General features: G+C 42.0%; 43 protein-coding genes, 1 tRNA gene and 1 riboswitch (2 of these 45 only partly in view). Of the genes, 34 read left to right on the top strand and 10 right to left on the bottom strand.

Features of this window, described 5'->3' with window-relative positions:
- From AAW12_RS16040 to AAW12_RS15925, 24 genes are all read left to right on the top strand, one after another.
- Positions 1–938: the 3' portion of a hypothetical protein gene (locus tag AAW12_RS16040; protein WP_053003749.1), read on the top strand. Its footprint begins 589 nt before the window's first position; the window shows 938 of its 1,527 coding nt (coding positions 590–1,527); the start codon falls outside the window, past its left edge; the stop codon is at positions 936–938.
- Between the two features lie 79 nt (positions 939–1,017).
- Complete coding sequence (locus AAW12_RS16035) at positions 1,018–1,569, top strand: hypothetical protein (RefSeq protein WP_046674643.1); 552 nt, start codon at positions 1,018–1,020, stop codon at positions 1,567–1,569.
- Between the two features lie 77 nt (positions 1,570–1,646).
- On the top strand, positions 1,647–2,780 hold the full coding sequence (locus tag AAW12_RS16030; RefSeq protein ID WP_046674642.1) for a MarR family transcriptional regulator: 1,134 nt from the start codon (positions 1,647–1,649) through the stop codon (positions 2,778–2,780).
- Positions 2,780–3,328 (top strand): N-acetylmuramoyl-L-alanine amidase, encoded by a 549-nt coding sequence (locus AAW12_RS16025; protein ID WP_046674641.1) that lies wholly within the window; start codon positions 2,780–2,782, stop codon positions 3,326–3,328. Before AAW12_RS16030 ends, AAW12_RS16025 begins: the two co-directional genes overlap by 1 nt.
- A 3-nt stretch (positions 3,329–3,331) precedes the next feature.
- Positions 3,332–4,147 (top strand): hypothetical protein, encoded by an 816-nt coding sequence (locus AAW12_RS16020; RefSeq protein WP_046674640.1) that lies wholly within the window; start codon positions 3,332–3,334, stop codon positions 4,145–4,147.
- A gap of 51 nt (positions 4,148–4,198) precedes the next feature.
- Complete coding sequence (locus AAW12_RS16015; RefSeq protein WP_046674639.1) at positions 4,199–4,402, top strand: hypothetical protein; 204 nt, start codon at positions 4,199–4,201, stop codon at positions 4,400–4,402.
- 60 nt (positions 4,403–4,462) lie between these two features.
- Positions 4,463–5,404 carry a hypothetical protein gene (locus AAW12_RS16010; protein ID WP_046674638.1) on the top strand — a complete coding sequence of 314 codons (942 nt, stop codon included), beginning with the start codon at positions 4,463–4,465 and terminating at the stop codon, positions 5,402–5,404.
- A complete protein-coding gene (locus AAW12_RS16005) occupies positions 5,397–7,163 on the top strand; it encodes a hypothetical protein (protein WP_046674637.1) in 1,767 nt (588 codons plus the stop codon). Before AAW12_RS16010 ends, AAW12_RS16005 begins: the two co-directional genes overlap by 8 nt.
- A 97-nt stretch (positions 7,164–7,260) precedes the next feature.
- Positions 7,261–7,533 (top strand): hypothetical protein, encoded by a 273-nt coding sequence (locus AAW12_RS16000; RefSeq protein ID WP_197084060.1) that lies wholly within the window; start codon positions 7,261–7,263, stop codon positions 7,531–7,533.
- A gap of 7 nt (positions 7,534–7,540) precedes the next feature.
- Positions 7,541–8,986 carry a hypothetical protein gene (locus AAW12_RS15995; RefSeq protein ID WP_053003748.1) on the top strand — a complete coding sequence of 482 codons (1,446 nt, stop codon included), beginning with the start codon at positions 7,541–7,543 and terminating at the stop codon, positions 8,984–8,986.
- Positions 8,987–8,990: 4 nt separating this feature from the next.
- Complete coding sequence (locus AAW12_RS15990) at positions 8,991–9,935, top strand: DUF6712 family protein (RefSeq protein WP_046674635.1); 945 nt, start codon at positions 8,991–8,993, stop codon at positions 9,933–9,935.
- Between the two features lie 9 nt (positions 9,936–9,944).
- Positions 9,945–10,847 carry a hypothetical protein gene (locus AAW12_RS15985; RefSeq protein ID WP_046674634.1) on the top strand — a complete coding sequence of 301 codons (903 nt, stop codon included), beginning with the start codon at positions 9,945–9,947 and terminating at the stop codon, positions 10,845–10,847.
- A complete protein-coding gene (locus AAW12_RS15980; protein ID WP_046674633.1) occupies positions 10,844–11,269 on the top strand; it encodes a hypothetical protein in 426 nt (141 codons plus the stop codon). Before AAW12_RS15985 ends, AAW12_RS15980 begins: the two co-directional genes overlap by 4 nt.
- Before the next feature lie 109 nt (positions 11,270–11,378).
- A complete protein-coding gene (locus AAW12_RS15975) occupies positions 11,379–11,651 on the top strand; it encodes a hypothetical protein (protein WP_046674632.1) in 273 nt (90 codons plus the stop codon).
- A 356-nt stretch (positions 11,652–12,007) separates the two neighbouring features.
- Positions 12,008–12,388, top strand: a complete 381-nt coding sequence (locus AAW12_RS15970) for a hypothetical protein (protein WP_046674631.1) — start codon at positions 12,008–12,010, stop codon at positions 12,386–12,388.
- A gap of 5 nt (positions 12,389–12,393) precedes the next feature.
- On the top strand, positions 12,394–16,959 hold the full coding sequence (locus AAW12_RS15965; RefSeq protein ID WP_046674630.1) for a phage tail tape measure protein: 4,566 nt from the start codon (positions 12,394–12,396) through the stop codon (positions 16,957–16,959).
- A gap of 58 nt (positions 16,960–17,017) precedes the next feature.
- Complete coding sequence (locus AAW12_RS15960) at positions 17,018–18,844, top strand: hypothetical protein (protein ID WP_046674629.1); 1,827 nt, start codon at positions 17,018–17,020, stop codon at positions 18,842–18,844.
- Between the two features lie 57 nt (positions 18,845–18,901).
- The gene (locus AAW12_RS15955; protein WP_046674628.1) at positions 18,902–19,198 is read left to right on the top strand and encodes a hypothetical protein; all 297 of its coding nucleotides are present in this window, start codon (positions 18,902–18,904) and stop codon (positions 19,196–19,198) included.
- On the top strand, positions 19,195–19,881 hold the full coding sequence (locus AAW12_RS15950; protein WP_046674627.1) for a hypothetical protein: 687 nt from the start codon (positions 19,195–19,197) through the stop codon (positions 19,879–19,881). Before AAW12_RS15955 ends, AAW12_RS15950 begins: the two co-directional genes overlap by 4 nt.
- 2 nt (positions 19,882–19,883) lie before the next feature.
- On the top strand, positions 19,884–20,939 hold the full coding sequence (locus AAW12_RS15945; protein WP_046674626.1) for a hypothetical protein: 1,056 nt from the start codon (positions 19,884–19,886) through the stop codon (positions 20,937–20,939).
- Positions 20,940–20,943: 4 nt separating this feature from the next.
- Entirely contained in the window at positions 20,944–22,182 is a 1,239-nt protein-coding gene (locus AAW12_RS25640) for a hypothetical protein (RefSeq protein WP_053003747.1), read from the top strand.
- Positions 22,183–22,196: 14 nt separating this feature from the next.
- Positions 22,197–25,205 (top strand): hypothetical protein, encoded by a 3,009-nt coding sequence (locus AAW12_RS15935; protein ID WP_156167672.1) that lies wholly within the window; start codon positions 22,197–22,199, stop codon positions 25,203–25,205.
- Between the two features lie 119 nt (positions 25,206–25,324).
- Positions 25,325–25,603 (top strand): hypothetical protein, encoded by a 279-nt coding sequence (locus AAW12_RS15930; RefSeq protein WP_046674624.1) that lies wholly within the window; start codon positions 25,325–25,327, stop codon positions 25,601–25,603.
- A gap of 154 nt (positions 25,604–25,757) precedes the next feature.
- Positions 25,758–26,399 carry a thymidylate synthase gene (locus AAW12_RS15925; protein WP_046674623.1) on the top strand — a complete coding sequence of 214 codons (642 nt, stop codon included), beginning with the start codon at positions 25,758–25,760 and terminating at the stop codon, positions 26,397–26,399.
- A gap of 19 nt (positions 26,400–26,418) precedes the next feature.
- On the opposite strand, the gene AAW12_RS15920 is transcribed toward AAW12_RS15925, so the two are convergent.
- From AAW12_RS15920 to AAW12_RS15910, 3 genes are all read right to left on the bottom strand, one after another.
- Complete coding sequence (locus AAW12_RS15920; protein ID WP_046674622.1) at positions 26,419–27,645, bottom strand: site-specific integrase; 1,227 nt, start codon at positions 27,643–27,645, stop codon at positions 26,419–26,421.
- Between the two features lie 146 nt (positions 27,646–27,791).
- Positions 27,792–27,871, bottom strand: a tRNA-Leu gene (locus AAW12_RS15915).
- Between the two features lie 114 nt (positions 27,872–27,985).
- Complete coding sequence (locus AAW12_RS15910) at positions 27,986–28,723, bottom strand: SIMPL domain-containing protein (protein ID WP_046674621.1); 738 nt, start codon at positions 28,721–28,723, stop codon at positions 27,986–27,988.
- A 95-nt stretch (positions 28,724–28,818) separates the two neighbouring features.
- Here AAW12_RS15910 and AAW12_RS15905 point away from each other — a divergent pair, with 95 nt between their 5' ends.
- Both AAW12_RS15905 and AAW12_RS15900 read left to right on the top strand, forming a co-directional pair.
- Positions 28,819–31,638 carry a S9 family peptidase gene (locus AAW12_RS15905; RefSeq protein ID WP_046674620.1) on the top strand — a complete coding sequence of 940 codons (2,820 nt, stop codon included), beginning with the start codon at positions 28,819–28,821 and terminating at the stop codon, positions 31,636–31,638.
- Between the two features lie 175 nt (positions 31,639–31,813).
- Positions 31,814–34,003, top strand: coding sequence for a glutamine synthetase III (locus tag AAW12_RS15900; RefSeq protein ID WP_046674619.1), 2,190 nt, complete (start codon positions 31,814–31,816; stop codon positions 34,001–34,003).
- 108 nt (positions 34,004–34,111) lie between these two features.
- On the opposite strand, the gene AAW12_RS15895 is transcribed toward AAW12_RS15900, so the two are convergent.
- Positions 34,112–36,562, bottom strand: a complete 2,451-nt coding sequence (locus AAW12_RS15895; protein ID WP_046674618.1) for a TonB-dependent receptor domain-containing protein — start codon at positions 36,560–36,562, stop codon at positions 34,112–34,114.
- A 342-nt stretch (positions 36,563–36,904) separates the two neighbouring features.
- Here AAW12_RS15895 and AAW12_RS15890 point away from each other — a divergent pair, with 342 nt between their 5' ends.
- The 4 genes from AAW12_RS15890 (at position 36,905) to AAW12_RS15875 (ending at position 43,089) form a co-directional block, all read left to right on the top strand.
- Complete coding sequence (locus AAW12_RS15890; protein WP_046674617.1) at positions 36,905–38,932, top strand: FUSC family protein; 2,028 nt, start codon at positions 36,905–36,907, stop codon at positions 38,930–38,932.
- 182 nt (positions 38,933–39,114) lie between these two features.
- A riboswitch (SAM riboswitch) is annotated at positions 39,115–39,227 on the top strand.
- A 255-nt stretch (positions 39,228–39,482) separates the two neighbouring features.
- A complete protein-coding gene (locus AAW12_RS15885; protein WP_046674616.1) occupies positions 39,483–40,793 on the top strand; it encodes an O-acetylhomoserine aminocarboxypropyltransferase/cysteine synthase family protein in 1,311 nt (436 codons plus the stop codon).
- Between the two features lie 33 nt (positions 40,794–40,826).
- Positions 40,827–41,870, top strand: coding sequence for a homoserine O-acetyltransferase family protein (gene metX, locus AAW12_RS15880; RefSeq protein WP_046674615.1), 1,044 nt, complete (start codon positions 40,827–40,829; stop codon positions 41,868–41,870).
- Positions 41,871–41,907: 37 nt separating this feature from the next.
- The gene (locus tag AAW12_RS15875; RefSeq protein WP_046674614.1) at positions 41,908–43,089 is read left to right on the top strand and encodes a homoserine dehydrogenase; all 1,182 of its coding nucleotides are present in this window, start codon (positions 41,908–41,910) and stop codon (positions 43,087–43,089) included.
- A gap of 63 nt (positions 43,090–43,152) precedes the next feature.
- Here the strand turns inward: AAW12_RS15875 and AAW12_RS15870 are convergent, their stop codons facing one another.
- Positions 43,153–45,483 carry a GH92 family glycosyl hydrolase gene (locus tag AAW12_RS15870; protein WP_046674613.1) on the bottom strand — a complete coding sequence of 777 codons (2,331 nt, stop codon included), beginning with the start codon at positions 45,481–45,483 and terminating at the stop codon, positions 43,153–43,155.
- A gap of 353 nt (positions 45,484–45,836) precedes the next feature.
- Here AAW12_RS15870 and AAW12_RS15865 point away from each other — a divergent pair, with 353 nt between their 5' ends.
- Entirely contained in the window at positions 45,837–47,171 is a 1,335-nt protein-coding gene (locus tag AAW12_RS15865; protein ID WP_197084059.1) for a hypothetical protein, read from the top strand.
- 64 nt (positions 47,172–47,235) lie between these two features.
- Here AAW12_RS15865 and AAW12_RS15860 read toward each other — a convergent pair whose 3' ends face one another.
- Entirely contained in the window at positions 47,236–47,970 is a 735-nt protein-coding gene (locus tag AAW12_RS15860) for a GntR family transcriptional regulator (protein ID WP_046674612.1), read from the bottom strand.
- Positions 47,971–48,063: 93 nt separating this feature from the next.
- Here AAW12_RS15860 and AAW12_RS15855 point away from each other — a divergent pair, with 93 nt between their 5' ends.
- From AAW12_RS15855 to AAW12_RS15845, 3 genes are read left to right on the top strand one after another with little or no spacing between them, the layout of a single operon-like run.
- Positions 48,064–49,401, top strand: coding sequence for a sugar porter family MFS transporter (locus AAW12_RS15855; protein WP_046674611.1), 1,338 nt, complete (start codon positions 48,064–48,066; stop codon positions 49,399–49,401).
- Between the two features lie 50 nt (positions 49,402–49,451).
- Positions 49,452–51,206 (top strand): class I mannose-6-phosphate isomerase, encoded by a 1,755-nt coding sequence (locus tag AAW12_RS15850; protein WP_046674610.1) that lies wholly within the window; start codon positions 49,452–49,454, stop codon positions 51,204–51,206.
- Between the two features lie 30 nt (positions 51,207–51,236).
- On the top strand, positions 51,237–52,535 hold the full coding sequence (locus AAW12_RS15845) for a hypothetical protein (RefSeq protein WP_046674609.1): 1,299 nt from the start codon (positions 51,237–51,239) through the stop codon (positions 52,533–52,535).
- 339 nt (positions 52,536–52,874) lie between these two features.
- Here the strand turns inward: AAW12_RS15845 and AAW12_RS15840 are convergent, their stop codons facing one another.
- The 4 genes from AAW12_RS15840 to AAW12_RS15825 all read right to left on the bottom strand — a co-directional run.
- Complete coding sequence (locus AAW12_RS15840; RefSeq protein ID WP_231585282.1) at positions 52,875–54,287, bottom strand: c-type cytochrome domain-containing protein; 1,413 nt, start codon at positions 54,285–54,287, stop codon at positions 52,875–52,877.
- Positions 54,284–55,156, bottom strand: a complete 873-nt coding sequence (locus AAW12_RS15835) for a sugar phosphate isomerase/epimerase family protein (protein ID WP_046674608.1) — start codon at positions 55,154–55,156, stop codon at positions 54,284–54,286. Before AAW12_RS15835 ends, AAW12_RS15840 begins: the two co-directional genes overlap by 4 nt.
- 4 nt (positions 55,157–55,160) lie before the next feature.
- Complete coding sequence (locus tag AAW12_RS15830; protein WP_046674607.1) at positions 55,161–56,660, bottom strand: DUF1501 domain-containing protein; 1,500 nt, start codon at positions 56,658–56,660, stop codon at positions 55,161–55,163.
- A 174-nt stretch (positions 56,661–56,834) separates the two neighbouring features.
- A protein-coding gene (locus tag AAW12_RS15825) for a DUF1553 domain-containing protein (protein ID WP_046674606.1) crosses the window boundary here: on the bottom strand, positions 56,835–57,671 show its 3' end. It continues 1,920 nt past the right edge of the window; 837 of the gene's 2,757 nt are visible here — the last part of the coding sequence; the start codon falls outside the window, past its right edge — the gene reads right to left on this strand; it ends in the stop codon at positions 56,835–56,837.

Raw genomic sequence — 57,671 nt, 5'->3', positions numbered from 1 at the left:
CATCCGAATTCCGTACTGTTCCTGCCGTCACAGAATATCAGGCTATCCAGTCACAGATCAACAGCGTTTCACAACAGTTTTCCGCAAAATGGACACCGTCCGGGGAAACCAAGTTCACGCCGCTGACGATCAAGAATTACCGTCACAAGATCAACGTTGCCATTATCCCTGCCGATGTACTTGATTCGTATATCTTCCATTTATACGACGAAGGCTTGGCACCAGATCAGATGCCGATCACCAAATACATCTGGCATTCCCTTGTTTTCCCGAAACTATTGGAAGACATCGAATATCGCATGATCTTCAAAGGCAAGTATGTAGCCAATTCGACTACACTGCGCCCCGAAGATTCGATGAACGGTATCGAGCAGATCCTTGTGGATGAAAAAGCAAGTGGGACATCACGCATCAATTTCTTTGGTCAGGACATCGACTGGACGACAGCGACTGACAAGCAGGTTGTTGACTTCATCAATGCATTTGCCGATGCTGTGGACGACGATCTTACTATATCAAAGATCTACACGTCAAAGTTTGTCAAAAAGCGCTACCAGCGCGCCTATGAAAACCTTTACGGTGCCAATAACAAAGTTGTAGGCGGTCTTAACCAGACGGCAGAGGTCGACTTCGTAAACATGAGCCTGCATGAGCTGAAAGGGATGGGCAATTCGCCGATCATTTTCGCTACCACTCCGGGCAACATGGTCAAGCTTCGCCACAAGAACGAAGCGCCTAACGTCATCAACGACGTACAGAAAAACGGCTACGAAGTCCGCCTGTTCGGCGAGTACTGGTTGGGCGTCGGCTTTGAGATTGCAGAATTGGTTTTTGCATACGTACCTGCCAATTACAATCCACAAGTAGGACTTAAACCATCCAAACAGTTTCCTGATGGCACACAGCCGGAAGATGACGAAGCATCCGACGGATTGTAAACCTAATAGCTAGGCTTTCAGGCCTAGCTTATCTACCTAACCCAAATCAACAAGAAACAAAAACCTTAAACTAATCAAGATGGCATACAAACCAGTATCGATCGCAAAGGGCGCAGGATCGCCCGGGGCTCCCACAGCCAAGGATCCTAACATTATCGCAATCAGAACACGTGATATCCTTTCGATGCCTGCCCGTGTGGGCGTTAAAATCACCCAGAACATTACCCTTAAGCCCGGCGCACAGGCCATCGGTATCTATCTGACACCGTCGACAATCTCGCGTAATGACAACAGTGAAGGCGATCCGGACAAAGAAGGATGGATCCAGAATGTTGCTGGCGCACATCCCGGGGATTCTGTCGAGATCAACGAATTCGAGCAGGCCAATATCGGCGAAGACTTTGTCCTGATCACACGTGAATGTAGCGAGACTGCCAGTGTCAAAGTACACGGATCACTTTGCGCTCCTATGAAGCTTGTCGTTGAGGGACAGGACAACAACGAAGGTGTAGCGCATACACTGACATGGAAATCAGCATTGCGTACTTCCGAAAAATCAGCATTCTACACAGGTACAATTCCGGCGCTGGCTCCTATTGCCGGGGATGGATCGTCTGACGATGGCTTATAGAACCGACTAATCATTATTAACCCAAACCGAAAGGGGCTCAACCCGAGCCCCTTTTTCCTTAAAACACCATGTATACAATGGAAAATCTGACCGAAAAAGAAAAAGCAATATACGAAGCGATCAAAGCCGGATTCTTAACTGTAGATACCATCACGGTAGCTACTGAAATGAAAAAAGCATCCGTGGCAACGCTGGTCAATTCGCTCGTGAAAAAAGGACTGATCACTAAATCGGAAGGCGGTACGATATCACTGACAGATCCAGGCAGCCAGGCTGTAGGACAAGGAGAAATCAAACCGGGCCCTGATGAAAAAGAAAATCAGGAAAACGGCACGCCTGTAACCCTTAAGGGATTAACCACAGATGCTGTTATCATGGACTGGCCTAATAAAAACGGCAACCTACCTCAAACGGACACACGTCTGGATCCGGATAAACCGACATTGATCATTCCCTATTATAAAGGCGGGGCAGTATCGACCGAACTTAAACTGGCTCTGCGCAGCTGGGCCAAACATTTTGGCGATATCAACGTCGTGATTGTTGGTGACAGCGAAGACTGGTTTTCTGATCATGTTATCCATATCGAGCACAACGGCCACCAGGTGATCAGGCATTGCAATGGCTGCGCGGCTCCACAGACCGAACAACATCCGCAGGCCGATAGCACGCACAAACTGTTTTCCGCTATTGCCCTGCTCAATATCAAAGGCCCCATAATCCTGTCAAATGATGATATTTTCCTTTTGCGCGATGTGACAATGGACGATATCGCAAGCCCAAAATATTTTGGAGACCTAAAGGATGCCGCAGAGAAAAAAAATACCCGGTTCAACGAAGCACAGCTGAATACCGCATGGATCTTGGATCAGCTCGGTCATCCAACTGTACGTTACGGAACACACACGCCTGTCCTGCTTGATGCCGCAAAAGTATTAGAGGTTATCGAAACCTACAACGCGACAGAGGTCGGCTTGCTCTTTACCTCGCTCTATTTCAATACCCACACGCCGGAAGGGGAACCGAGCAAGATCACAGGCGGAACAGAGGACAAGATCCTCGCATCCATCTACCGCCCCGATATCGGTCAGGATGTACTGGACAAAGTCCGGAGCGAAAGGCTGTTCATGAACTGCAACGATAAAGGGTGGCTATCGGTCCGTACGCTTTTACGTGCTGATTTTTCCGAAAAATCAAAATACGAGATCTAATGAAAACAATTTTTATTACTGCCGGGCATCATAACCGAGATAGTGGCGCCATCGGAAACGGATATCAGGAAAATGTACTGACCAAAGAACTACGTGATCTGATCACATCCAAATTGCGCGAAATAGCCTGCCTGAAAATATGGAATGACAACGATGATGATACCTTGTCGCAGGTCATCGCTAAGATAAACAAAGTAGCTACTGCAGATGACTTCCTGTTGGAGATCCATTTTGATTCTGACGAACGTATTTCGGCATCGGGCACAACGGCACTTGTTGCATCCGGTGCGCGTGAAAAGTCAAAGGATTTTGCAGGCCAGCTGGCAGGCGATGTCGCAGCCATCGTGGGTATAACGAACCGCGGTGTCAAGTCGGAAACGGAATCTAACCGCGGAAGGCTCGGAATTCTGCATACAAAAGCATCGTCCTGCCTTTTGGAGGTCGCCTTTATTTCCAACCATTCGGATATGGAAAAATATCAGCAGTACAAGGAACCGCTCGCACTGGCCATTGCGACCACGATCCGTGACACCATGCTAAAATACTGATCGATGACACCATCGTTTTTAATTTACAACTGGCTGAACACTGGCTCCGATCCGCTGGTCGGGGTCCAGCTGTTCAATACCTATATCAATCCTGATCCAGTTGTACTGGGGATATTGGAGAAAGATCCGGCCGCTCATCTGCATATCCTCAAAATTGCGCTCTCCGCTTTTATGGATAAACAGGTAGCGGGGCAACAAGTTAACTTAGTAGCGGGCGATCATAGAGAACTATCCCAAAAGCTGGCAAGTTTACAGGCCGAAAACGAGGAACTGGCCTATATCAACGAGGAACTGCAGGAACAGAACTTTGAACTTGAAGACCAGGTAAACAGCAGTCAGGAAAACAGTAAAAAGAAAACCATCGGTCTACGGGAACAGTTTCCGTTTCTTGCGGACAGTGACTGCCCAAATGAGCTAAAGATACTTGCGGCTGACAAGATCACGGCGTACCATAAAGTGATCGAATACTACAACGCTATTGATGAATGTACCACAGATGATCAGCTTTTTTCCGCCGTGCGAAACCTCGTACACTGGTATAAGGTAAACCATAAGATCAAAAAGGAGTTTGTCCATTACAAAAACAACAAAACCGTACTGGGAAAGCATGAGATTTTTGTGGAGTACAGGGATCTTGAAGATTTAAAAAAGCTGTCCCCCCTACAGCTGGCAGACCTGAAAGCACAGACCGAAAACAATATCAGGCACCTTGAAAAACAGATCAAAAAGAATGACCGCCCAGATCTGCTGATCCGCAGGGAGGAAAAATTGCGTGGCTACCGGATGAAATTGAACGCAATCATCGCCCTGCTGAAATAACCCTACGGAAATCCGTAAAATTTAAGACGATATCCATCCGATCTTTGATCCATGAAGATTACACTACCGGAACATATTATTCCAATGCTCGAAACGGCAAAGGAAGAATGCTTGGCCATTATGGGACTATACCACAAATATGATGTCGATATCGATGGGATCACCGTGACCCTGACGCCAAAATTAGGCTATGAGGAATCCTTTCAGGACGCTTTTGCCCTTGGATGGTATATGAGGGAATACAACAGCTATTAAGCGCAATACAACAAGTCCCGTGTCCTTTAAATGCCCCTAAATCAGGGGCATTTTTGTTTTATGGAAATCTACCTTAACCTAATACACCTAACCGACGAGGAATGGGAAAAGCTAGAAGTACTCTCCGCGCTCGAATATTCCAATAGGCGCATCGCAGAATATTTCAATCTTCCGGTCGAAGTATTTGACCGGGAAGCCAGCAACCCAAATTCCAAAGTCGCTACCCATTTGCGGATCGGGCGGGAAAAACAGGACATCGACGAACGTTTCGCCCTATATAACCTGGCTAAAGGAAGCGGCAAGGAAGCCGTTTCTGCACAGAAACAGATCTTTGAGGTCAAGCGGACAAAAGCTTTCAAAATATCCAAGCTGGATATCATCGGCGGTTTTGATAATGACGGTATGCTCGAACGCCTGATGGACTACGTCCAGTCCGGTGAGCTCAAGGATGTGACCGTTGAGGAACAGATCTATATCGACGCCCTACGTTTTATCAAGGATATGGACGCCCAGTACGGCCAGCGCGCAACGATCAAATACATCATTGATGTGCTCAAGCTAAAAGCCCAGAGGGCGCAGGAAATGTACTCGGAAGCGCTGAACCTGTTTTATTCGGACAACAACGTGACCAAACAGGCACTGCGTAATAAGTACGCAGCGATGATCGAATCCGCAGCCATTGTCGTCCGTGAAAATGCACTGACCCCGGTTGACCTGAAGATCCATTCGGAAATGATCATGCAGGTTACCAAACTGCGTGAACTTGACAAAGCAGATCCGGAGAAAATCCCGAACGAACTTTACCTCAAACCTGTGCGTGTACTTACGCTTGACCCGGTCAAAGCCAAGCTACCGCCAATCAACCGACAGGTCCTTGCTGCCGAAATCGATCTTCTGGAACTCCCCGAGGCCATTAAGGCCGATCTACGGCAGGATGCCCTTATTGATGATCCAAATATCCCAGCCAAACTTGACCGAATCCTAGCCAATAACAATGAGTAAGCCAAAATCAACCAAATACCGTCCGAAGATCAACGAATCCTATAAGGATGCCAATGTCGCTTTTATGAACTGGCTTTCACAGATGTGTACCATGATCATGCCCAAGCGGTTTGCGGCTGTGCTGGGGCGTGGATCCGCAAAGACAACAGATATCATTGCCGAACGGCTTATTGAAATGGCTTATGATATGCCGGGAGCTCCTATTGCTTGGGTTGCAGACACCTATTCCAACCTACAGAAAAACGTGCTTCCTTCCATTATGGAGGGGCTGGAACGTAAAGGGTACAAAGAAGGCGTTCATTATATCCTAGGAAAGGAACCCCCAAAATTCAAACAGTCCGAACTTGAGGGGCTGGATCCGTCCATCCGGGAACATTTTTGGAAGCCCTACAATAAGCTGGCAACATACAAACATACGCTGATTTTCTTCACTGGTCTGAATATCACTTTCGGATCCCTTGACAAACCTGCATCCCTTGCCGGACGTTCCTATGTCCACGTCATCGGTGATGAGGTGAAATATTTCCCGGAAGCCAAAATCGAAAACATCCTGCGGGCAAACCGGGGCTATGCTGTCAAGTATGCGCATTCTGTTTTTTACCTCGGACAGACCTTTACGACGGATATGCCAAATACGGGCCGTATAGGCGAATACGACTGGATATTGAAGCAAGGCAAGAAAATGGACAAAGAGGGCATCCTGCGCGTTCTAAAGACCGCTATGGTATACAATGAATGCGTGCAGGAACGTTTGTACTATCAGGCGAAAGGCGACAAGGAAGAAACCGCCAAAAAGCTGCGTACGGAATTGCGCTGGCTGGAAATGTGGAAGACGGTCCGCAAGCACAAGTCCGCGCATAATTTCTTTTGGACGGCATCGTCACTGGTCAACATTGATATCCTTACGCCTGACTGGTTCATTGATGCCATCAATACGGATCTTGGGGATCCCGAAGTGTCCGTGCTGGGATTAAGGCCGCAGCTTTCGTCGGGGGAACGCTTTTACGCCAATATTTCTGCGGATCACTTTTACGATGACGGGCTGAATCCGCGTTATGACTTTGGTATTGCAGAAATGCCGGACTGTCGGGAGCTGAAATATCTTGATCGAAATAAGGCTATCGACCTGGGCATGGACTTTGGTAACATGATATCCATGTCGGTAGCACAAGCAAACAGCAAAGACTACAGGATCCTGAAATTTATCCACACCCTTTCGCCGAACTGGATCCCGGAGATAGCAAAAGAGTTTCTGACCTACTTTAAGACCCAAAAAGAAAAGACGATCAATCTCTACTATGACAGGGCAGCCAACAATTACAAGGAAGCTGGTGTCGACCTTGCTTCTGCGATGAAAAAGGCTTTAGAGTATGAATCTGACGGCAAGACGAAAACAGGCTGGAAGGTAAATCTAATGTCGCTCAATCAGGGTAATATCGGCCAGTTTGAGGAATTTGTGTTCATGCAGGAACTTTTGAGCGGATCCAATCCAAAACTGCCAAAGGTGATGATCGACCGTTTTCAGTGTAAATTTCTCAAAGCATCCATCGAAGGGGCAAAAACAAAGATTGTACAGAATTCCAAAGGGCAATCGATCACAGCCAAGGATAAGTCATCGGAAAAATTGGAGCTGGAACGCCTGCCGATGGAATCGACAAACGCGTCTGATAGTTTTAAATATCTAATGATGCGAAGGTTATGGCGGAATATCGTGCGGATCAAGCCTAAATCATCGGTTATGAGTTCAACTGTAAGGTAGTTATGTCCCCGACATTGATGTCAGGGACATAAACAAACTGTCCTTTAATAGCCATCCAATTAAAATGACATTTGGGCAATCATTTAAAACGCACACATTGACAACATACGAAGCCATAAAAGAAATGCGCAGACTGACGAAAGAAGGGAAATCCTTTTCTTTCGTCTTTGTGTCATTTGACGAAACCCGGAATACATCGCAAGGCATGATCGAAGTACCCCGTGCACGGCTCCGAAACCGTGGGGTACTTAAATACAACCAAAATGCAGAGATGCAGGAAGAATATATCAACCTAGACACCAACGAGCCGAGACGCTTCTGGCACTGTAACCTGCGCTCATTCAATGGACAGAAACTGACGATAATCTAAACTACCTATGAAAACAACCAACCGAAAGAAAACCCGATCAAATATCCCAAAATCAATTGCGCAGCCAGCAACGCAGGCAGGAAAAGGAGGTATTAGGCCATCTTTTCAGCGGATCGGAAAGGATTCCGCAGCCATCCAAACTGGCGGAAAGGTCTACACCGTTTCCATGTCATCCTTTTCAAGCAATTTTTCACAGCTGTTTGACAGCTCCAATTGGGAGATGGCCCCCCAGGTGTACAATGGTGTAAAGATCGTACCACACGGGGCAAACAATGACCTCCCGGAGATCGTCAGGGATATCATGGCGGAAAACAACCTGGCGCCCGGTATCTTGGAAAGACAGATCGGGCTTTTGTATGCCAATGGTCCGGGGCTTTATCGTCTGAATTATGATAACGGGCAGATAACACGTGAATATTTGTACGATAAGGAAATACACGATTGGTTGAAAACATGGGACTGGCGCAGATTCCTAGATATGGCACTTGTTGAATACAAGCATCTTAAAGGTTTCTATGTAAAGTCTTACAGGAACAAAGCAAGCCGTATCGGTGAGCGTGGTTTTATCAATAGCTTGCAGGTTGTTCCCGGCACCGATGCCCGTCTGGGATGGCCCGAGTTCGGAGCGGCACGTTTGGAAAATGTAAAGACAATCTATGTCGGTGACTTTTTCAACAACATCTTAGGGACTGGCCTTACAGCTTATCCGGTATTCAACCCGAACGAACCGTTCCGCTATGGCGTGTCCATGTCTTACCATAATACCTACTCTTTTGCCTATCGTTTTTATTCGGTTCCCTCCTTTTTCGGTACGTTCAAGTGGCTATGGCGGTCGTCGGAAATCCCCGATATCCTTAAATATCTTGGAAAAAATGGGATATCAGCGGCCTTTCACATCCATAGCCCACAGGGTTACTGGGAGTCAAAGCGCCTGAAACTGGAAGAACAGCATCAGGGAAAGACTGCCGAAGAAATCGAAGAATTGCTACAAGATCTAAAGGATCAGCTCTTCGGCGACATTTCAGCAGCTCTCGCAGGCAATGAGAATGCCGGAAAGTTTATCGAAACGGTCGATTTTTATGACGATGAGGGTAACCTCTGCCAGTGGAAAATCGAAGCCATTGACCAAAAGATCGGTGATTTTATCGAAGCACAGCTGGAAGTCGGTAAACAGGCAGACAGTGCGTCCACATCCGGGATGGGATTACACCCTTCCCTAGCCAATATTATCATTCCGGGGCAACTGGGATCGGGTTCACAGATGTTATACGCATTGAAATTGTTTTGGGCGGCTGAAACTGCGATCCCAGAATCGGTGATCTTTGAAGCGATAAACCGGGCAATCACTGCGAACTGGCCACAAAAAGACGGCATTCAGATGGGATTTTACCGACCTATTGTCGAAAAGGAAGATAATGTCAGTTCTAAAGACCGTTTAACCAATAACATCTAATCCAATGAAACTACTAATAAATACCCCGTCTGAACTACGCCGATTATCGGGGACTTTTTCGGCAAATATCAATTTTGAGCGCGTGGAAACCGATGTACTATTGGCAAGTGAGAAAGTGATATTGCTCATCGGCCAGCCGATCTACGATAAGGCGGTTGTCATACTTGAAAAGGGCGATAACGCCACAGACGAAGAAAAGAAACTTTTACAGCACATACAGCTGCCCATCGCCGTGTATGCAGCGTACCAATATTATCAGGGCAACAACCTTGGCCACGATGAAAATGGACGTAAATCGAAAGTTGACAGGGAAAACGAAGCGCAGGCATGGCAGTGGCAGATTGACCGGGACGATGAAGCGGCTTTTCGTAAATACCGGGAATCGCTCGACCGCCTTGTCAGGCATCTGGACAGATCAGAAGATCCTGACTGGATCGATACCGAATTACGGCACAGCTCGCGTGAACTGTTCCTGAACAACACATCCATTTTCAGCAAGTATTTCTATATCGACGATTCCGCCAGCTTCTATTATTCGCTGGTACCACTGATCAACGAGGTACAGCAATCAAAGATAAAGGCCGTTTTGGGGGATGATTACACGATGATCCTCAAAAACTTTCAGGAAGACACGACGTCCAGCGACATGGATGGGCAGCTTCCATTGATCCAAAAAGCTTTGGCGCTGTATTCAATGGCTTTGGCGGTCAAAAGGTTTACGCTCAAAGTGATGCCGGAAGGTGTGGTCCAGCAGTACAAGACCTACGAACAGGGACTGACCAGCAGCAATATTGCCCAGCAGCCGGCCATTGAGTGGTATATGCTCTATTTATCACGCGATGCCGATAAGGCGCTTGATGACCTTCGTAAATTCCGCTCCAAATCTACTTTTGTCGCGCCTTTGATACCAAAGAACGACCCAAGTAACAAATATGCACGCACATCATAAAAATCACTTATGCATACCCTAGAAATCCCCGAAGCAAACAAAAAGATCGAACTGCCTTCCACCTGGAACGAATGCACAACCGACCAGGTGATGGATATCGTCAGCGAAGCATTTTTGGTCATGAACGGCGACCAAAAGATCGAAGACTTTACGCGACGTACATTCTGCAGGCTGACCGGTTTAAAATCTAGTGTCCGCTATCAGTTTAAGCGCCGTTTGGGTACTACCTACCGTCAGGATGAAATGCTGTGCATATTGGCTGCACAGTTGTGCCAATGGCCCTTCCGGATGAAAAAAGAAAACGGACAGAAGATTTACGAGTTCCAGTTTGATACCGCAGTGAATTTTTTCAGGGAAATCACTGTCGGGAAACAAACTGTATATGGTCCCGAAGATCTTTTGCAGGACATCACTTTTTCTGAATTCCAGTGGGCAAATAATTATTTTAAGGAGCACGACAAGTGCAACAAGGAAAATGACTTTGAGGGCGCTATGGAAAGTCTCGACCAGTTTGTCGCATGCTTTTACCGTCCGGGAACAAATGGCAAACGATCGCCTTTTGATCACGGATCTTTGTGGGAAACCCTTCCGCTGATTGGCAAAGTCCCGTATATCAAAAAATTCTGTATACTGCTGTGGTACAGCTATTGCGTACAGGTTATCCAAACAACACCTTTAGATATCCAAGGTATTGAAATAAATTTTTCGATCCTCTTTCCGCAGCCCACAAAAGCGGAACTGCTCGGGCTTGAAAAGCGAAAACAGGGTCTTGGATGGCAGGGTACTTTATTCGATATCTCTGAAAGCGGCGTATTCGGAAATATTGAACAGACCGAACAGACGAAGCTGTTTACCATCTTGGTCTACATGTACAAAAAACAGATCGAAAACCTAAAAGCATCCCAAAAATGAAGATAAGAGACTTTGAAAATCTTTGTAAAAAGCTCAAAGCGATTACGGCCGCAAAAGACTATTGCCGCTGTGCGCATGACGGCCATGCCGTAAACAGGCTAGCAGATCGTGAGGGCTTACAGATTGCCTGCGTTATGCCACAGAAGGGTTTTTCGGGCGGCACCGATAATTATAAGACGCATGATACTTTTATAATCTATGCACTGGAAAAGGACGATAGCGGACAGACTCCTGAATCTGAACTGGAACAGTACGAACGTACCGAAGATGCGATCTTCAAGATCTTTCAATACCTCACCGAGGGTGAACGCCCCGGTGCCTGCCTGCCCTTTCCCAATATCAACGTAAAAGGAATAACCATCGATCCAGAATATAGGGAATTCGGCGGCTGGAACGGTTATTCAATTACAGTTTCAGTTTAATTGAAATTCATTTATAATTATAAATGAATAATTTATAAATTTGAATGTTCATTTTGTAATGCCTGCCGCGTTCGTTTTTGGCGCGGTAGGTTTTTAAATAATCCAGCCTATGTCATTACTCAAGAAATTAAAAACAAAGCAGAAGAAAAAGCCAGTTTCCAATGCCCTGAAACTGGTCACTTTCTTCCAAAAACTCGAAGAACAGGGATTAATAGTATTTAAAAATAACGCTGTATACATTTATCGTGTGTTGTTAACATTGGGAGAAAAGCCCCAGCTTTTCGAACAGAATCTTTATTCCTATGCCGTAACGACCCGCCGTATTGTAAGGGGTTTTCCCTTAAAAATCATCGACATCGAAACCGACGCAGTCATAAAATAAAATACCGAAACAAACCACACTAACTGAACGCCGATACCACAATCGGCGTTTTTTTGTGCCCCTTAGTACCAAGTTTAACCTGAAAAATACCGAAAAATAGCACTTTTTACGGATCACAAACACGTAAACACCTGAAAACGAGCATAATTTTCCTGTTTTAAAATATTCAAAATTTGCTCTCCGCAGAATCTGCCCAGCCGCCCAGAGAATTTTTTACCCCCCTAAAAAAAGGCCTTTTTTAAGGATATATGACGAAAACCGCCTTTAAACACCTTTAAACAGCGATTTCAACCCCATGTCCTTTAGCAGCGACCCGTTAAGGATGACCTTTGATGCATCAACCTACATCTACATCTATGTCACAGCTAAAGAAGCTATTCATCCGCGGTGTATTGGAAGAGGAAGGCCGTCGCTACCTGTCCAATCAGGGCCGCGAGATCCGCGCTAAGCTCCACTTTCACACACGCCGATTATTCAACGACCGCACGATGAACGTCGTGAGCGCAAGCGATAGGTATGAGGGCAAACTGATCATCACCTTTCCTAACTACCTGCGCCTGCTGGATGCCCGCCGAAACGTCAAGGACCGTACGGGCAAACGTTCGCGAAAGGGTTATCAGCTCTACAACAAGTTTGCAATGGGCCATTACTATGCAATAGCGCACCGATTGCAGAACGACTTCACCGATGATGTAGCGCTCAACCTGCGCAGACAATGGCAACAATCTAATCCCTAATATCAATGGCATCTAACAATTTAAAGAACGAGGATCTTGTACTCAACATCATCGTTAACGGCAATAGCGCACAGTCCGAGATCGGAAGGCTTAGCCGCGCGATGGTGGATAATAAGAATAAACTCAAGGCGGCCAAAAGTGAAATGCAGTTACTGGAACGGCAGGGACAGACCAACAGCACCCGGTACCGTCAATTGCAGCAGGACGTGACCAGGTACAACCAGCTGTTGGATGCATATCGCAATAGGCTCGCACAGGTCAGGCAGTCGCTTAGACTGGAAGACCAGACCATCGGTGATCTCGAAAAGACCTTGAAGCGGTTGACGCAGCTGCGTAAACAGGCCACGCCGGGTTCGGAGACTTACAACCGCCTGACCCAGCAGATGGCTGCTGTCTCATCCCGGCTGGCAGAACTGCGCGGTCAGGTACAGTCAACGGGCGGCATCTTGGCATCCATGCAGAATCAGGTCAAAGCCTATTTTAACAGCTGGGTATCCGGCGCCCTCGCACTCGGCGCGGCTATATCGGGAATCAGAAAGGCGACCGAGGACTTTGCTAAGTTCGATGATCAGCTGTCCGATGTAATGAAAACAACCAACCTGAACAAGGAAGGTGTAAAAGGACTTAATGCAGAGCTTGAAAAGATCGATACACGTACTAAACAGGAAGACCTGCTCGGTCTTGCGCGGATCTCGGGTAAGCTGGGCTATACAGAGATTAACGATATCGTTGAATTCGTCAGGGCCAATAATCAGCTGGTCGTAGCCCTGAATGAGGATCTCGGGGGCAACGTGGAAGAGACCGTCAATGCTGTCGGTAAGCTGGTGGATATCTTCAAGCTAAAGGATACCCTGTCAACAGAACAGGCGTTTTTAAAAGTCGGATCCGCTATCAATGAACTTGGTATGGCCTCGACTGCGAATGAAGGCTACATCGTTGATTTTACCAAAAGGCTTTCGGGTATCGCTCCACTGACGGGCATGACCATCCAGCAGGTTATGGGACTCGGTGCAACCCTCGATGCCCTCGGGCAGTCCGAAGAGGTGTCCAGCACTGCCCTATCCAAGCTGTTTGTCAAGATGGCCAGTAACGCGGATGTCTATTCAAAATATGCCGGGCTTAAGCTCAATGAATTTAAAGACCTATTGGAGAAGGACTTTATGTCTGCCTTTATCCGCGTCATGGAGGGCGTTAAAAAGAACTCCAACGGTATAAATGAATTAGCAGCAACCCTCGGAGACCTGGGCGAAGACGGCGGGCGTACGATCGGTGTGATCGGTAAATTGTCCGAAAACACGGAAATGCTGACGCAGCAGATCAACTTATCTAACAGGGCTTTTGCGGATGGTACTTCCCTTACACAGGAATACAATGTAAAAAATGAAAACTCCGCTGCCAAACTGGAAATGGCTAGAAAGGAAGTGGCGAAATACTGGCGTGAACTTGGCGAAAAGCTGTTCCCGATATTGACATCCGGGATCAACCTGACAACTCTTTTCATCCGTGTATTGGGCACCCTTGTCAACTTCATAGCAAATAACATCGGTGTGATCAGCACATTGACAGCAGCTGTCGTGGCCTACTATACTGCCGTCAAAATTCAGACACAGTGGGAAACGATAGCCATAGCAGTAAAAGGAGCGCTACGGGTAACGACGCTCGCATTATCAATGGCCTATAATGCACTTACAGGAAATACAATTAGGGCAAGGGCCGCACAAAAACTGCTCAATGTTGAAATGGCGCTAAACCCTTACGGGCTTGTTGCTGTTGCTGTCGTGGCACTGACAGCCATGATGGTTAAAATGGTCAATAGTATCTACGATGCAAAAGAAGCCCAAAAGATTGTCAATGATGAAATGCAACGGGCCAAAGAGCTCTCCGATAACCTCAAGACATCGACACAGGAACTTTCGTCCGCAATCAATGATTCCTCTTTAACACGGTATGCGCAGAGTAAAGCTTTCGTCGAGCTCCAAAAACTCTATCCGGATCTACTGGAAAACATGAGTCTTGAAGAGTTTCAGGCGAAAGGTGCTGCCGAATCCCTATTCGAGCTCAACAAAGCGCGTGAGGAACAGGAAAAGGCGCTTTTAAGAACCAATTACGATCAGGCTATCAGTGAGCAAAAACGCTTAAAGGAAGAGTACACCGCCTTAAGCGAGATGATGCGTGCGAACAAGAATGAGGCAATGCCATCCCGTTTGATCCGCTTGCTCAACGAGCTGACCGTCGCAGAGGAACGGGTTAAAGAATACGGTAAAAAAGTTGCCGATTTGGATAAGGCCGAATTTGGCGCTAAACCACTGATCGAACAATTGGCCTATTACAATAAGATCCGTGACGCGATCAAGAGACAGATCGACGAAATGGAAAAACAGGATGGCCTGATCAAGCAGATGAACCGTGGCTGGGATAACTTTCAGAGCCGAGTTAACAGCATTCGTTTGGATAGTCTATACGCCCAATTAAAAGATGTTGGCCAAAAAATAAATAGTCTCACACCAAATAAGCCCGAATCTGTCGAAAAAGAGATTAAAACCGTAGGTGAACGTCGTGCCTATCTCGAAAAAAAGCTACAGGAGTTAAAAGCGGCATTTGAAACCCTGAACGAAAAGGATATCGCCGGAAGGAGAAAGAACCTGGCAGAAAGAAAGCGTATTCAGACGCAACTGGATGCTTTAGACATGAAAGAATCCACAGGAAGCAGCAGCAATAATGCTACTGAAAAGGCAGCGCGTGCAGCAAATAAAGCCAGGTTACGGGAGCTTGAAGTTGAGAAAAAGAGCTATCAGGATAAACTCAAAGCAGAGGGGTTATTTCAGCGGGATCGCAATTCACTCACAGCTGATGAACTGGAAAAGCGGGCGAAGATTACGGAAGATCATATCAAGCGGGAAAATGATATTAACACAAAATACAATCATTCCCAGCGCGAACAGACCAATAAGGACGAAGCGGAACTCGATCGTCGGGCCAAAAATGAAAGGAAATACCGGGATAAGCTTATTGATAAAACAGATCCGCTCATCCAACAGGAAAACGAAGCCTACGAACAAAGACTGATCAGCGCGGGGCTATTCGAGGTCAAACGAGAAAATATGACCGAAGAGCAATTGCGCGCAATGGAAGTACTGGAAAATAACCATCAAGTTGCTATCAATAAGATCGATGCAGAAGCGATTGCCCAAAGAACAGATCTACTACTGAAATCTTCAAAAGAAGAGATCACAGACCTTAAAATCAAACATAACGAGGAATTGCAAGCGGTAACCTCGTTGCAACAAGCTAAAGAAATTTTAGCTACGACACTCTCAGTAAGAGAACTGAATAAGATTAAAACCCTCGGACAAGCGAAAAAGCTAATAAGAAATAAACAGGATTTAGAAGAACAGGCAGCCCTTAAACGCCATCTTGACGAACTGCTTGAAAAATTACAAATGACTCTTAGCAGTGGTCAGATGGATGGCATAAATCTATCTGACAGCATTCTATCAGAAGAGGAAAAAAAAGTATTGCTCGCAAAAATCCGTGAAATTAAAGAGCAGTTGGCCGGACTTACAGGTAAAGATTTGACCGAAAATTTAAAAGTAGACGAACGAAGCAAAACGGATCTTCTTGGAATGACCGTCGAAGACTGGGAGAAACTCTTTACAAATTTGGATGGTAGCAGAGAAAGCCTTGCAAGAGTCTACGGTGCTGTTGAGGGTTTAATACAAGTATGGTCTCAATACAATTCTTTTGTTGCAGCAGGTGAAAACGCGCAATTGCAAAAAGATGAACAGGCTAACAAAAAGAAAAAATCTAATCTAGATCAGCGTTTAAAAGCGGGAACTATTACGCAAGAGGCATACAATGCACAGGTTGAGAAGCTGGACAAGGATATGGAACATAAAAAGTCCGTAGTTGCCCACAACCAAGCGAAAAGAGAACGAAATGTCGCTTTAATGACAGCAATTGTAAATACAGCGTCTGGAATCACTAAAGCATTCCCGAATCCATGGTTGATGGCCTTGATCGCTGCTGTTGGAGCATTGCAAATTGGTACAATTATAAAAACACCCCTTCCTGCAATTGAAGGTAAAGAAGAGGGTGGCTATTTGAACGTCACCCGATCACAGGATGGCCGTAAATTCCGTGCTAAATCAGATCCTGCCAAACGTGGCTATGTCTCGACACCAACCGTAATAGTTGGCGAAAGTGGCGATGAGTTCGTCGCCAACAATGATGCAGTAAGCAATCCTCAGGTTAGACCGATCCTTGACATCTTGGATATTGCCCAGCGAAACGGCACGATATCGTCCCTAAAAATAACCGATATCATACGTTCAACGATGCCGGGGCGAGCTAATGGCGGATATGTTTCCAATTCGACGTCAAACGCTCCGACAACAATTATCCAGTCCGGATCCAATGAGGAAATCACGGCACTGATCGCAGAGGGAAACCGGATCAATGCTGCCCTTCATGAAGTACTTCGAAACGGCGTTTCAGTCGCTTTGCTGGGACCTAATGGTTTTAATGCAAAGCAAGCCGAACTACAACGCATTCAGAACAATGCCGATTTATAGTGTCCTTTATTAACCTACGATGTACCGCGATTTTTGCGGTACATCTTTATGAATTGTCATGCTGAAGATCTATAAACAAAACAAACGGTTAACCCTATCCCCTAATATCCAAATTGGCGTCGTCATCGAAAACCCGATGATGGTCGATGAACGCCTTCCGGTGCCTTATACCCTAACTTTTGAGGCTCCCGACACTCCCGAAAATCTGCGTGAGTTCGGATATCCGGATCGGTTTGGCGCGCATGAAGGCAACAAACTTTTTATGGCCAGCGAATCCCGTATTGAATTCGGTTCTATCTCAATATTCCATGGAACTTTGTCCCTGATTGAATATGACGAAACCTTAAAGCTAACTTTCAAAGGCGTAGACTTCAACGAGAGCCTGAAGAAAGCCATGTTCGGTAAGGACTTCGGCGAAGTGGTTTTCGATGGATCGACATCGCTATTTGACTGGGATGATCCTGCAAGTTACTACTATCATTATAAAAACTGGATGAATCCGTTGGCTTACAACACGCACCCGGATTATGTAGCAGCTCCTATCCACATTAAAACGAATAATTCGGCATTCCGTTGGTATTATAACCGAACTGATGCGCGGGATCAGGAGTACACCCGAAAGACAACGGTGTACCGAGAAATGAAATCGCAATACCTGAACTGCTTTAATCCGGGCGATCAAAGCTTCTTATTTCCGGGGAGACCAACATTTGCCGCGCCTATCTTCCCGTTGTTCCGCTTAAAATATCTGATCAACAAGCTTGTTGGTGATAAATTGGAGAATTCTCCTTTTGATGCCACGGAAATGCGCGATGTACTGGTTCCAACATTTTACTTTAAATATTGGGATGAGGTTGAAACGGTGCTATTGAGCAGTCCGTGGCGTGTAGATCCGGGCTTCCTAAAATTTGAGGACTATATGCCGAATTTCCCTGCTAACACCTTTTTAAAGACTATCCTGAATCTGTTCTGTATGACACTGACGGCCCACAAGGGTAATTTCGTCATCACATCCAACAAGGATATTTTCGCGCGGCCAGTAAAACATAACTGGTCCAAGAAATTAATTGGCAAGGCTGTTCCGACCAGCATAGAAGGTCAGATGTATGATTATGGATTTTCAGATCCGAATTATTACAAGCCTGACGAAGAGGCTGTAATAAAAACAGTAGCTACGCTGGAAGCTATGCGCGACGCTTCCTTTAATCTGGTCGACAACGATGACAGTTACAGCGAACTGTTCTATATTAATGAAACGGAACAGTACTTTGTTAAGTCTGCGTTCTACAGCTCTTATCTATCTGCCGGAAATACGCTTTACGAGTTGGTTGTCGATTATGAATTCAAGGGGTATAAAGAGATCATCAAAAAGGAAGAGGTCGCAGATCAGGATAAGTTCAACGCCAAAGCCGATATCAAACAACTATACCTGCAGCCAGCGATCTATTGGACCGGGCAGGAAGATACGGAAAACAAAAAGTATTGGATCGTTCCCCGATGGGACCCACAGACACCTACCGACACGAAAAAAACAGCCCGACAGATCCGCCCGACAGATCTCTCCTTGTTGCTATACGCCGGGGCCAAGACAGTAAACGGAAAAAACTATCCCTTTTTAAGTCCCTATAAAAATGATGCTATTTCGCTTAAATGGGACGGCAACGACGGACTGATCACCAGGTACCACCAAGATTTCAAAACATGGATTGAAAAACCAAAGCTTAAGGTCAAGGGATCGTTTTTGCTGTCTGCCCTCGATCTGAACAATTTGACTATAACCGATAAAGTACACGTCAATGGCCGCAATTTTTTTATTGAACGGATTGAATACACCATCCAGCATGACCGTATTGATCCTGCCAACGTCGAGCTGATCGAAGTATAATGAATGTCCTTTACCATAAATATTAACCTATGCACCTTTACACCAACAATCAACACGATGACCGAACTAATTAAATCACTATTCCCCATGTTACTGAAAGGCTTTTCGAAATACTTCAAGCCTACAGTATTCGTGCTATTGGTCATCCTCATTATTTGGCTTATGTCCAACGACCGGGAGGACAAGACTATAAGCGACCAAAACTGCAAAGACCAATTGCAGGCCGCACAGGCGGAGCTGTCGGACACCCGAAAACAGCTATTACAATATGTTCTGCAGTCAGAACAGCGACAGCAGAACACGGCCAAAAATGACTCATCACTCCGTAAACAATACAAAAACATAATGCCATGAAAACACTCCTAATCTCAATCATCGTAATCTGTTTGGTTGCAATTGGCATCCAGTTCAACGCTAACAGAGAATTAAAAAAACAGAATATCGAACTGGCGGCACAGCCTGCACAGTCAATCTACATCCCGGTCATTGACACGATCCGAGACACCACTAAGGGCGAAACGATCTTTAAATTCCGTCCTGTCGAATCCACGCTGTCTCTCGACCAGTATGTCAGCAAAGGGCTTGCCGACACGCTTGCCGATGCCCTTCGCCTAACGAAATCAGAACGTGACAACTGGATGCGCAGGGCAAAGTCTTACGAGGCTTTTACAGTCGTCCTGCAAGATTCTTTACATGGAATAAAATACAGCGACGGCCGTGGCCAATGGGCGCATCTAAAGGATAAAACATTCGATATCCGGTATAACATCGACTCGAATATTTGGATCCCTAAAGTAAATCTTACAGCTCGAAAAATCGTCTACCCGGAGCGCAAAAGCATTTTTCAGCAATACCGATATAATGCGGCATGGATCTTTGACGATGACCGTGTCCAGATCAGCAACTTACAGGACTACACAAAAGTTAAACAGCCGTCTCGCTGGGGCATTTCTGCAATCGGCGGACCGGTTGTAACGCCAAACGGTTTTACCTACGGATTCGGCCTTGGATTATCCTATGATATAATCAGTTTCTAACTATGATCACGATCGTTTCACAGCCCCAAGAACTTAACTACACATTGAGCCTGCCGACCCTTTTATACAAGAGCGACAAGGCTTCAACAACTGTAACGTTGTATCGTGGCACGGTCAAGATCTTGGAAGAGAAATATTTTCCTTTTGATGCTAGCACGCCTTTGGAGCTGTATTTTGATACCCTGATCGATGGACTACAGACTATTGATTATCCGAAAACCGAAGAGATCATAACACATGCCAATGCGGCAGGAACATATAAAATTATTGTTGCTGACTCGGATGGATCTAAAGCTATCAACTTCACTGCGATGAAAGGTTTCCACTATTCGCAGCCAATGGACCTAAACCTGTTCTTCTCGACTGCATGGCTGAATATTCCGACCTTACGCCGTCAGGTTAGATCGTTCCAGCCTGTCCACCTTACAGCATTCGCACGTCAGAAGATAAATATCAAAGTGAAAGTGTTTTTTGAGGATAACTCAACACAGACATTTTCATTCGGTACAATGGTATCCGGATCCGTTCAGACTGTCGACATTTCACCATACCTGGTGCAACAGCGGTCGACCAAAAAAATCGTAGAATATTCAGTATTTGGTGCAGACGATACAGGAAAACTTAATATGCGGATGTGCAACTATGTAATTGATCCGATGGATATATATAAGGACGATTATTTCGTTTTTCTGAACCGACTCGGTGGCTGGGAAAGCATTTCGCTTACAGGTCAAAAAACGAATAGCTACAAAAGTGTTCCGTCGGTCGCGCTCTTTGATAAGCGGATAATAAAATATGCAGATGACCGGACTAGAACAGTAAAGAAAAACACGGGGTATATAACTGGTCACACCGATAGGATCCTGATCATCGAAATGATCAATAGTGATCAATGTTACCACATATTGGATGGTGCAGCCAGGCTGATCAACTTCAAAGAACCGACGGTCGACCTTACTGACGGCACACTTAACGAGGCGGATCTCGAATTTACCTATTCGGATCCTCTTTTGGCCAACCCTAGAATCGAAAAACAACCTAACTATCTAACTATATAAAAACATGAGTGAAGTATTAGACTCAAACTTTAACGGTTATCCCAAAGTCACGGACTGGGATAAAGTTTATTTTCTCTTACAGCAGGCAAACTCAAAGGGATTCAATTCAGCTACAAAAAAAGAAATTGTTACAGAATTATTCGGTGACGTCTCTATTCAGGGAGCTGACTATTATGATTTACCAGTCGCGACCTCGTCTGCTACTGTTGCTCTTCCTATTCCAACAACTGCTAACAAATTTGGCTTCTTAGCTAATGGTAAATATACCCAACCAACTGGGGGCACTTTGGAATATTCAGCCACACAATGGGGATTGGTCCTTTTTGACGGATCAAAATGGGGAAAGAAATTTACCCTCGATCTTCCTGCTGGCAAAGATGGCATTAATGGGACTAACGGGATCAACGGAACCAATGGAACCAATGGACTTGATGGGAACAAAATAATTGCTGCGACAGGTATACCTGGCTCCACCACAGGAAATACTGGAGATATTTATATTGATAAAAAGGACCTGATCTTATATGGGCCAAAAATATCTACCGGCTGGGGAATTGGAATAAGCCTTATTCCAGATAAGGTATCTTATAAAACTGGCCAAAATATCTTTAATGGTTATGGTGGAGACCAGGGAAAAGTGCTTAACAGTAGCGGCATACTCGTCCCAGCTACGGATTGGTATACCTCACCGCCAATTTATTGGGGGAATCAAACTGACGCATCCATTACTTCTAGAGCATGGGCGCAATTCGATGAAAATGGTGTTGTAACCTCCAGCTGGTATAATAGCTCTGCAACTTCAATTGAACAGCATCTAGTTAAGGATCCAAATGCAGTTTTTTTTAAAACCAGTGTCGGCATGACAGGTCGAGAAATCACTAGGGCGAATTTTGGTTTAACATTACTTCCATTTACTAGATTTTACAATAAAATTCAGAGTATATATGGAGCTCCTTTATATGTTGATCGAGAGCCAAAGGAGAATTTAAAAGAAATGTTCTTTTCAGAAAGTTTTCAGCCCCAATCAGCAACTTATACTGATGGGGTAATAAATTCCCCGATCAATGTCATTTGGGCTGACGGTTTTTTGGGTGTAATTACTCTGACCAGAAATACTAACGGCTCAGTCACCTCCGCAATTGCTACACATATTAAAGACGACATAACAAGAACATTGACTGTTACCATCACTAGAGATGCAGATGACAATGTAACTAATGTAACTACCACTGTAAACCAATAAATCAATATAAAAAAATGGGAATTTTAGACACAAATCTATCAAGGGTCCAGTTTAAAGAAAAAAGTAACCCTGAAATAAACTTAACGATTGCAGGCAGTTCCTCAATTGATTGCCGTTCGTATAACACACTCAATCTTTCTATGCTGGCCATTTCTACAGCGCAGGATGTTGAAGTGATCGGGACATATCCAAATGGATCGACTTCCAAATATACCTATGCTCTGAAAGGTATTGATATCTCAGGGGAAGTACGTGCAAGTAAGGAAATAACATCCGTTCCTTTGAATTCTTGGTCACAATACCTAATTGACGTTTCGATGTTTAATTCGGTTACAATCTCTAAAATCACTACTTCCGGTGAATTAAAGTTCGTTAGTTATTTATCGGCAAGAATGCTAAACGATTCTGATTATTTTGGATATAACAATTTTTCTAAGTTCAAAAGAAGTGCAGGGGTATTTAATGCATCTGACTTGATCCCAATCACTCAAGCAGTAAAAGAAAATGCTATTATAGTTAAAATAAGCAACACAGAAGATATTACTTCGTTCAGGCTATTTGTTGAGGATGCCCAATTCACTAAAAGATGGTATAATATTACCAAAGGCGAATACATGCAGAACCGAGACACATTACCTGCAGGAACTACCTACATAGCTATTCCTATAGAAACGAAGGAAAGTATAGCATTTACTAATGTTGGTGGTGGTACAATAACTGGTTCGTATAAATTCGAAAACTTTGACTTTAAATTGGACGGCAATCGCCTCTATTGGGAAAAACAGAACGGAGCTGTTGGAAGTGCCAATGAAATCAAAAAGCCAAAAGAAGCGAAATGGGCCAAGGTAACGCTATTTGGACCGTCATCAGCCGGAATGTCAATCGTATTGTATGGCAAAAAAGCCTCTATTTTAGCTGCTAATCCCAATTCACTTTTAAGATATCACCTAACATCAAATCTACCCCTATACAACGCAATTTCGAAAGCTAGGATATTCGATTCCGTTGTCCCTATAACCACTGATCAGACGGCGTATTATTTTAACGTAGAAAATTTTGACACCATTTCTCTAGCGTCTGGAACAGGAAGCCCCCTAGTAGATCTCAAGACAATCTTTAATTTCTATTCTGACCTAGAAAGCACTATAAAAGACGCTATAATTGGCACCAGCAATACCGCAGATAATACAGATAAGTATTTTCAGAATGCCAATATCCTTCCGTTTTTCGAGGATAGCAAGATGGTTGTCTTGAAGGATATATCTTCAAAACGATTGAGGGGCTTATTTAAAGATATCGCAGTTTGGCATAATTCCACGTCCTTGTCAATTTCTCGTACAGGCATTGATGGAGAACAGGTTGTAGTAGATCTAACATCAGCAAATTTTCCAAACCTTATTTCAGGAAGCACAATCGAGCATGTAATTATATTACATTGGACAAGATATAATAACACAGTTCCGAGTGAAAGCTACCGTATCAATGTTATTACGACAAAAGGACAGGTCTATCACAATCACCCATCTAGAGCCCTCACGCACGACGGAGCGGAACAGGCTAACGACTGGTTCACTTTCGAAGAAAGCGTAATTTGGGACATTGAAAATAAAACTACACCAGTAAAAACCAGGTCAGGTAATGATGCCGTTTTGATTTCTACAGGTAAGTATAATTACTTTCCGGCTTTGCCCGATGAAGCTTATGAATTTCATCCTGCTATTGATCAACCAAGTCCATACGGGAATTCAGGATTTGGTTCAGTTTCAGAAAAAACGCAGGCCGATAACACGACTATTAAGTTTTCAAGGTTTTATTTTACTGATCGAAGTAATGGACTTCAAGCCAATCCATTTGGATTTATGGGTGGTTTTGCCACACATCCGAAATTATCCATGCTGGCAACATACAAATCAAATAGTGACCGTCCAACACGTATCTGCTTATTTATGACAAATGACGGCGGCCGACAATGGTATTGTCGATGGGAAGCTGGAATAACGGGTGAAAGAAAATTTGCAAATGGCACCTTAGCTTCCGTCGCTATACCGACATTTTTAGGAAGAAAACTGGTTACAACACAAATGTCAGCTCCAGCTGCCAGCGACATGTTTAACGTCGTTAAAAGGACGCAGTATATTCCTGATTCTTCCAACAAAGAAATTGATAAAACCCAGAAATTTACTTATGGAGCACCGTTTGGGGTCGCTTCAATTACAGCTAACGTTGGCGATATTACTGTTGTGACAACTACACCCCACGGTTTTAATAACGGTGAGCTAATTCTTTTTGAAAAACAAAATGGTACTGTAAGTGAATGGGATTGGATTGTCAACACAGGCCATTCAGCTTTATCTTCAGGATCAGGTGTGTATTTTAAAGCTAATGTTGTTAATAATACAACATTCACGTTAGAGGAAGCGGTAGGACAGCATGATAACAATTTAACGGTTAGACATATTCATTCGCTTAACCGGTGCAAAGATGGTTATTCATTTGGTTGTGGCGAAACCTATCCTGAGGGATGGTGTTTTTGGATTCCGGTCCGGGAAAGCGACAACTTTATTCGAAAATATCCTTGGGATCACTTTGATTTTATCAGACTTAATTCCGTTCGCGAATCTGTTCAAAGGCCATTAGGTTTTACTTTGGAACACGACAACGACAACACTGTATTTGTCGGTATCGATAACGAATATACAATTTTGCCAAATGTGGCGCTTCCAGCCGGGCGTACTGATACTTTCAAACGTTCATCAAATGGAGCTTGGAAAGGAAAATTAGTCGATTTTGATGATCAAAGCAAGTTTGAATGTGTGTTCCCTAGCGATGAAGTATGCTATCTATTTAAACGGATAAATGGTGTATTTGTGTATACTGGGCAACAGGGGCACGTTGGAATGTCTAGATCAGGAGAAAAAAACACCTGGTCTGAGTGCAGAGCACCATGGACCCCTCAACGTTTTGGAGGGACAAATACAGATGGATGGTTTGTCATAGATGGATTACTGTTCAAATACAAATAAAGCTTTCTAATTAAGAAACAGCTTATTACCTTTGCAAATTTTAGAATTTGATCATCTACCAAGTTTATCAAAAGTAATACCTAGGTAATGAAAAGAAGCGATATAAAATTTGATAACCTATGCAAAGAAAAATTGAATCAAAAATTGAAAAAGAAGTGAGTACGGCCGTTTACAAAGGCTTTAAGTTCAAATTTATCACAAATAGATTTCAAGGGCGAGTGTCATCGATCCTAGTGGACGGGGTTAATACAAGATCTGTTGGCGCTGTTGTAGGTGCCTATGATGTAAGTGGAGAACTATCCATAAAATTTAAAGGAATGGCGCCTGACCATGATATTAGTCAGAAGATATTTGAAGAACTTGAATCTATTAGAATGGACAATCAACGGGCAGGGTGATATAAAAACGCCCCCCGGCTTTAAAGTAGTTTCTCACGCTATTTAAAATTACAGCCACGAAGGCACCGGAGGACGAAAAGTCTTCTGGCCTTCGTGGCTTTATTTTTTTACAGTAATAATAAATAACGTGAGAAGCCGCAAATATATAATTTAAATGAATAAATACCACAAAATACTTGAAAAGATCCTTTCCAAGGGGAAGGATCAACAGAACAAAAAAGGAACAATAAAATACTTGGTAAACCGAAAAATTGAATTGGCTCCGGGAGATCTTCTTGAAATATTTGAAGGGCATGGAATTGCTCGGAAGAAATTGTCCGCAGAATTGGAGCTCTTCCAGAAAGGGGAACGCTCCGTGGAAAAATACAGGGATCATGGTATTACCTGGTGGGACTATTGCGGAAGTATATTGGTAAACTCCTATCCGACCTACTTTGAACAGCTTCCTGCATTGATCACCAAGATCAATAAAGAGAAGAGATCATCAAAAAACTATGTATTGTTCCTGGGGAGGACAGATGTAGAAAGCAATCAGCAGCCATGCCTGTCGTTGATTCAGTTCCAAATTGCCAATGGGAAATTAATAGTGTCTGCATACCAAAGAAGTTCGGATGCTTCATTGGGATTACCTGCTGATATTTATCACCTATATTTAATAAGCCGCAAAATTGACGTCCCTTTGAAATCAATAACTTTGTTTTTGGGAAACGTTCACATTTACGACAATAATCTGGAAAGCACTAAGCTCCTATTGGAGGGATCAGGATCACCAACTTTTAACTTGAATGTGGCTTAAATAAAGGGGCTAAGCCCCTTTACATGACAAATTTAAATCCTTCCTGAATTTTCAAAGTTTGTTCAAGTTCGTATTCCTCATCAATGTGAGCATATCTTTCGGTAGTAGCTATTTTAGAATGCCCCATGATATTTTTAAGCGCATAGATATCCCCTACTGTTGTCATAAATAGATATCCGAAAGTATGACGGCCAACGTGGCTGTGAATCTTCTTTTTAATATCGGCCATTTTTGCTAGGTCCTTTAAAGTGCGGTTATATTCCTGCGTCGTTGGCAAACTAAAGAACTGGTTCAATGCTTCGTTGATAAATTGTTTAGCTATTGGCACAATTGGAATCTTGATGGTTTTAGGAGCCTTATTGATGTTTTTTTGCATAGTGAACATTGCAATATTATCAGACAGCATCCAGTTCTTATTAGCCTTATATACATCCGATATCCGCAAGCTTGTAAAACACTGAAACAGGAAAGCCTTAAGGACAACCGTTTCTGTCTCGGAAAGGATTTGCCGACTAAATAGATTGATCAACCTTTTAATCTCATCCCTATTCAGATAAGTAGTAGGACTTTTTACAGGCTTATTTGGGTAATCTATTGCTTTTTCATCTACGAATATCGTGGCCTCTTCATTTGCCACTCTTAGCAATGCTTTAAGGTCTTTAATACGTCCCCAAATAGTATTGTGAGCATTTCCTTTTGCTTTTAGGAAAGCTTTATAATTGTCCATCCATTTAACGTTGATCTGTGGGAATTGGACGAACTCGTCGAATGCTTTCACCGTTTCGACGGTGCCCTTCTGGTTGATGTATGTACGTTCGGAAATCAGCTTCTTAGTAAATAATTCCTTCAGCCTCGTTCCCATGTAACCGACCAAAGTTTTGGAAGAATCAAATAGTTTAAGTTCACGTATAAGATTTTCCTCATCCAATATTCGATTTGTTAAACGATAGACTTTTGCTATCTCGTTGACCTTGCTGATCTCGGAAGTGATGATCATGTTATAGTCCATGACATCCGGGTCCGATTTCAGGCGTGGCAAAAGCATCTTGTTTTGCTTATCTACCTTTTCGAAATGCCAGCGCAGATTCAATGGTAGTCTAGGACGGTACTTAAATCCACGTCCTGATATATAGACTTCGAGGTACAAAGAAACTTCCTTTGTAACCGGGTTAATTTTATCCTTCCGATAAAATAACGTGATTGAAAATTTGAACAAGTTTTCAGAGGTTTTGAAATCAACACTCATAGCACGATTTATCAAGGTGTACACAGGGTGTACAAATAAATCGGCTACATGATCTAAAACCCCCACTAGAAAAGATGGGCCGTACGTCTTCAAACGCACTTATTTCAAATAAAAGAGAGATTCCCAAATCGGCAATCTCTCTTTTGTACCCGGAGCCGGAGTCGAACCGGCACGGTTTCCCACTGGTGTTTGAGACCAGCGCGTCTACCAATTCCGCCATCCGGGCATATCCGTTTGGGATGATGCAAAAGTAGGTTTTTTATTGAAAAGGAGAAAACTTTTTGAATAAATTTTCAATCAAAACCAATATAGAACTGAGATTCAGTCAAATAATTTTTCCTTAGTTACTCAAAAAACTTGCTTTAACTGTGATATTAGCTGTTTTTTTTCGCGAGGCTGTATTAAATGCACCACCTGAAGAGTATTCTTCGTTGTCGTTTTGTCCCGTTATCTGAAAAATTCCCAGATCGGCCTTTACCAGATTACCCAATCCGGCATTCGATTCCTTTGCGATATTCTCTGCACGTTGATGTGCATTTTTTGAAGCCTGTGAAATAAGTTCCAGCTTTAGATCCTCTAGCTTGGAGTAATAATAGTTAGGGGTACTGGAGCTAAGTTCTATTCCTTTGGAAATTAATGTCGATATTTCTCTTGAAGCGTTGTCAACTTTATTTAAGTCTTTTGATTCGACACTGACGGCCTGCGATAAGGTATAACCGGAAAAAGTATTATAACCATTCCCTTTTCCATCGGTATGATATTCAAAGTCTTTAGCAATATTAACGGCCTCGAAACGGATCTCGTCAGCCTTAACCCCCTGTTGTACTAAAAAATCCCGAACCAAATCTCTATCGGTAGCCAATTGTGCTGAAGCAGCACTCAATTCATAATTCTTTCGGCTAAAAGTAGCACTCCATTTGACTAAATCGGATTCAAAATCTTTTTTGGCATTACCATTAACAGTGATTGTCTGCGTCGATTTAAACTTATAACGATAAGCTGTACCCAATATCCAGGTGCCGAGCAAGAGCACAACGCCCATTATAATCGAAATAATAACAGCGGATGATGATTTCATAACCAGTTTTTTATATTTACGTAACAATGAATATACCAAAAAATCGATGTTTATTTATTTTTTATGAATAAATTGCGACAAAAAGGATTAAAAATATGAATAAGAAAAGTATCTGTATTCCATTTTGTTTTCTGGCTGCATTCGCTGCCCATGCGCAAAAGAAACCATTGGATCATACGGTATATGATAGTTGGCAAAGCGTATCAGCACCCTATATCAGTAAATCGGGAAAATTTGTTCTATTCCAGGTCGTTCCACAAGAAGGCGACAATCAGCTTTTTCTCAAAACCAAAGAGAATAAAGAAATCATTCAAATTCCCCGTGGGTATAATGGAAAACTGACCGATACCGAAAATCATCTGTTAAGTTTGGTCAAAGCGCCATTCGCCTTAACCCGCGAAGCCAAGATCAAAAAGAAGAAAGCCGAAGATCTCCCAAAAGATTCATTGGCAATCTACAATGTAACAACGTCATCCCTTGTCAAATTTGCGCAGGTAAAATCCTATAAAATTGCTGATCAAAACAACAATTTCGTCTCTTTCCTTTTCGACAAGGAAATAAATGACAAACCTGATTCAAAAACGGCTACTGATGCCACACAAGCAAAGAAAGGCAGCGATAAAAAGAAAAAAACAGTGGCAACGCTTGCTTTATATGATCTAAATTCTGGTGATTCGGTGCAATTCTCATCTGTAGATCAATACGAATGGAATAAAAATGGATCAAAAATCGTTTTTTCAAAAAAAACAGATTCAAAAGATAGCCTATCAAAAGAATCTGGAGTCTACCTTTACGAAATAGCAACTAAAAAGCTTAAAAAGATATCAAATGGAAAAGGTAATTATAAAAATTTCAAATTTGATGAATCAGGTAATCAGCTCGCTTACCTGGGGGATCTCTCCAATGAAAAGGCATTACTAAAAAATTACAATCTATATTACTATGCCAATGGTATAGATACAGCCCAATACCTCGCAACAAAAACAAGCAATGGTATACCTAAGGACTGGGCCGTTAGCGGGGATGGCGATATCCGTTTCAGCAAAAATGGGGAGAAGCTATTTTTCGGCATAGCACCAATACCACGTGTCAGAGACACCACTTTGGTTGATTTTGAGCATGCTAAAGTGGACGTTTGGAACTGGCAAGACGACTATTTACAGCCCATGCAGTTGGTCAATTTAAAGAAAGATCTTGCAAGAAATTTCTTAGCGGTTACTTACCCCAAATATAATCGCAACATTATTCCCCTTACGGACCAAACATTTAACTCCACAGCACTTACACCGGACGGAAATGAAGAGTATATCTTAGCACGCACTGATTTTGGCAAGCGCATCGCAAGTCAATGGGAAGGCAGTACACGAGACGACATTTATCTGGTTTCAACAAAAACAGGAAATAAAGAGTTAATCCTTTCAAACTTTTCAGGAAATGCAATCTTAAGTCCTGACGCAAAATACATCGTATATTTCGACCAAGATAAAGGTTCCTGGAATTCCTATCAGGTTAGTTCAAAGAAAAAGACGGTGTTAAATGACGGTATACCGGCGTCCTTTGCCGACGAGGAAAATGATATGCCTACTGCCGCGCAAGGATATGGCATGGCAGCATGGAGTCCGGACTTTAAAGGGATTTACGTCAATTCGAGGTATGATATCTGGTATTTTAACTTGGACGGTTCCAACAAATCCATCTTGACGAACGGCTACGGAGCTGCATCGCAGACAACTTTCCGCTACTTGCCTTTAAAAAGAGAAGAGGATCGCGAACAGGCCACAACACTCGACTATAAAAAGGGTGGTTTTCTAACTTCCTTTGACAATAAGACCAAAGAATCTGGTTTCTACCAGTTCAAGGGGCAGCATAACGATCCTAAAAGTCTTTTGGTGGAGGCAAAAACGTTCAGGAATATCAGCTCTTCGGCAGATCAACAGACGATATTGTACAGTAAAGAGGATTATATTCATTCGCCTAATATCTACACCAATACCATAAAGTTCAAAGAAGAATTACAATTATCCAATATTAATCAGCAACAGGCTAATTACAATTGGGGAACGGCAGAGCTAGTCCATTGGACAACGCCTGAAGGAAATCAGGCTGAGGGAATTCTTTATAAACCAGAAAATTTTGATCCTGCAAAAAAATATCCCATTATAGCTTACTTCTATGAAAAGCTTTCAGATGGATTATATACGTATCAACCCCCTGCTCCTACGCCATCACGTTTGAACATCCCCTATTTTGTAAGTAACGAGTACCTGGTATTTGCGCCAAATATAAGCTACAAAACAGGTCATCCGGGTAAATCAGCTGAAGAATACATCAATTCTGGGATGAGATACCTCGCTCAGAATGCATGGGTTGATAGTACAAAGATGGGAATACAGGGCCAAAGTTGGGGCGGTTATCAAGTTGCTCACCTCATTACGCGGACCAATATGTACGCTGCAGCATGGACTGGTGCTCCTGTCGTCAACATGACATCTGCCTATGGCGGAATACGCTGGCAAAGTGGTATGTCCCGCCAGTTCCAATACGAACATACACAAAGCCGCATCGGAAAAACCCTGTGGGAAGCTCCAGAACTATATATCGAAAATTCACCTTTATTCCATTTGGATAAAGTTAAAACTCCTGTTGTCATTATGGCTAATGACAACGACGGGGCCGTGCCATGGTATCAAGGTATTGAAATGTTTACTGCGTTACGCCGATTAAACAAACCTGTATGGATGCTGAATTATAATGGTGATGAACATAACCTCATACTTCGACAAAACCGTAAGGATATACAAATTCGCGAACAGCAATTCTTCGATCATTTCCTAAAAGGTGCCCCCGCTCCTGCTTGGATGAAGAAAGGAGTACCTGCCACCGAAAAAGGAATAGACTGGGGATTCGAATTATAACACAAAACAATAAAAAAGGTGTGATTTATATAAATCACACCTTTTTTATTAGCCAAAAACCATAATTTTTGAATTATTTCACAAAAAACATCAAAAAAAATTTCAGTTTTCAATAAAAACACAATATTTTTGAAAAACAAAATCAACAAAACTGTAATTTAACAACAAAATACAAATGTCGAACCTAAGATTCAAAGCAGTAGAAGCAGCAGGCTCACGCCAAATTGCTTCATTTGAAAAAGTTGAAACTAAAAAAGCAACTGACATTTACGGAAAGAATGTTTTTTCCGTAAACAAAATGAAAGACTACCTTCCTAAAAATTCATACAAGGAGTTAGTTGCATCCATTGAAGAGGGACAGATTATTTCAAGAGATTTGGCTGAACACATTTCACAGGCCATGAAAACTTGGGCACTTAACCACGGCGTTTCTCACTACACACACTGGTTTCAACCTTTAACGGGTTCGACTGCTGAAAAACATGATGCTTTTTTTGAGCCAGACGAAAACGATGAAGCCATTGAAAAATTTACTGCTGACGCATTAGTTCAACAAGAGCCCGATGCATCTTCTTTCCCAAATGGTGGTATCCGTAATACATTCGAAGCTAGAGGATATACAGCTTGGGATCCATCTTCTCCTGCATTCATTTACGAAACAGGTGCTGGTAAAACATTATGTATTCCAACAGTTTTTGTTTCCTATACGGGTGAATCATTAGACTATAAAGCTCCTTTATTGAAAGCCATCAACGCAGTAGATAAAGCGGCAACGGATGTTGCTCAATATTTTGACAAATCGGTCACTAAAGTAAACGCTTCTCTTGGTATTGAACAAGAGTATTTCTTGGTTGACCTTTCCTTATATAATGCTCGTCCAGATCTTCAGTTAACGGGCCGTACGTTATTTGGCCACATGTCGGCCAAAGGCCAACAATTGGAAGACCACTATTTTGGTGCGATTCCAGAGCGCGTATTAGCGTACATGGTGGACTTGGAAAACGAAGCGCTAAAATTAGGTATTCCTTTAAAGACTCGTCACAACGAAGTTGCACCTTCTCAATTTGAATGTGCTCCAATGTACGAAGAAATCAACTTGGCCATCGATCACAACCAATTGTTGATGAATGTCATGGAACAAGTTGCTTTAAGACACAACTTCAAAGTATTGTTGCATGAAAAACCATACTCTGGTGTCAACGGATCTGGTAAACACAACAACTGGTCTTTAATCACAAATACTGGTGTAAATTTATTATCTCCTGGAAAAACACCTAAAAACAATTTGATGTTCTTGACTTTCTTCGTCAATACCATCAAAGCTGTTTATGAATACGCTGATTTGATGCGCGCTTCTATCGCTAGTGCAAGCAACGATCACCGTCTGGGTGCAAATGAGGCTCCACCAGCAATTATTTCAATTTTCTTAGGCTCTCAATTGGATGAGCTTTTGGAAGAAGTTGAATCTGCTCGTGTTGCTAAAAAAGTAAAAGCAGAGGCAAACTTATGGCATGGTATTCCTAAAGTTCCTGAATTAAAACTGGACAATACAGACCGGAACCGTACTTCACCATTTGCCTTTACCGGTAACAAGTTTGAATTCCGCGCTGTTGGTTCTTCTGCAAACTCCGCTTTACCGATGACCGTGTTGAATGCAATCGTTGCAGCGCAATTGATCGAGTTCAAAACAGAAGTAGATAAACAAATCAAAAAAGGCACCAAAAAAGATCTTGCGATCTTAAATGTTGTCCGCAAATACATCAAAGATTCAAAAGCAATCCGCTTTGAAGGCAATGGATACAGCGAAGAATGGGAAAAAGAGGCCGAAGCACGTGGTCTTTCTAACATCAAATCGACACCTAAAGCATTAGATGTTTATGTAAAAGAAGAATCTTTAGCCCTGTTTGAATCACTAGGTATTTATACCAAACGTGAATCAGAAGCTCGCCACGAAATTTTGCTTGAAAACTTCTATAAAAAATTACAAATTGAGGCGCGTGTCATCGAAGAGATGGTTAACAACCAAATCGCCCCAGCATGTTTCATTTATCAAAACGAATTGATTGAAAACGTCAAAGGATTAAAAGACCTGGGTCTGGCACAAGCAGCATTCAGCTCTCAATTGAACTTTGTAGAACGTATTTCAACACACGTAAATACCATCTTGGAGCAAGCTGAAGCAATGCGTCAAGAACGTAAAAAAGCAAACCAAATTGATGATGTACGTGAGAGATCAATCGCTTACGATGAATTGGTTAAACCATATTTCGATGTGATCCGTTATCATGTCAACAAATTGGAGAAAATTGTTGATGACAAAAAATGGCCTCTTCCAAAATTGAGAGAGATTTTATTTTTAAGTTAAGATAACTTCCCAATAAAACAAAAGAGCCGGCGATATTGCTGGCTCTTTTTGTTTTAGGGGAACATTCGTCATCTCTTGCTTCCTTACTTCCCCTAATGACAGTAGCACTTATTTTTTTAATCGATTATCTTCGTCATTATCCCCCCCCTTTTTATTGACTGACTTAATATTCATATTACCAAAACGATAAGAAACAGACAATCGGATAACCCGACTATCATATGCATTTCGTATACGATAGTATCCATTTTCCTGATAACTCGACAGTCTGCGCTGGCCTCTTGTATTCAAGACATCATTTATACCCAACTTGACATTCAATTTTTTGTCAAGAAATGTTTTACCTGCACCTAGATCAATGCCATAGTAAGACTGAAAACTAAATACGCCATAAACTGCTGGCGAGAAATAATTGCCCGTCAGCTCCAGGTTTGTTGTTTCTCCAATTCGGATATCATGATTGGAACTTACCTGGAACGATAACTTTTCCAATTGGCGTTGTGCTCCGGAGTGTTCATCAAAACTAAACTTATTATAAAAAGCGCTGGCATTGTTAGAAATACTCCACCATTTAAAAAGCTTAACGGGTATATTGATATTCATGTTGTAATAATCAAAATAAGCCAGATTTCGATCGGTCTGTGCAATAGCTTTGGTCTCTGAATTACTTTCTATGACCTGAGTGATTGCATCGTTGGTCCTCTTGTAGCCCAAACTCAGTAAGTAGCGATCTTTAAAGGTATAATTTACTTCATACGAATTGGTATATTGTGGATTTAAATAAGGGTTGCCATACTGATACGTGTATTGATCCAAATAATACACAAAGGGATTCAATGACCCATAATCAGGGCGGTCAATACGTCTGCTATAACTCGCACCAAGCTTGTGATTATCATTAATTTGTTGCTGTACAAATATTGATGGAAAAAAATCGGTATAGGTACGTTTTGTTTGTTGCCCAAGCGTCACTGAGTTTCCTAGGGAGCTCGTATTTTCAACACGCAGTCCAGTTTGTACCGAAAACTTTCCGAACGATTTATTTAAACTGAAATAAGCTGCTGCTATATTTTCATTGTACAAAAAATGATTACTTTGACCATTATTTTGCACAAACTCGCCTTGCTGATCCTGATCTTCGTACAACAAATTATTATCTGTTTTTACACGGCTATATTTTAACCCCGCCTCGAGTTTCGTCGTTTTATTAAAAGGATGCACAAAATCGGTTTTAAAAACTAATATTTTTGCCTTAGAAAGCATATCATTCCGGAAAATATGCGGTGATTTAAATTCTTCCCAGTTTGCGTCCAAAAAATGGTTTCCAACAGTGCTATTGTCATTATTTTTCGAATATGAATAGTCCCCATTAAATGTCAATTCAGTCCCTAAGGTATCAAATGTCTTTTTGTAATTCAGATTATAAGTGAGGTAATGGTATTTAAAATCTGACAAATTACTTCCTAATACTACCGAATCAAGCTTTCCTTTTTGAGAAGCGATCAGATTGCTTCCCTCCCGTGTTGAATGACCATTGCTTACATTACCATTAACCACAAATCCAATGACCTCCTGTTTCCCCAGGTTAAAATCTGCCGCAAATTTGAAATTATGGCCTCGATAGCGGAATTTGGAATAAGAATCCGAATTGAAAAAAGTCGTCCCGCTTTTGGTATCTACAGCCCTATCGATATCTAAATCATTAAAGCCTAAGGCAGTTGCATAGTTATAGGAAGAAAATAAGTTCACCCAATTGTTACGATGGTTTATGAGAAAGCCACCATCAGCCTTTGTATATTTACCCTGCCCTAAATTGAGGTTTAAACTAACATTACTTCCAAATTGCGTATTCCTCTTCGTCTTAATATTAATAATTCCTGCATTTCCTGCGGCATCATATTTTGCAGGTGGATTGGTGAGTACTTCGATCGAGGCTATTGCATTTGAAGCTGTATTTTCCAATAAGCGCGACACTTCATCTGCAGAAAGATAAGTAGGCTTACCATCAATCATGATAATCACATTACTTTTTCCACGTAGGTTGATCTTTTTGTTGTCTAAAGTTACCCCCGGAACCTTTTGCAAGAGTTCCAATGCGTTATTTCCGGTTGCCAAAATACTGTTCTCGACATTGAGCACAACTTTATCAAGGTGACTTTCAATTAATGGCTTCTTGCCAATCACCTGTGCCTCATCCAGCACTTTACTTTCCAGCTGTAATCGAATCGTATCCAGCACCTTGAAATCACCCTCACGCAGAACCATTTCCCCAGAACGATAAGTACTATAACCCACCGTGGACACCTGTAAGCTGTACTTCCCCTCGGGTATCGCAAACAACACAATTTCTCCATTTTCGTTGGATAAGGTTCCTTTTAACAAGACATCATTGGGTTTACGAAACAGTGAAATATTTGCGGCAGCAATGGGCTTGTTGTCCTGCCCAACAACGACAGTACGTAATTTCCCCCCGTCAGACTGTGCTGAAACGGGTCCGGCATTAGAACACAGGAATAAAACAATAGAAAATAAGAGCAATTTAATTTTTTGTGGTTTCATAATGTAATTTCTTTGGGCTATCGATCGGATAGTCAACTTCATAATAATGACAACAAACCTCGTGTATTCATTACACGTTGACTAGCAGAAATAGACAGGTAGTGCGATTCACTCGGTAGACAACCAAATAATATCGGTAAACCCTATCCTTCGCTGATCGCTTTTACAGCGGATAGGATCATGCGAGCTAATTTTGAATCTTCTGAAACATATCGTAGGAAAATGACATCGAATCAAAATAAAAATTCAAAAAACAAATAAAATTCAAAACAAATAAATTGTATACAAAAAATATTAAGCATAATATTTGTATTTTTGCATCGAAAATTAGTAAACTGATTCATGAGCACTGTATCATTGAAGAAAAGACTCTACCGTATTTATATCCTTATGATACGATTTATGCATGGCGAGCATGCTGGAGACGCATTACGTAATGTTGCCATCAGTATTTTGCCAAGTTTGGCGATCTATTTATTGGGAGCGCAAGCGAGCACGGCTATTGGAATCGGTGTCGGATCGTTGTTAACGACACTCACCGATCCTCCTGGCAACAGAAAAGATAAACTTTCTTCAGCTCTGGTATGTATTCCCACCTTCTTTGTTGCATCATTGTTTACAGCTATTGTATTTCCCTATCATTGGCCCTTGGTTATAGTGCTAGCGGCAGCCGGTTTTATATGCACCTTATACGGCATTTTTGGAGCCCGCTATGCTGCAATTGGAAACATGACATTGATTCTCATGAGTTTTGTGATCGGAATGGCCCCACAACACCCCTTTGCGGTTGGCTTACAGATTACAACAGGTTCCATAATATATTACTTTTTTAGCCTTTTACAAGCCTATATACAACCTTATCGCTCTTTAAAACATGCCATGGCCAATGGCTTTCATGGATTGTCCCAATTTCTATTGATACGATCACAGTCTTACGATCCCAATATTCCTTTGAATATTACGTACAGTCGCGTAGGAAAAATTCATGGCCAGATCAGCGAACAACAGGAACAAATCAGGTCTCTTCTGTTTCGAGAAAAAAAAATCATAAGCCAACAGTGGCATAAAAGCAATTATTGGCTTAGTCAGGTTTATGGATTAATTGACCTCCATGAGTTAATTATTGCGCTTGATCATGACTACGATGCAATTCGCAAAAATCTTGCAGACACGGGCAGCCTCCCCTTAATTCGTCACACAATCAAATTATTAGCGTTAGAAATCGATAGCTTTTCACAACCCAACAAGAGGTTCCGGTATGCGCATCAATTATACCATAATAACTTTAAAATTAATGCCCTCTTACGGGATTTAAAAGAAATTCAAGAACAACAGGCCGATCCAGCAAAAGGTATATTATGTTCGATCATAAGCAACATCGAAGCAATTATTGATGTACTCAACAGAATCCAGGTCGCTTTTTATCAAAATCAGGAAATTCAGGATAAGATTGACACCAGTGAGTACCAACAATTTATCAGTCGACCATTACGTAATCTCGCTGATCTAAAAAGTAAACTCCATCTGAATAATCCGCTTTTTCGATTTGCGATTCGGATGGCTCTTCTTTTTGGAACAGGTGCATTGATCGGTATTTTATTTTTGGATTTTAAATATACCTATTGGATCTTACTGACAATCGCTATTGTTGCCAGGCCAGCATTTTCAATGACAAAAACCCGTAATATAGAACGTATTGTCGGTACATTCTCGGGTATTATAGTTGGTGTGTTCTGCTTAATTTCTATTCATTTTCTCCCAGCACTCCTGACCATAGCTGCATTGGGTCTTTTCGGATTCTTTTTGTTCAACCGATCTAATTATATGGTCAGTGTCATCTTCATTACCTTGGGAATTGTGATTGCGCTCAATCTGTTCGAAGGGAACATCAATCTCATTTTAGGCAGCCGAATACTTTTCACACTGATTGGAGCATTCTTGGCTATAGCGGGTTATTTCTTGATACCTGTACGCCAAAGCACAGGCATGGTTCAGCTGGCAAAAGAGGTATCCCTTTACAACGCGCATTATTTCCAGATCATCAATAACCGTCTGTCGGACGAAAGACAAAGTTCGTTTGATATACGACTGGCTCGTAAAAAGGCGCAGACCGCCATGGCCCTGTTTTCAGACGCTATTAATCAAATGAAAAAAGAACCCGAGCACAAATGGATGGATTGGTCACATATTCACCATTTTCAGGCACTCGCATATCAGGTCAATTCCCATTTGGTGGGCCTCTCGCTATCGTTAAGCAAAAAGACGAATCGCCACCTCGCCTATGATATCCATAGTAGAATCGATGCGCTTAAACCTCTTCTAACAGATTTAAATCAAACTGCAGAACGGATCAATTTAAAGAAATCGTAATACCCGATTGACAGTTACTTTTGCGGTTTCATCGGAAGATATGTGATGCCAATCGGCATGTTATTCAAAATTCCTTTAACTAAAAAATAGCATTTCTTTTGCTTTAATAAAAAAAGAGTTTATATTTGTGTCGTCTTCGAAAGAAGATTTCTAATCAACACCTCCCTTCATCAGTAGGTCTTGATTTATAAAGAAGTGGCGAGAGACTGGCTCAATGACCCGCTGGCAACCTTCAATTTGTTTGAAAAGGTGCCAATTCCTGTCCAAAACAATATCGTTTTGGAGCATATAAATGACATAAGACAATGATTATTAAATTACTGAAGTCCATTAAAAATTCAGGTTCAACACAAGTGAACCGCACGATAAGCGAAAGTGTAACCCATCGTACAATTGTATCGATGCGAATGCGTATGCATATGCACTTCCATGCTTGTTAAAAATCATTTCCGTTTTCTTGGATAAAGATTTAACAGACCCTTCAAGGAGGTGTGTATGCTTCTCTTTTTACTTTGCAATTTCTTTTTGAACCCTTAAAATCTGATATATTATGTCTTCAAACAAAAATTTAAAATTCGAAACTCTTCAGGTTCACGCTGGTCAAGTCGCTGACCCTACTACGGGATCCAGAGCAGTTCCTATATATCAAACAACATCTTTTGTATTTGAAAATGCCGAACACGGCGCAAACTTATTTGCATTAAAGCAGTTCGGTAATATTTATACACGGATTATGAACCCTACTACGGATGTTTTCGAACAACGTATTGCGGCACTGGAAGGTGGAGTTGCAGCTGTTGCTGTTGCATCCGGCCAGGCGGCACAGTTTATAGCTTTAAATAATATTTTGGAAAGTGGTGACAATTTTGTTGCGGGATCCAACTTATACGGCGGTACATTCAACCAGTTTAAAGTTTCTTTTAAGCGCCTAGGCATCGAAGCTCGTTTTGCTACAGACGCCGAAGCCGATAAAATTGAAGCGCTCATTGATGATAAAACAAAAGCAATCTATGTTGAAACAATCGGAAACCCAAGTTTCAATATTCCCGACTTTGAAAAAATTGCTGCTGTAGCAAAAAAATATGACTTACCATTAATCGTCGACAATACTTTTGGAGCCGGAGGTTATTTATTTAAACCTCTGGAGTATGGTGCAAATGTGGTTGTTGAATCGGCAACTAAATGGATCGGTGGACATGGCACAAGCATTGGCGGTGTCATCGTCGACGGCGGAAACTACAATTGGGGCAATGGAAAATACCCGCAATTTTCCGAACCATCTGAAGGCTATCATGGTTTAGTATTTTCCGAAGTTTTCGGTGAAAGCGGACCATTCGGAAATATTCAATTTGCTATTCGGGCGCGTGTGGAAGGGCTCCGGGATTTCGGACCAGCACTCTCCCCTTTCAATTCATTTTTATTATTACAAGGACTTGAAACCTTGTCTTTGCGGGTGCAACGCCATGTAGACAACACTTTAGAGGTCGCAAAATGGCTTGAGGCGCATCCACAGGTAGAAAAAGTAAACTATCCGGGATTAAAAAGCTCTCCGAGCTTCGCTAACGCACAAAAATACCTTAAAAATGGCTATGGCGCGGTACTTTCTTTCCAACTTAAAGGTGACGCAGCGCAAAAGGCCAATAGCTTTATCGACAGCTTAGAATTGATCAGTCATTTGGCCAATGTTGGTGATACGAAGTCATTGATTATTCATCCAGCAGCTACAACCCACCAACAATTGAGTGATGAAGATCAAGCCAATGCCGGAGTCTTCAAAGGCTTATTACGTCTTTCTGTAGGAATAGAGCATATTGATGATATCAAAGCCGATTTACAACAAGCTTTTGATAAAATTAAATAATCAGATTTTTTCGGCTTAAAACTTAAACGTGAAATGAGTAAGCATATATATCTGCACCCGGAGCCTTTTGTATTTGAAAATGGAAGAGAGCTTACTGATTTACAAATCAGTTATGAAACATTTGGCAAACCCAACGCAGATCGCAGCAATGTGATCTGGGTTTGCCATGCATTAACGGCCAATGCAGATGTGCTGGATTGGTGGTCCGGTCTTTTTGGAACAGGTGAGTTGTTTGATGCAAACGATTATTATATTATTTGTGCCAATGTCATAGGATCAGCATATAATAGCAGTAATCCGCTATCTGTAAACCCAGCAACCGGACAACCCTATTACCTATCTTTCCCCGAATTCACAGTGAGGGATTTGGTCAACGCACATCAAGTCCTTGCGGACCACCTGGAAATCAAACAAATAGAGATCCTTATCGGGGGGTCATTAGGCGGTCAACAAGCATTGGAATGGGCCGTAACGCACAGTATAGCCATCAACCATCTCATCGTGGTTGGAACAAATGCCGTCCACTCACCATGGGGTATTGCATTCAATGAAAGTCAACGTCTGGCCATTACAACTGATCGAACCTTTTACGCCAATCACCCTGATGGTGGAGCTAAAGGATTGAAAGTTGCACGCGCTATGGCACTGTTGTCTTACCGCAACTATACAACGTATGCCAACACGCAAAAGGAGGATGATAACGAAAAACTCGATCATTATAAAGCATCCTCCTATCAGAACTATCAGGGTGAAAAATTGGTGAAACGCTATAATGCGTACAGCTATTATTTCCTGACCAAAGCAATGGACAGCCACAATTTAGGTCGGGGAAGACGATCTATTGAATCTGCTTTGGCGAGCATTGATTGTCCAACTTTAGTCCTGAGCGTTAATACAGATTTGTTGTTTCCGCCACAAGAGCAACAATTCATCGCGCAACATGTTCCCAATGCCCATTATCAAGAGATTGAATCGACCTATGGCCACGATGGCTTTTTGATCGAAACAAAAAAACTCACAAAAATCATTAGCAGCTTTCTGCGGGAACAAAAAGAATACATAAACGAATTAGTATAAGAGAGTAAATAATATATAAGAGAATTTAAGAAGAGATATGAGTAATAAATTAACAATAGGGATGTTTGGGTTTGGTGTCGTAGGCCAAGGTCTTTACGATATCATCAAAACCAAAGATCTTAATCTGGAGATCAAGAAATTTGTCATTAAAAACGGAGATAAAAAACGCTCGCTACCAGCAGATTTATTCTCTACCGATGCCGAAACAATTTTAGGTGACCCAGAAATTAATACTGTTGTCGAACTAATCGATGATGCCGAAGCAGCATACCAACTAACTGTTCGTGCTTTGAAATCGGGGAAAAATGTGGTATCTGCTAATAAAAAAATGATTGCCAGCCATTTGGAAGAGCTGGTTGATATCCAACATGAATACGGGACCAGTTTATTATATGAAGGTGCCGTTTGCGGAAGTATTCCCATTATACGGAATTTAGAAGAATACTATGACAATGAATTACTGCATTCTGTCAGCGGTATTTTTAATGGATCTTCCAACTACATTTTATCTAAAGTTTTCAACGAAAATCAGCAATATACAGATGCTTTAAAGAAAGCACAAGAACTTGGTTTTGCAGAAACAGATCCAACGCTGGATGTAGGTGGATTTGACCCCAAATTTAAGGTATGTATTGTTGCTTCACATGCGTACGGTATCTATGTCAAACCAGAAGATGTGTTCAATATTGGTATTGATAAATTGGGACAGCAAGATATTCGTTTTGCGAAAGAAAAGAATCTCAAGATCAAATTGATACCGACGGCAAAAGAGATCGACGGCGACAAAGTTGTACTTTATGTATTACCACGCCTAGTAGGCAAAGACAGCATGCTCTATAATGTAGAAAATGAGAACAATGGAGTATTGGTGAAAGCGGCCTTTGCAGACGAACAATTTTTCTATGGTAAAGGAGCAGGTGGCCACCCAACAGGTTCTGCTGTGCTATCGGATATCGCGGCTCTTCGCTATGGATACCGCTATGAGTATAAAAAACATTTAGAATCCAGCACATTAAATTATAGCCAAGATTATTTAATTAAGGTTTATTTGAGATACACCGATGATACACTGATTGAAAAGTTAAATTTCAGTGAAATCACAGAACGATATTACGCACCAGATTTCAAATATGTCATCGGACATATTAATCTTCAACAAATCGCAGCCCATAAAGCTGATTTGGATCAAGAGGGCAATTTTATTGCTGAAATCGCGTAGGCAATCAACAAACCAACCTACCTTGAAAATAGCCCCGAATGGGGCTATTTTTTTATCTTATATTTAGTCACCTTTCAACTTGAGATCTAAAATCCCACCTTCCACCAAACGTTCAAAAGGAAGTTGCCAACCTTTCCACAGGCGATTATTCAACCGAACTTGATCAACAATAGAACTATTGGGCTGCTCTTTCTTCACCTGAATGATAAATTTATTTTTTCTTAATTTCTTCGGCAATTGTATCGTTACCCGATCGAAAAGTGGCGCGCCGATCTGAAGTGCGGGCTTCTCGGTGGTGAGACTTCGGACATCGAATAGGCCGATACTCGACAAGACATACCATGCTCCAAGCTGTCCTTGGTCTTCGTCTTGTCCGTAGCCATAGCCATGTATCGCATCGTTACCATAAAACTCATTGCAAATTGCCCGTACCCATTTTTGACTTAGATCAGGTCTACCAGAAAAATAGAACAGCCAAGAGATATGCAGATTCGGTTGATTACCGTGATTATAAAGACTTTCAATCCCTGCGAAAGCGTCAATTTGTGTGCCACCTCCAAACACATTCTTCTGCGACACCGTAAAGATACTATCCAACCGCTGATTGAACAGATCCTTTCCGACCAGTTTAACCAACTCTTGTGGAACATGCGGAACATAGAATGTATACTGCCAAGCATTTCCTTCCTGGAATCCGCGCCATGGTTCATAAGGGTTAAAGTTTGAAATAAACCGTCCAGTACTGTCCTTTGGTCGCATAAACTTCGTCTCGGTATCATACAGATTGCGCCATCCATTGGATAATTCCTGAAATTTAACATAGTCTTTTTGACGCCCCAATGATTTTGCAAATTGCGCAGCCGCTCCGGCGGAAAAAGCATATTCCAAGGTATGCGAAGCGCCAAAAGGAGATCCATTGGTTATTAGTTCGGGACTACCATGATCATCTTTTATATAGGGCGAATAGCCTTTGCGGACGAAAACTCCCACATCTAACTTTCCCGCTCCAGGCAGACGGTCCTTCGCTTCCAATTCATTTTTGCGCACCGCATCATAAGCAAGATTCACATCATAGTCACGGATACCGACATTATACGCCGCAGCAATTGCCAAACCTGTAAAATTAGTTCCTACACCCGAAACGTATTTACTGTTGGCAATACCGTCTCCTAACCAACCGGCATCGCGATAGACCAACAATTGACTCTGAATCCAGTCGTTGTAATAGTCCGGATAAGCAATAGACCACAGCTGTGTTAAATTCCAAAATGCACCCCAGATGGCATCAGTATTATAGTGATGATGAATCGGTTGCCCTTGCTTATTTAGGGCAATCTGCCCCACCGAGCCGTCATTTTTGGGATATGCACCATTTACGTCGCTTGCAAGCCCACGGCCAAGTAAAGCATGATACAATCCCGTATAAAATTTAATGCGGTCGTCCGCTTTGCCCCCTTCCACCAAAATTCTTCCCAGTTCACTATTCCAGGTTTGCAAGGCATTACTCTTTGCAGCATCAAACGACATATCCTTCGCCTCTTTAAGCAAATTCAGTTGTGCGTTTTCTACAGAAGTATAAGATAAACCCGTCTTGATGTCTATTGATTCGCCTGCTTCAGTGCCAAACTTCAGATATACTCCAGCTCCTTTTCCTTTTATGCGCGTATGTTGGTCAAAAGTTATAGAATCTCTAAATGTCCCAAAAGACTTCGGTTGTTTGTTGATCTCCGCAAAGAAAAACATTTTGACCGTAGCCCCCTGCTGATATTTTTGTACATATATAGGATTGGTAACCACATATCCCCAGACGTGCTGTTTGTCATAATTTACTTCGGCATCAACGACCGGTCCACTTTCCCCCATCACCTGGCCAATATCGAAAATAAGGTTGGCTTCTTCCGTTTTTGGAAAAGTATAGCGGTGAAAACCGACACGCTTCGTTGCCGTAAGCTCAGCAAGTATATTATAATCTTTTAGCTTGACACGGTAATAGCCAGAAGTGGCAAATTCATCCTTCTTGTCAAAATCGGAACGATAACCGCTTTGTGGACGATCAAGTTGACCGGGCATTGTCTTCAATTTTCCAACGGATGGTGCAAATACCACTCCGCCTACCTGAAATTCGTGAAAATTAGCAAAGCCTTCTATTGAGGTATGCCTATCGTCATAACCCACGGCCTCCCAGCCCGACTTGTTCCCATAGCTTCCATTTGTGCTCGGAGCGAGCTTAGCCATTCCAAAAGGTACGGCTGCTGGTGTATAAAAGAAATACCGACTATGGACGGATCCAATATTAGGTTTTACAAAAACGGTCAAATCTGTTTTCTGCTGCGCAAAAACAGCGGCCGTACTAACAAATAAACTACAAAAATAATAAATGATACGCTTTACCATTGTTCTCAATTAGGTTCTACAGCAAACTTACAAAAAAATAGAGTATGTATAAACATGAGTTAGATTTTCTTATTCAATTTGACGACTTAAAAGGTTACATCGCAACGCCAAAATTTGTAAAATTTTAAATACTAATCAAATAAAACATTATTAAAGCTTAAATACTGACATTTTTCCATAACTTTGATTGTACATACATATTAAAATATAACCAGTAAATAAATTCAAAAAAATACACATCGAACGGCTGATCTTCGATCACAAGCCTGAAATAAATACAAATTAACGTTGAAATAAATACCAATGATTGACAGGTACACTTGTCAATCCTAATTAATTACAATACAACCACAATGAAAAAAAACACCACATTTTTTAGTCTAATACTTCTGTTACTCGGAACCCAACTATCAGCACAACAAACAAAACCCGACCGTATCGCGCAACTTAAGCTAGCAAAAAGCATTCTAGCGGATCAAAACCTAAAATATGTGGATAGCCTTGCCCGAGAGGTCATCAAAGAAGGTTTCAATGCGGGAAGTGGCTACTCACAAATTTGGGCCAGAGATCTCAATACATTCATCGAAACCGCATTGGAAGAGCGGTCCCAAGCGGACATTAGAGGGGCTATTTTAGTATTTTTTAAGATGCAACAGCCCAATGGCGAAATGGTAGACGGCTATGTACTAAAGAAAGACTTTACCTGGCATGATGATACACCCTACTATTCAAAAAACGCTCCTGATCATGTGGGTTTTAAAAACACGGTAGAAACCGACCAGGAAACCTCACTCATCCAATTGTTGGGTAAATACATAAGAAAAACAAAGGATTACAGTATCTTGGAGGAGTCTATCGGTGGAATTTCTGTAAAAGACCGTATCCAACTTATGTTGGATTATCTGAAAAAGGAACGGTTCAACCAAAAGTATCAGCTACTTTGGGGTGCGATGACAGCAGATTGGGGCGATGTACAGCCCAACGACAGCTTTGGTTGTGATTGGAATGACCAACTTTCCAATGAGGCAATCGATATTTATGACAACGCGATGTTTATTATTGCATTGCAGACATTGATTGATATCCAGCCCAACTCTCCCAAGGTAGCGGAATGGAAAGGATTAAAGAAGAGTCTCGAAACGAACAGTAGACGTTATTTATGGGATAAGAAAAAACAAAAATTTATCCCACACATATACCCTAAGACATCACCTATTCCTAAAGGATTTGATGAAAATACGATCCATTATCATGGTGGCACCGCCATCGCTATAGAAGCGGGGCTACTGACACCTTCAGAAATAAAAACAGTCAATACGCAAATGCTGGAAAACGTCCGGTTATCTGGCATGCCGAGTATTGGATTGACCTTATACCCAACCTATCCAGTTGGATTTTTCATCGGCGGAATGGCTCAGCCTTATCAATACCAAAATGGTGGTGATTGGACCTGGTTTGGCGGACGAATGATCCAACAACTCGTTTTAAACGGCTTTTATCAGGAAGCCTATACCGAACTCCAACCGATGATCGATCGGGTTGTGAAAAACAAAGGATTTTACGAATGGTATGGTCAAAATAACGTACCCAGTGGCTCAGGAAAATTCAAAGGTTCAGCAGGCGTGCTGAGTAAAGCAATAGCTCTCCTAGAAAGCTGGGCTGAAACTACCCTGGAAAAGAATCATTAAAAGAATAAATAAATTAGCTATTCACTCATCCAATTAATCCATTCAAAAAGGATGAGTGAATTCCCTAATAATCTCTTCTGCTTTCGACAGTATAGGTAAAACTTTCCGCGCGGTAGAACCCCAAATTATATTCAATCGGCTTCCCAGATTGGTCAAATACAAAGCGCTTGCGGGACAGAATAGGATCACCGATATTAATCTCCAATTTATCAGCTATAAATTTATTCGCGGCCATTGCATCCAGCTCTTCCTGAGAAAGATCTGCAACGACATGATAATCTGCTTCTAAGATCTCATATAAAGGTCTCTTAAAATCTTCATCGCCGTTTAAACCTATACGCGGGTGGAAGTAAGAGATAAAATAAACAAATGGGTCATCTTTCTTTCCTCTCAGACGTTCTAGTTTTAATAGCTTTTGGTCCTCATCTACATTAAAAAACTTCGAGACTGCTTTGTCCGGAACAACCCAGCTGACGTGAAGCTCAAAATTCTTTACCTCAATTCCTCGGTTTTTCATCTCTTGTGAGAAACTCAGCCAATTCTTGGATTTGGAACTAAATTTGGAACTAGCCACCTTCGTACCTATTCCCTTCTTTCTAATGAGCAACTCCTCGTAGACTAGTTTATTGATCGCCAAACGCAAAGTAGAACGGGAAATTGCCAATCTTTTTGCTAATTCAATTTCGTTGGGCAATAACTTACCCTCTATATATTCAGGCTGCTTAATTAATTCGCGTAACAGATTCTCTGCTTGTATATGCAGCGGAACAGGGCTTTTATGATCTATTTTTAAATTCATCAGTTGGATTGCTTGTGCTAAAATAAGATTTTTTGCATAATTAAAAAAATAGATATATGTTTGTATGTATATACATATTAATATAAACCGCAGATGTCAAAGAGATTTATCATCATTTTATGTATCGTTTCACTTGGAGGACTCCTTTTCGGTTTCGATATGGCTGTAATTGCAGGTGCATTGCCGTTAGTAAAGCAATTTTTCGGACTATCTCCTGCTCAAGAGGGCGTTTTTGTCAGTTCAGCCCTGCTAGGCTGTATTGTTGGTGTATTTTTCACAGGACCATTAACAGATAAATACGGCAGAAAACCAGCCTTTGTTACTGCGGCCCTGCTCTTTTTATGTTCAGCAATTGGCTGTGGGTTCAGTCCTTCTTATAGCATATTAATTGCAAGTAGAAGCATTGGGGGCTTGGGTGTTGGAATAGCCTCAATCGTTGTGCCCTTATATCTCGCTGAAATATCGCCAAGTAAATTTAGAGGAAGATCAGTCACCTGTTACCAACTCGCTATTACATTCGGGATCCTTTTTGCGTATATCAGCAATTATTTGATTCTCGAATATAGCTCCGCACAGCAAAATGAACTCTGGCGAACTATGTTTTTAGTTGGTGCAGTACCGGCTTTATTGTTATGCATCGGAGTTTACTTTATTCCTGAAAGTCCACGTTGGCTATCTAAAAATGGGCGGAACACGGAAGTAGCAGCGATCAGTGGCGCATTAGGACTATCGGATATACAAGAGGTCGGCAACGTTTCCTCGAAGGGAAATCTACGTGATCTCTTCTCGCCTATTTATCGCAAGGCCTTCCTATTGGGCTTATTCCTTCCTTTATTTTCACAGCTCAGTGGCATAAACGCAATTGTCTACTATGGTCCGAGCATATTGCTTGAATCTGGTATTTCATTAAATAATTCCTATCATGCTCAACTATTCTTTGGAGCCGCCAATGTGTTATTTACTTTCTTTGCCATCTGGAAGGTTGACAATTGGGGTAGACGTCCCTTATATCTTTTGGGAACGGTAGGTGCTACCCTGAGTTTGCTGGTTACTGGATATCTTTTTAATCAAGGTCAGGTCAATAATATCGCATTGATTATCGCTATACTTTCGTTCTTATTTTTCTTTGCTTTTTCCATTGGCCCGCTAAAATTTGTTGTGGCGGCCGAAATCTTCCCAAATGCCATCCGGGCTCGTGCCATGGGTATCAGTATTATGGTGATGTGGATTTCCGATGCTATCGTGGGACAACTAACACCCATTCTACTCGCTTCCTGGGGGGCCCGCTATACGTTCTGGTTGTTTGCATTTTTCTGTGCCATCGCATTCCTTGTTGTACTTGGATTCCTTCCGGAAACAAAGGGCAAACCTTTGGAAGAGATCGAAAAGTTCTGGATTGAAAAACACAACAAAAAATCAACAAACGAGTAAGCAAAAAGCGACTTAATCCAACATCATTCATTCGCAATAAATTACATTATATGTATTCTAATACTCAAACAAAACCTTTTCAGTACGAAATCACACCGACGTTTCCGGTTCAAGGAACACTATCAAATTCCTACACGGATCTTGTTGCACATCTCATTAAACATAATATACATAGCATTGATGGTTTTGTAGGTGTTGACTGGGCTACAATCATCCCCAAGCTAAAGCAAGAATTTGAAAAACAGGGCGTAACTCCACGATTTATTGCCATGGATTCAGCTTTAAAAACTGAATCAGCGATCCAGGAGCTTGTCGCACCATACCTCGGTGGCGACGATCCATTATTTGGAAAAAAGGCCGGGATTCAACTCATTGAATACTTTGACACCCAAAATCTTGCGGACCTTCAAAACATACGAGCAAACGCCGAATCAATACAAGCTGAGTATACCATCTTTTATGGCCCTGGAGCATCATTAGTCGATACGTCTAGTCAGCTAATGTTTATTGATCTGCCTAAAAACGTCCTTATTCAACGCATGCGTGCAGGACAAGCTTTAAACTTAGGCTGTTCAACACAGACCAATCAAAAGGAAACCTACAAACGTTACTATTTTGTCGACTGGGAAATATTGAATAGACATAAAAGGTCTATCCTTTCCCGTGTCGAAATTCTTGCTGATCAACAATCGTCCCAAAACCTACCATGGATCACAGGGAAGGATCTACATGTTACTTTGGAAGCCATGTCCCAAAATTACTTCCGCGTACGACCAACTTTTGAACCCGGCGTATGGGGTGGACAGTGGATGAAAGAGCACCTTTCAGGCATAGATCAGCATGTCAAGAACTATGCGTGGTCCTTCGAAATGATTGTCCCTGAGAATGGCATTTTGCTCGAAGCAAATGGACATACACTCGAAATTTCATTTGATCAATTGATGTTTCAAGAAAGTGCCAATGTGCTTGGTCATGCCCAGCAACGTTTCGATGTTGAATTCCCGATACGCTTCAATTTTCTGGATACCTTTGATGGCGGCAACCTATCTATTCAATGTCACCCTAGTCCAGCCTATGCAAAAACAGAATTTGGAGAAAACTTCACACAGGACGAATCATACTATATCGTTGATAGAAAAGAGGACGCACAAGTGTATCTGGGCTTTCAGCAATCCATTGATGCAGACAAATTTCGCTCAGCTTTAGAAGAGAGCTTCCATACCGGAACAGCCATGGATATCGAGCAATACGTTCAAAAATTTGAATCCAAGAAACACCAATTGTATTTGATACCACACGGTACCGTACATTCTTCCGGCGTGAATAATCTCGTACTCGAAATCAGTGCAACACCTTACAATTATACCTTTAAAATGTACGACTGGGTGCGTCCGGATTTAGATGGGAAACCACGCCCGTTAAATATTGATAGAGCATTCGCCAACCTCAATTTTAGCCGAAAAGGTGATGTCGTAAAAAACACGCTACTCGCTCAGCCCACTGAAGTAGCCCTTGATGCGCAAGCAACAAGAATACATTTGCCAACGCATGAAGATCATTTCTACGATGTTTTTAGATACGAATTCGATCAGGATGTTGCAATTGAAACACAAGGACAGTGTCACATCATGATGCTTGTGGAGGGGGAGGCAATTGAGCTGACGACAGCAAATGGCATGAAGAAAGTCTTTCATTATGCTGAGACTTTTGCTGTTCCTGCTGCTGCTGGATCCTATACATTGCGTAATTTAGGAAACGATAAGGCAAAGGTTATCCAATCTTTTGTCAAAGAATCCAAATGTTAATCAAACCATTTACTATAAACTAACAGCACAATGAGAACTCTATTTTTTGCATTATCTTCGTCTCTCCTATTACTGTCCTGCCAAAATGCTGGCGGTAAAGTTTCGACAAGCAATTTACAGGACAGCATCCAAAAAGACAGCAGCTTCAATCTTGTCAAAGATATGGCTACGAACGTCATTAAAAGTGGATTCAATGCGGGGGATGGATACAGTGAGGTGTGGATTAGAGATTACAATACATTTATCACCTTAGCGACAAAAGTCCATCCCCATGAACAGATCAAAGATCAATTAGCTTTGTTTTTTAAGCTACAAGGTCCTGATGGTAATATTGCCGATGGTTTTGTCAAAAAATCCAGCTTAAAAAATGGCGTATCGGACTATTATACCATCACAAGTCCCTTAGCTCCTGATTATGCAGCACACAAAAATACAGTTGAAACGGACCAGGAGTCTTCTTTAATCCAAGCGGTACATAAATATATCGTTGCAACGAAAGATAAGGCTTTTCTCGATGAAAAAATTGGAAATGCGACTGTAAAGGATCGCATGGAGCATGCTTTACAATTTTTATTGGACAAACGTTATAATGCTACTTATGGTTTACTTTGGGGCGCAACTACGGTCGATTGGGGTGACGTTCAACCTGAACACGATTGGGGTGTCCACCTGGATGAAAATTCGCATATTGCTTTGGACATCTACGACAATGCAATGTTTTTGATCGCGCTTGACAATTACATGGATCTTTTCCCTGAGAAAAAAGAAAAGTGGGGAAAAATCAGAGCGTCTATAGCAAGTAATACCATGAAACACCTTTGGGACGAAAAGAACCAAAAGTTTATTCCCCATATTTATATCAAAGGCTCTCCTTTTGCGGCTGATTTTGATGAAAATCAAATCTATTATCATGGTGGAACAGCAATTGCTATTGAGGCTAATTTGCTCAGCAAAGAGCAAATAAAAGTTTCATTGGATAAAATGATTAAAAATGTAAAAGATGCTGGTGCAGCAACAATTGGACTTACTGTGTACCCGACTTATCCGGCAGGCTCGTTTAAGAACAAAGGCATGTATCCTTACGGTTATCAAAATGGTGGGGACTGGACTTGGTTTGGTGGTCGTATGATTCAGCAGCTTGTTGAAAATGGCTTTCAACAGGAAGCTTATGCGCAAATACAGCCGATGCTTGCCCGTGTTATCAAAAACAAAGGATTTTATGAATGGTACACAAAAGATAACAAACCAGAGGGCTCTGGAACTTTTAGAGGTGAAGCAGGTGTCCTTTACGATGCCATCGAGTTATTAGAAGGTGCTGGCACGAAATAAAAACAGCTTATCGTGATGTAAAAAGAGCAGCAGGAAATTCCTTGCTGCTCTTTTATTTGAAATCGTCACCTCCGCATTCCTATTCCTATTCCTATTCCTATTCCTATTCCTATTCCTATTCCTATTCCTATTCCTATTCCTATTCCTATTCCTCTTCCTCCTATCCTACTCTAGCGCATTTTGTCTCGTTCCCCTTATACATTCGCTTCACATCTGCTAAAAAATCCTGTTTATTTTCCTTAAATTACTTGTCCATGTCGCCCCAATTGTTAAATTGTACAAGAGCATTCTATTTGGATCGCGGATTTCCAGCGTATAGCCATCAATTCCAACAACAGCTCAAAACCTGATTGTATCGGTTTCAATAAAAGGCAAACTATAATTACCGGTATCTGCCTTAATCTTAGCGTTCAGCTGCTTTATCGTAGCGACTTCCTGATTTGCGGTTTTATAGAGATAGACGTTTTTTAAATTCGGAAGGTCGTTCAGTTTTGACAGACCTTTTGAGGTAACTTTTGTTCCCGTCAGATTTAAATACGTTAATTTTGACAGACCTTTCAACTGGCTCAATCCGGCATCGGAAATTTCTGTATTTTCCAGATGTAGGCGGGAAAGACTCGGCATTGCCGAAAATGTTGAGAAAGCAAGATCTGTAACAGCTGTATTTCCTAATTTCAGCTGTACAATATTATCCTTAATACTTAATAATTCCTGTAGGTCCTTATCATTAAATTGAGGATAATTAATGGCATTAACCAACACAAAGTTATTATCTTTTGCAACTTGGATGATCTTAATACCCTTAGCCTGCCAAGCATCGATTTTATCTTTTGGCAAAGCTGGCGCTGCAGGTAAATCTGCATATAATACCGATGGAGTGTCTTTTTCCCCTGTTTCCAATTTTTTCAACAAATGAGCGATTTCCTCCGTTTGTGGTATTTCACGCACTTTTTTATCAAAATTGGCTCCTTGATCTATCCACCAGGCAATCAGTCTGATCTGATCAGGAGTTATCGGCGTACGACCTTTAGGTGGCATTCGCTTCTTATGTCCCTCAGGTAATACCAACCTGGCATATAATTCACTCTTTTTCGAATCGCTTGCATGCAGTACTGTGTCATTCTCTCCTCCTTTTAACAAATTCTCTTTTGTATCCAATGCCAGCCCCCCTTCCTGCTTTTTTTGCCCATGGCAACTTTGACAACGCTGTTTAAGAATAGGTTGAATAATTCCATTATAGGCTTCTGCTTCCTGTGCATTTTGAACGATAAGAACCTCCTCTTTGTCTTCTTCCGTTTTAAACAGCTTTTTTAGTGCCACTGGCATAGCTTCCACAAAGTAGCCCTTTCCATGCGTCAATGTTCCACCATAGTGTCCAGTGACCCCAATCATGATTACTACGAGAAAAAAAAACCAAAAGCGAAATGCAGCAGAAGATTCTTTACGATAGAGAAACCACAATAATAAGCTGCTCAAGGCCACGACAATTCCTAACCACTTGTGATAGCTCAGTACATCCTCCTCATAACCTCCATTTCGTGAAAGCAGATAACCCGATAAAGCAGCCACTATGGCGGCTATAGTCCCTAGGAATAAGGAGAGCTTAATAGCAGGCAAATACATAGCTCCGCCTTTAAACTGCGCAATAATTGCCATAACAAAAGCCAACAACAATATGCCGATCGGTAGGTGGACCAAAAGAGGATGAAATCGTCCCGAAAAGCCCAATAATTCATCAAAGAAAACCATCATTCTTTATATCTGTCTTTGAGTAAATGCAACATATAGACATTGATTGACCACTGATCGGCCACCGGTTGTTGTGTAAATGGCAATGTGGGTAAATAACCCGCTGGGCCAAACTCGGTTGTTATGGTTAATAACTTCATCCCGTTATCCTTGTGTTTAGCAACAACTTTATCCCACCAGACCAAATGTTGTGCAACAATACTCTTCCATTCAGGAGCGGCGGGGTCGTTGACTTGTGGTCCTTCGGGATGCCCAATGCGTGCATGAATGTGCTCAGTTCTGGACAGTGCCTTTGTTACGGCCTCGGTCTGATCAGAAAGCATTGATTCGTGTACATTGCACCAATGTGAAATATCCAATGCAAGTTGTAACGTCGGAATCTTCTCTAAATATTCTTTTGTTACATGGGCTGCAAAACTAAATCTTCCGCGGTGTGTCTCATGATAAACGGGGATACGGTACCTATTTTTAGCTGCATCAGCAAGCTCAATCAATGTTTTGTTCTGTTCAAACGAGTAATAATCTTTACCTGTATGGCAATTAATATAATCGGGTTTCAGCTGTGCTGCTTCATCCAAATTACGCTTAAAACTTTCTTTATATTCCTCATAAGTTCCACCAGATCCCCCTGAAAGTAACCCTAAACTCAACCCATGTTTATGTAATGCATCGATCATCTCTTTGCGCTCTTTGGGACTACCAGGTAACCAGGATTCAACACCATCGTAACCTGCATTTTTCACACGGAGACAGAACGTATCCCAGGAATCATTATTTCCCCAATTGGTGCAATAATATTTAATGTGCAACTGCTGGGCAGTCATGGATAGAAAACTGCTCATAAATAAAATTAATACTAGAAATTGTTTCATTTTTTTAAATTATAGCTTGAATTAGTTCACCCTCCACATCTGTCAATCGGAATGGTCTTCCCTGAAAATCGTATGTAAATTTCTCATGATCAAAACCCAAAAGATGAAGCATGGTCGCATGGACATCGTGTACAGAACTACGCCCTTCTACCCCCGCGAACCCGATATCGTCGGTTTGGCCGTAACTTATACCATTACGAACTCCGCCGCCTGCCATCCAGATGGTATAGGCATCGGTATGATGATCACGTCCCAGGAATGGCATGTCGCTGTTGTCCCTATTTTCTTGCATCGGTGTGCGCCCAAATTCCCCGCCCCACACCACCAGTGTTTCTTCCAGCAAACCACGTTGTTTTAGATCCATAATCAATGCGGTCATTGGTCGATCAATCTCTCGGCATTTATTTCTAAAACCGAGATCAATCGAATCTGCTGGATTAGTACCGTGACTGTCCCAGCCCCAATCAAATAACTGAACGAATCTCACCCCTTGTTCTACGAGTTTCCGAGCCAATAGGCAATTATTGGCGAACGATTCCTTACCAGGCTCTGTTCCGTACAATTCGTGAATATAAGCCGGTTCATTATTGATGTCCATCACTTCAGGTACGGCTACCTGCATTTTATAAGCCATCTCATATTGTGCGATCCGCGACAAGGTTTCGGGGTCTTTAAAGGTATCATACTCTGTTTTGTTGACATTATTTATGGCATCAATCAAATCACGCTTCATACCCCTTCCCATTCCTTCAGGATCGGCAATGTACAATACGGGATCACCCTTTGAACGACATTGAACGCCTTGGTATACCGATGGTAAAAATCCACTTCCCCAGACACTTTTACCAGCATCAGGCGTTTTACCTCCCGATGTTAACACAACAAAACCGGGTAAATTGCTATTTTCAGATCCCAGACCATAAGTTACCCATGAACCAATGCTAGGGCGACCGAGACGGGCACTTCCTGTATGCATAAACAATTGGGCCGGGCCGTGATTGAACTGATCGGTATGCACAGCCTTCAGAAAACTCACTTCATCAACGACTTTACTAAAATGAGGCAAATGATCTGATACCCAAGCCCCACTTGCTCCATACTGTTTAAAAGTAGCCTGTGGTCCCAGCATTTTTGGAATCCCGCGAATAAAAGCAAATTTCTTTCCTGCAAGCAAGGACTCCGGACAAGGTTGATTATGTAATTTCTGCAAGGCAGGCTTGTAATCAAATAACTCCAATTGTGATGGAGCGCCAGCCATATGCAGGTAAATCACACTTTTAGCCTTACCTGGGAAATGAGGTGGCTTGGGCACAAGTGGATTGAGTGCATTCAGATCCAACTTTTCTGCTGATTTCGACTGTCCCCATCCATTACAACTCGTTAACAAACTCCCCAAAGCAATACCGCCAATACCGGCCACACAATCTTTTAGAAAATGTCTTCTGGTGACAGCCTGCAATTCAAATTGTTGCGCTTCTTTTATTAGCTTATTTAGGTCTTTCATCTGACTATCATTACGTATGAACGGGCTGTGTCTCTAAAATTTTAGTGCGCAGCTTTAGCTCATTTCGGTTTATATTCTTACTATTTTATAGGTCTAACCTTCTCAATAAAAGACTTCGTTTTCATACGATAGTCCTTATTCAGAAGTTTCGGTCCATATTTATCATTTCAATATTTATGATTTCGTTAAAAATTCGTCCAAATTCAACACTGCATTCGCAACAAGCATGTAGGCAGCTTTTGAAGGCAGGACCTTTACATTGCTTTTTGCTAAATCTTCATTCAAAAATTTTGCTGCCGAATCAGGCTTTTTGCTGAAATCAACCAATGCCTTTTGATAAAGATGTTCCAGCTCTTTGAGTTTCTTTTCATCGGCATCCTTCAACATGGCACGTCTATAACCGACACGAATACCATTTCTAAGGTTTCCATTTCCCTCTTTCTCCATAATAGCCCCCAGATGTTTAGCCGCTTCGAGATAAACAGGATCATTTAATGTGGCAAGCGCTTGCAGCGGTGTATTGGTGCGAATACGGTCGACCAAACAAACCTCCCTACTAGAAGCATCAAAAGAAACAAAAGACGGATAAGGACTCGTACGCTTTAAAAACGTATAGATGCCCCTTCGGTATTGATCTTCTCCAGCACTTTTCACCCAGGACTCACCGCTATATACAGTCATCCATACCCCATCAGGTTGGTAGGGCATTATACTTGGTCCATACATTTTGTTGCTGAGCAATCCACTTACAGCTAAAGCTTGGTCACGAATCTGCTCGGCAGATAATCTAAACCGAGGTCCCCTTGCCAAATAATAATTCTGTGGATCCTTCTCAAAATTGGAATTGTTCAAGCTAGAGGACTGCTTATACGTTCCGGATAATACAATCTCGCGGATCAGTTTTTTAACGCTCCACTTTTTGGTATTCATGAGATCCAGGGCAAGGTAATCCAATAACTCTCGGTGAATCGGCGGAACGCTCTGTGTACCCATATCGCCCAATGGTTCAAC

The organism is Sphingobacterium sp. Ag1 (assembly GCF_000988325.1).
Lineage (GTDB): Bacteria > Bacteroidota > Bacteroidia > Sphingobacteriales > Sphingobacteriaceae > Sphingobacterium.
Note: the sequence above shows the minus strand (reverse complement) of the source record. Positions and strands in the feature narration are given on the sequence as shown.

What these genes read in the sequence shown, in the direction of transcription:
- AAW12_RS16020 (WP_046674640.1), top strand. Translation starts at nt 3,332, where the DNA reads ATGACACCATCGTTTTTAATTTACAACTGGCTGAACACTGGCTCCGAT.
- AAW12_RS15935 (WP_156167672.1), top strand. Translation starts at nt 22,197, where the DNA reads ATGGGAATTTTAGACACAAATCTATCAAGGGTCCAGTTTAAAGAAAAA.
- AAW12_RS15860 (WP_046674612.1), bottom strand. Translation starts at nt 47,970, where the DNA reads ATGAATTTAAAAATAGATCATAAAAGCCCTGTTCCGCTGCATATACAA.
- AAW12_RS15845 (WP_046674609.1), top strand. Translation starts at nt 51,237, where the DNA reads ATGAGAACTCTATTTTTTGCATTATCTTCGTCTCTCCTATTACTGTCC.
- AAW12_RS15870 (WP_046674613.1), bottom strand. Translation starts at nt 45,483, where the DNA reads ATGGTAAAGCGTATCATTTATTATTTTTGTAGTTTATTTGTTAGTACG.
- AAW12_RS15840 (WP_231585282.1), bottom strand. Translation starts at nt 54,287, where the DNA reads ATGATGGTTTTCTTTGATGAATTATTGGGCTTTTCGGGACGATTTCAT.
- AAW12_RS15830 (WP_046674607.1), bottom strand. Translation starts at nt 56,660, where the DNA reads ATGAAAGACCTAAATAAGCTAATAAAAGAAGCGCAACAATTTGAATTG.
- AAW12_RS15835 (WP_046674608.1), bottom strand. Translation starts at nt 55,156, where the DNA reads ATGAAACAATTTCTAGTATTAATTTTATTTATGAGCAGTTTTCTATCC.
- AAW12_RS15965 (WP_046674630.1), top strand. Translation starts at nt 12,394, where the DNA reads ATGGCATCTAACAATTTAAAGAACGAGGATCTTGTACTCAACATCATC.
- metX (WP_046674615.1), top strand. Translation starts at nt 40,827, where the DNA reads ATGAGTAAGCATATATATCTGCACCCGGAGCCTTTTGTATTTGAAAAT.
- AAW12_RS15925 (WP_046674623.1), top strand. Translation starts at nt 25,758, where the DNA reads ATGAATAAATACCACAAAATACTTGAAAAGATCCTTTCCAAGGGGAAG.
- AAW12_RS15900 (WP_046674619.1), top strand. Translation starts at nt 31,814, where the DNA reads ATGTCGAACCTAAGATTCAAAGCAGTAGAAGCAGCAGGCTCACGCCAA.
- AAW12_RS25640 (WP_053003747.1), top strand. Translation starts at nt 20,944, where the DNA reads ATGAGTGAAGTATTAGACTCAAACTTTAACGGTTATCCCAAAGTCACG.
- AAW12_RS15960 (WP_046674629.1), top strand. Translation starts at nt 17,018, where the DNA reads ATGCTGAAGATCTATAAACAAAACAAACGGTTAACCCTATCCCCTAAT.
- AAW12_RS15995 (WP_053003748.1), top strand. Translation starts at nt 7,541, where the DNA reads ATGAAAACAACCAACCGAAAGAAAACCCGATCAAATATCCCAAAATCA.
- AAW12_RS16035 (WP_046674643.1), top strand. Translation starts at nt 1,018, where the DNA reads ATGGCATACAAACCAGTATCGATCGCAAAGGGCGCAGGATCGCCCGGG.
- AAW12_RS15890 (WP_046674617.1), top strand. Translation starts at nt 36,905, where the DNA reads ATGAGCACTGTATCATTGAAGAAAAGACTCTACCGTATTTATATCCTT.
- AAW12_RS15875 (WP_046674614.1), top strand. Translation starts at nt 41,908, where the DNA reads ATGAGTAATAAATTAACAATAGGGATGTTTGGGTTTGGTGTCGTAGGC.
- AAW12_RS16010 (WP_046674638.1), top strand. Translation starts at nt 4,463, where the DNA reads ATGGAAATCTACCTTAACCTAATACACCTAACCGACGAGGAATGGGAA.
- AAW12_RS15980 (WP_046674633.1), top strand. Translation starts at nt 10,844, where the DNA reads ATGAAGATAAGAGACTTTGAAAATCTTTGTAAAAAGCTCAAAGCGATT.
- AAW12_RS15885 (WP_046674616.1), top strand. Translation starts at nt 39,483, where the DNA reads ATGTCTTCAAACAAAAATTTAAAATTCGAAACTCTTCAGGTTCACGCT.
- AAW12_RS16030 (WP_046674642.1), top strand. Translation starts at nt 1,647, where the DNA reads ATGGAAAATCTGACCGAAAAAGAAAAAGCAATATACGAAGCGATCAAA.
- AAW12_RS15950 (WP_046674627.1), top strand. Translation starts at nt 19,195, where the DNA reads ATGAAAACACTCCTAATCTCAATCATCGTAATCTGTTTGGTTGCAATT.
- AAW12_RS15970 (WP_046674631.1), top strand. Translation starts at nt 12,008, where the DNA reads ATGTCACAGCTAAAGAAGCTATTCATCCGCGGTGTATTGGAAGAGGAA.
- AAW12_RS15855 (WP_046674611.1), top strand. Translation starts at nt 48,064, where the DNA reads ATGTCAAAGAGATTTATCATCATTTTATGTATCGTTTCACTTGGAGGA.
- AAW12_RS15975 (WP_046674632.1), top strand. Translation starts at nt 11,379, where the DNA reads ATGTCATTACTCAAGAAATTAAAAACAAAGCAGAAGAAAAAGCCAGTT.
- AAW12_RS15985 (WP_046674634.1), top strand. Translation starts at nt 9,945, where the DNA reads ATGCATACCCTAGAAATCCCCGAAGCAAACAAAAAGATCGAACTGCCT.
- AAW12_RS16005 (WP_046674637.1), top strand. Translation starts at nt 5,397, where the DNA reads ATGAGTAAGCCAAAATCAACCAAATACCGTCCGAAGATCAACGAATCC.
- AAW12_RS15865 (WP_197084059.1), top strand. Translation starts at nt 45,837, where the DNA reads ATGAAAAAAAACACCACATTTTTTAGTCTAATACTTCTGTTACTCGGA.
- AAW12_RS15930 (WP_046674624.1), top strand. Translation starts at nt 25,325, where the DNA reads ATGCAAAGAAAAATTGAATCAAAAATTGAAAAAGAAGTGAGTACGGCC.
- AAW12_RS15990 (WP_046674635.1), top strand. Translation starts at nt 8,991, where the DNA reads ATGAAACTACTAATAAATACCCCGTCTGAACTACGCCGATTATCGGGG.
- AAW12_RS15955 (WP_046674628.1), top strand. Translation starts at nt 18,902, where the DNA reads ATGACCGAACTAATTAAATCACTATTCCCCATGTTACTGAAAGGCTTT.
- AAW12_RS15910 (WP_046674621.1), bottom strand. Translation starts at nt 28,723, where the DNA reads ATGAAATCATCATCCGCTGTTATTATTTCGATTATAATGGGCGTTGTG.
- AAW12_RS15895 (WP_046674618.1), bottom strand. Translation starts at nt 36,562, where the DNA reads ATGAAACCACAAAAAATTAAATTGCTCTTATTTTCTATTGTTTTATTC.
- AAW12_RS16015 (WP_046674639.1), top strand. Translation starts at nt 4,199, where the DNA reads ATGAAGATTACACTACCGGAACATATTATTCCAATGCTCGAAACGGCA.
- AAW12_RS15905 (WP_046674620.1), top strand. Translation starts at nt 28,819, where the DNA reads ATGAATAAGAAAAGTATCTGTATTCCATTTTGTTTTCTGGCTGCATTC.
- AAW12_RS15945 (WP_046674626.1), top strand. Translation starts at nt 19,884, where the DNA reads ATGATCACGATCGTTTCACAGCCCCAAGAACTTAACTACACATTGAGC.
- AAW12_RS15920 (WP_046674622.1), bottom strand. Translation starts at nt 27,645, where the DNA reads ATGAGTGTTGATTTCAAAACCTCTGAAAACTTGTTCAAATTTTCAATC.
- AAW12_RS16025 (WP_046674641.1), top strand. Translation starts at nt 2,780, where the DNA reads ATGAAAACAATTTTTATTACTGCCGGGCATCATAACCGAGATAGTGGC.
- AAW12_RS15850 (WP_046674610.1), top strand. Translation starts at nt 49,452, where the DNA reads ATGTATTCTAATACTCAAACAAAACCTTTTCAGTACGAAATCACACCG.